At 42.6% G+C, this 57,671-nt stretch carries 54 protein-coding genes (1 of these 54 only partly in view); 14 read left to right on the forward strand and 40 right to left on the reverse strand.

Annotated features, from left to right (window positions below; translation table 11 throughout):
• Positions 1-616 precede the first annotated feature (616 nt).
• From QNM18_RS22330 to mioC, 23 genes are all read right to left on the reverse strand, one after another.
• Positions 617-1,954: a radical SAM/SPASM domain-containing protein gene (locus QNM18_RS22330; protein ID WP_211013353.1), complete on the reverse strand. Its 1,338-nt coding sequence runs from the start codon at positions 1,952-1,954 to the stop codon at positions 617-619.
• Between the two features lie 46 nt (positions 1,955-2,000).
• Positions 2,001-2,180, reverse strand: a complete 180-nt coding sequence (locus tag QNM18_RS22335; protein ID WP_211013354.1) for a hypothetical protein — start codon at positions 2,178-2,180, stop codon at positions 2,001-2,003.
• Positions 2,181-2,276: 96 nt separating this feature from the next.
• Positions 2,277-2,960, reverse strand: a complete 684-nt coding sequence (locus tag QNM18_RS22340; protein ID WP_211013355.1) for a helix-turn-helix transcriptional regulator — start codon at positions 2,958-2,960, stop codon at positions 2,277-2,279.
• Positions 2,961-3,730: 770 nt separating this feature from the next.
• Positions 3,731-4,282, reverse strand: a complete 552-nt coding sequence (locus tag QNM18_RS22345) for a hypothetical protein (protein WP_211013356.1) — start codon at positions 4,280-4,282, stop codon at positions 3,731-3,733.
• 226 nt (positions 4,283-4,508) lie between these two features.
• Entirely contained in the window at positions 4,509-4,655 is a 147-nt protein-coding gene (locus tag QNM18_RS22350; RefSeq protein ID WP_211013357.1) for a hypothetical protein, read from the reverse strand.
• A 49-nt stretch (positions 4,656-4,704) separates the two neighbouring features.
• Entirely contained in the window at positions 4,705-4,845 is a 141-nt protein-coding gene (locus QNM18_RS22355) for a hypothetical protein (RefSeq protein WP_211013358.1), read from the reverse strand.
• A gap of 39 nt (positions 4,846-4,884) precedes the next feature.
• On the reverse strand, positions 4,885-5,016 hold the full coding sequence (locus tag QNM18_RS22360) for a hypothetical protein (protein ID WP_282099845.1): 132 nt from the start codon (positions 5,014-5,016) through the stop codon (positions 4,885-4,887).
• A 35-nt stretch (positions 5,017-5,051) separates the two neighbouring features.
• Complete coding sequence (locus tag QNM18_RS22365) at positions 5,052-5,201, reverse strand: hypothetical protein (RefSeq protein WP_211013359.1); 150 nt, start codon at positions 5,199-5,201, stop codon at positions 5,052-5,054.
• A 477-nt stretch (positions 5,202-5,678) separates the two neighbouring features.
• A complete protein-coding gene (locus QNM18_RS22370) occupies positions 5,679-7,850 on the reverse strand; it encodes a winged helix-turn-helix domain-containing protein (RefSeq protein ID WP_211013360.1) in 2,172 nt (723 codons plus the stop codon).
• A 374-nt stretch (positions 7,851-8,224) separates the two neighbouring features.
• Complete coding sequence (locus tag QNM18_RS22375) at positions 8,225-8,641, reverse strand: F0F1 ATP synthase subunit epsilon (protein WP_211013361.1); 417 nt, start codon at positions 8,639-8,641, stop codon at positions 8,225-8,227.
• A 13-nt stretch (positions 8,642-8,654) separates the two neighbouring features.
• Complete coding sequence (atpD, locus tag QNM18_RS22380) at positions 8,655-10,040, reverse strand: F0F1 ATP synthase subunit beta (RefSeq protein WP_023400934.1); 1,386 nt, start codon at positions 10,038-10,040, stop codon at positions 8,655-8,657.
• A 32-nt stretch (positions 10,041-10,072) separates the two neighbouring features.
• Positions 10,073-10,933, reverse strand: coding sequence for a F0F1 ATP synthase subunit gamma (gene atpG / locus QNM18_RS22385; RefSeq protein WP_023400935.1), 861 nt, complete (start codon positions 10,931-10,933; stop codon positions 10,073-10,075).
• 49 nt (positions 10,934-10,982) lie between these two features.
• Positions 10,983-12,524, reverse strand: coding sequence for a F0F1 ATP synthase subunit alpha (gene atpA / locus QNM18_RS22390; RefSeq protein WP_023400936.1), 1,542 nt, complete (start codon positions 12,522-12,524; stop codon positions 10,983-10,985).
• 14 nt (positions 12,525-12,538) lie between these two features.
• Entirely contained in the window at positions 12,539-13,072 is a 534-nt protein-coding gene (gene atpH / locus QNM18_RS22395; protein WP_211013362.1) for a F0F1 ATP synthase subunit delta, read from the reverse strand.
• Positions 13,073-13,088: 16 nt separating this feature from the next.
• Positions 13,089-13,559, reverse strand: a complete 471-nt coding sequence (gene atpF / locus QNM18_RS22400; RefSeq protein ID WP_023400938.1) for a F0F1 ATP synthase subunit B — start codon at positions 13,557-13,559, stop codon at positions 13,089-13,091.
• A 51-nt stretch (positions 13,560-13,610) separates the two neighbouring features.
• Positions 13,611-13,844, reverse strand: coding sequence for a F0F1 ATP synthase subunit C (gene atpE / locus QNM18_RS22405; RefSeq protein WP_023400939.1), 234 nt, complete (start codon positions 13,842-13,844; stop codon positions 13,611-13,613).
• A 66-nt stretch (positions 13,845-13,910) separates the two neighbouring features.
• Positions 13,911-14,771 (reverse strand): F0F1 ATP synthase subunit A, encoded by an 861-nt coding sequence (atpB, locus tag QNM18_RS22410; RefSeq protein WP_023400940.1) that lies wholly within the window; start codon positions 14,769-14,771, stop codon positions 13,911-13,913.
• A gap of 15 nt (positions 14,772-14,786) precedes the next feature.
• Entirely contained in the window at positions 14,787-15,167 is a 381-nt protein-coding gene (locus tag QNM18_RS22415; protein WP_211013363.1) for an ATP synthase subunit I, read from the reverse strand.
• 138 nt (positions 15,168-15,305) lie between these two features.
• Positions 15,306-16,250 carry a ParB/RepB/Spo0J family partition protein gene (locus tag QNM18_RS22420; RefSeq protein ID WP_211013364.1) on the reverse strand — a complete coding sequence of 315 codons (945 nt, stop codon included), beginning with the start codon at positions 16,248-16,250 and terminating at the stop codon, positions 15,306-15,308.
• A 16-nt stretch (positions 16,251-16,266) separates the two neighbouring features.
• Complete coding sequence (locus QNM18_RS22425) at positions 16,267-17,052, reverse strand: ParA family protein (RefSeq protein WP_023400943.1); 786 nt, start codon at positions 17,050-17,052, stop codon at positions 16,267-16,269.
• A 13-nt stretch (positions 17,053-17,065) separates the two neighbouring features.
• The gene (rsmG, locus tag QNM18_RS22430; protein ID WP_211013365.1) at positions 17,066-17,686 is read right to left on the reverse strand and encodes a 16S rRNA (guanine(527)-N(7))-methyltransferase RsmG; all 621 of its coding nucleotides are present in this window, start codon (positions 17,684-17,686) and stop codon (positions 17,066-17,068) included.
• A 15-nt stretch (positions 17,687-17,701) separates the two neighbouring features.
• Positions 17,702-19,591, reverse strand: coding sequence for a tRNA uridine-5-carboxymethylaminomethyl(34) synthesis enzyme MnmG (mnmG, locus tag QNM18_RS22435; protein WP_211013366.1), 1,890 nt, complete (start codon positions 19,589-19,591; stop codon positions 17,702-17,704).
• A 417-nt stretch (positions 19,592-20,008) separates the two neighbouring features.
• The gene (mioC, locus tag QNM18_RS22440) at positions 20,009-20,452 is read right to left on the reverse strand and encodes an FMN-binding protein MioC (protein WP_211013367.1); all 444 of its coding nucleotides are present in this window, start codon (positions 20,450-20,452) and stop codon (positions 20,009-20,011) included.
• A 660-nt stretch (positions 20,453-21,112) separates the two neighbouring features.
• On the opposite strand from mioC, the gene QNM18_RS22445 reads away from it, so the two are divergent.
• The gene (locus tag QNM18_RS22445; protein WP_284138488.1) at positions 21,113-22,672 is read left to right on the forward strand and encodes a serine hydrolase domain-containing protein; all 1,560 of its coding nucleotides are present in this window, start codon (positions 21,113-21,115) and stop codon (positions 22,670-22,672) included.
• Positions 22,673-22,718: 46 nt separating this feature from the next.
• On the opposite strand, the gene mnmE is transcribed toward QNM18_RS22445, so the two are convergent.
• Positions 22,719-24,083, reverse strand: a complete 1,365-nt coding sequence (mnmE, locus tag QNM18_RS22450) for a tRNA uridine-5-carboxymethylaminomethyl(34) synthesis GTPase MnmE (RefSeq protein WP_211013369.1) — start codon at positions 24,081-24,083, stop codon at positions 22,719-22,721.
• Between the two features lie 171 nt (positions 24,084-24,254).
• On the opposite strand from mnmE, the gene QNM18_RS22455 reads away from it, so the two are divergent.
• Positions 24,255-26,381 carry a winged helix-turn-helix domain-containing protein gene (locus QNM18_RS22455; RefSeq protein ID WP_284138489.1) on the forward strand — a complete coding sequence of 709 codons (2,127 nt, stop codon included), beginning with the start codon at positions 24,255-24,257 and terminating at the stop codon, positions 26,379-26,381.
• Here QNM18_RS22455 and QNM18_RS22460 read toward each other — a convergent pair.
• The 7 genes from QNM18_RS22460 to rpmH form a co-directional block, all read right to left on the reverse strand.
• Entirely contained in the window at positions 26,373-27,125 is a 753-nt protein-coding gene (locus QNM18_RS22460) for a TlpA family protein disulfide reductase (protein WP_284138490.1), read from the reverse strand. The genes QNM18_RS22455 and QNM18_RS22460 overlap by 9 nt on opposite strands.
• Complete coding sequence (locus QNM18_RS22465; protein ID WP_284138491.1) at positions 27,125-27,586, reverse strand: TlpA family protein disulfide reductase; 462 nt, start codon at positions 27,584-27,586, stop codon at positions 27,125-27,127. Before QNM18_RS22465 ends, QNM18_RS22460 begins: the two co-directional genes overlap by 1 nt.
• A gap of 18 nt (positions 27,587-27,604) precedes the next feature.
• Positions 27,605-28,339: a cytochrome c biogenesis protein CcdA gene (locus tag QNM18_RS22470; RefSeq protein WP_247687583.1), complete on the reverse strand. Its 735-nt coding sequence runs from the start codon at positions 28,337-28,339 to the stop codon at positions 27,605-27,607.
• A gap of 384 nt (positions 28,340-28,723) precedes the next feature.
• Positions 28,724-30,355 (reverse strand): membrane protein insertase YidC, encoded by a 1,632-nt coding sequence (gene yidC / locus QNM18_RS22475; protein ID WP_211013373.1) that lies wholly within the window; start codon positions 30,353-30,355, stop codon positions 28,724-28,726.
• 8 nt (positions 30,356-30,363) lie between these two features.
• Positions 30,364-30,669 (reverse strand): membrane protein insertion efficiency factor YidD, encoded by a 306-nt coding sequence (gene yidD / locus QNM18_RS22480; RefSeq protein ID WP_023400954.1) that lies wholly within the window; start codon positions 30,667-30,669, stop codon positions 30,364-30,366.
• Positions 30,670-30,776: 107 nt separating this feature from the next.
• Positions 30,777-31,190 carry a ribonuclease P protein component gene (rnpA, locus tag QNM18_RS22485; RefSeq protein WP_211013374.1) on the reverse strand — a complete coding sequence of 138 codons (414 nt, stop codon included), beginning with the start codon at positions 31,188-31,190 and terminating at the stop codon, positions 30,777-30,779.
• 5 nt (positions 31,191-31,195) lie between these two features.
• Positions 31,196-31,330, reverse strand: coding sequence for a 50S ribosomal protein L34 (rpmH, locus tag QNM18_RS22490; RefSeq protein ID WP_005492430.1), 135 nt, complete (start codon positions 31,328-31,330; stop codon positions 31,196-31,198).
• A 693-nt stretch (positions 31,331-32,023) separates the two neighbouring features.
• Between rpmH and dnaA the strand changes: the two genes are divergently transcribed.
• From dnaA to QNM18_RS22525, 7 genes are all read left to right on the forward strand, one after another.
• Positions 32,024-33,433, forward strand: coding sequence for a chromosomal replication initiator protein DnaA (gene dnaA, locus QNM18_RS22495; protein WP_211013375.1), 1,410 nt, complete (start codon positions 32,024-32,026; stop codon positions 33,431-33,433).
• A gap of 10 nt (positions 33,434-33,443) precedes the next feature.
• Entirely contained in the window at positions 33,444-34,547 is a 1,104-nt protein-coding gene (gene dnaN / locus QNM18_RS22500; RefSeq protein WP_284138492.1) for a DNA polymerase III subunit beta, read from the forward strand.
• 10 nt (positions 34,548-34,557) lie between these two features.
• Positions 34,558-35,646 carry a DNA replication/repair protein RecF gene (recF, locus tag QNM18_RS22505; protein ID WP_211013377.1) on the forward strand — a complete coding sequence of 363 codons (1,089 nt, stop codon included), beginning with the start codon at positions 34,558-34,560 and terminating at the stop codon, positions 35,644-35,646.
• 12 nt (positions 35,647-35,658) lie between these two features.
• On the forward strand, positions 35,659-38,076 hold the full coding sequence (gene gyrB, locus QNM18_RS22510; protein WP_211013378.1) for a DNA topoisomerase (ATP-hydrolyzing) subunit B: 2,418 nt from the start codon (positions 35,659-35,661) through the stop codon (positions 38,074-38,076).
• A 183-nt stretch (positions 38,077-38,259) separates the two neighbouring features.
• On the forward strand, positions 38,260-39,159 hold the full coding sequence (gene glyQ, locus QNM18_RS22515; protein WP_211013379.1) for a glycine--tRNA ligase subunit alpha: 900 nt from the start codon (positions 38,260-38,262) through the stop codon (positions 39,157-39,159).
• A 2-nt stretch (positions 39,160-39,161) separates the two neighbouring features.
• A complete protein-coding gene (gene glyS / locus QNM18_RS22520) occupies positions 39,162-41,231 on the forward strand; it encodes a glycine--tRNA ligase subunit beta (protein WP_284138493.1) in 2,070 nt (689 codons plus the stop codon).
• A gap of 60 nt (positions 41,232-41,291) precedes the next feature.
• Positions 41,292-41,753, forward strand: a complete 462-nt coding sequence (locus QNM18_RS22525) for an early set domain-containing protein (protein ID WP_284138494.1) — start codon at positions 41,292-41,294, stop codon at positions 41,751-41,753.
• A 139-nt stretch (positions 41,754-41,892) separates the two neighbouring features.
• Here the strand turns inward: QNM18_RS22525 and QNM18_RS22530 are convergent, their stop codons facing one another.
• The 5 genes from QNM18_RS22530 to fadB form a co-directional block, all read right to left on the reverse strand.
• Positions 41,893-42,045: a hypothetical protein gene (locus tag QNM18_RS22530; RefSeq protein ID WP_211013381.1), complete on the reverse strand. Its 153-nt coding sequence runs from the start codon at positions 42,043-42,045 to the stop codon at positions 41,893-41,895.
• A gap of 663 nt (positions 42,046-42,708) precedes the next feature.
• On the reverse strand, positions 42,709-42,864 hold the full coding sequence (locus QNM18_RS22535) for a hypothetical protein (RefSeq protein ID WP_211013382.1): 156 nt from the start codon (positions 42,862-42,864) through the stop codon (positions 42,709-42,711).
• Between the two features lie 181 nt (positions 42,865-43,045).
• Positions 43,046-43,285, reverse strand: a complete 240-nt coding sequence (tusA, locus tag QNM18_RS22540; RefSeq protein WP_211013383.1) for a sulfurtransferase TusA — start codon at positions 43,283-43,285, stop codon at positions 43,046-43,048.
• 180 nt (positions 43,286-43,465) lie between these two features.
• Positions 43,466-44,632, reverse strand: a complete 1,167-nt coding sequence (gene fadA, locus QNM18_RS22545; protein ID WP_211013384.1) for an acetyl-CoA C-acyltransferase FadA — start codon at positions 44,630-44,632, stop codon at positions 43,466-43,468.
• 1 nt (position 44,633) lies between these two features.
• The gene (gene fadB, locus QNM18_RS22550) at positions 44,634-46,796 is read right to left on the reverse strand and encodes a fatty acid oxidation complex subunit alpha FadB (protein WP_284138495.1); all 2,163 of its coding nucleotides are present in this window, start codon (positions 46,794-46,796) and stop codon (positions 44,634-44,636) included.
• A 384-nt stretch (positions 46,797-47,180) separates the two neighbouring features.
• Between fadB and QNM18_RS22555 the strand changes: the two genes are divergently transcribed.
• From QNM18_RS22555 to QNM18_RS22575, 5 genes are all read left to right on the forward strand, one after another.
• Entirely contained in the window at positions 47,181-49,049 is a 1,869-nt protein-coding gene (locus QNM18_RS22555) for a transglycosylase SLT domain-containing protein (RefSeq protein ID WP_284138505.1), read from the forward strand.
• A 106-nt stretch (positions 49,050-49,155) separates the two neighbouring features.
• The gene (gene pepQ, locus QNM18_RS22560) at positions 49,156-50,478 is read left to right on the forward strand and encodes a Xaa-Pro dipeptidase (protein WP_284138496.1); all 1,323 of its coding nucleotides are present in this window, start codon (positions 49,156-49,158) and stop codon (positions 50,476-50,478) included.
• Positions 50,479-50,569: 91 nt separating this feature from the next.
• Positions 50,570-51,184 carry a YigZ family protein gene (locus QNM18_RS22565; protein ID WP_211013387.1) on the forward strand — a complete coding sequence of 205 codons (615 nt, stop codon included), beginning with the start codon at positions 50,570-50,572 and terminating at the stop codon, positions 51,182-51,184.
• A gap of 83 nt (positions 51,185-51,267) precedes the next feature.
• Positions 51,268-52,719: a TrkH family potassium uptake protein gene (locus QNM18_RS22570; protein WP_023400970.1), complete on the forward strand. Its 1,452-nt coding sequence runs from the start codon at positions 51,268-51,270 to the stop codon at positions 52,717-52,719.
• 253 nt (positions 52,720-52,972) lie between these two features.
• Entirely contained in the window at positions 52,973-53,650 is a 678-nt protein-coding gene (locus tag QNM18_RS22575) for a flagellar brake domain-containing protein (protein ID WP_023400971.1), read from the forward strand.
• A gap of 55 nt (positions 53,651-53,705) precedes the next feature.
• Here the strand turns inward: QNM18_RS22575 and trkA are convergent, their stop codons facing one another.
• The 4 genes in view from trkA to def are tightly spaced (at most 30 nt apart) and all read right to left on the reverse strand, a layout consistent with a single transcriptional unit that may run on beyond the window.
• Positions 53,706-55,082 (reverse strand): Trk system potassium transporter TrkA, encoded by a 1,377-nt coding sequence (gene trkA / locus QNM18_RS22580; protein WP_039611126.1) that lies wholly within the window; start codon positions 55,080-55,082, stop codon positions 53,706-53,708.
• An 18-nt stretch (positions 55,083-55,100) separates the two neighbouring features.
• Positions 55,101-56,384, reverse strand: a complete 1,284-nt coding sequence (gene rsmB / locus QNM18_RS22585; RefSeq protein ID WP_284138497.1) for a 16S rRNA (cytosine(967)-C(5))-methyltransferase RsmB — start codon at positions 56,382-56,384, stop codon at positions 55,101-55,103.
• Positions 56,384-57,328 (reverse strand): methionyl-tRNA formyltransferase, encoded by a 945-nt coding sequence (fmt, locus tag QNM18_RS22590; protein ID WP_284138498.1) that lies wholly within the window; start codon positions 57,326-57,328, stop codon positions 56,384-56,386. Before fmt ends, rsmB begins: the two co-directional genes overlap by 1 nt.
• Before the next feature lie 30 nt (positions 57,329-57,358).
• Positions 57,359-57,671, reverse strand: partial view of a peptide deformylase gene (def, locus tag QNM18_RS22595; RefSeq protein ID WP_211013391.1) — the 3' portion only. 197 nt of this gene lie beyond the right edge of the window; 313 of the gene's 510 nt are visible here — the last part of the coding sequence; the start codon falls outside the window, past its right edge; its stop codon occupies positions 57,359-57,361.

The raw sequence follows: 57,671 nt of genomic DNA on the forward strand, positions 1-57,671 counted from the left end.
CTCTACCATGACAGCCTCCAAGTTATAATTTGTTTTAATATTCATTGTGTTAATCCTTTTTTGTACTGTTTGTACTTAATCGATGATGATTACGCGTTCTACCATGACAGCCTCCAAGTTATAATTTGTTTTAATATTCATTCTGTTAATCCTTTTTTGTACCGTTAGTACTTAGTCGATGATGATTACGCGCTCTACCATGACAGCCTCCAAGTTATAATTTGTTTTAATATTCATTGTGTTAATCCTTTTTTGTACTGTTTGTACTTAATCGATGATGATTACGCGTTCTACCATGACAGCCTCCAAGTTATGAGATTATTTATATTCATTATGATGTATCGATAAATCGACTTATCGTAAACATTAAACTACTTAAAAAACTGATAAATATAGCCAGATAAAAAAAAATATAAATAAACTTGTTTAAAACATGATAAAAAAATAGCAAACACTTTAACAAATTGTAACTGTAACAAATTACAGAGTTCAAAAAATAAACAACCCAAGCTTGGTTATGCAAATAAAAAAACCCAGCCAATGGCTGGGTTTTTTAAAATAAACAACACCAATATAAATACCTATAAAAGGTAATTGTATATAATATTTAGCAACATTATAAATTCAAGGATTTATAACTATTTATAGCACTGGTTTTTTCTTCATTTATCATTGCTATCAAGTCAAGCCCTTCCTCCATCCACCTAGCGGGGACAGAGACATCCTCAATTCTGAACTGCTCAGTATCATGATTGAAAACACACAACTCATCCTGAATGGCAAAAATACCATGATCGAATGCTTTTCCTGGTGCAGCTTGCTTAATGTAAAACCGCTCTCTTTGGTCCTTAGCAGCTTTTTTTAACGCTCTATGGTGGCAATAGGGGTTATTCCCTCGCTTGCCAAAGAAAACATGCGCAGTCCAATGACAACCAGCACGGCAGACTGAAGCAAATTCACACGAGCCACACTCTCCCCATAAATGCCGTGTAGCATCTTCGGGCTCATTAATATCATTTATCCGCATTTGAGGACTATTTTGATAAATATCCTGCAATGTACGCTCTCTAATATTACCTCCGACATATTCGTCAGACGGCAAAGAAGGACACCCTTTAATACTTCCGTCAGCTTCAATTCCGATGGCATTTTGCCCCGCACTACAGCCGCGAGAAAACGCCCATTTGGGATCGATCGCAATCGGTTCTCGTAGCAACCGCTCATATGGACCAAAATATCCGATGTTATTACCCATATGCACCCGGACCCCTTCACTATTACCGCGTTTAGATAGATAAGCCAGTAACGGAAAAACATCGAGCAGCTCATATGGTTGCAATAAGATATGAGAGTTTTCAACTGCATTGCCCATAGGCACAGTTAAAGCAAGCTGCCATGCTGTTACACCAGCATCTCGCAGTACTTCGTACAACATTGGCAGCTCGGCAACGGATTCCCTGTTGACCTGAGAATTACAGGCAACGGGGATCCCAACTTCACGTAAATGCGAGATAGTTTTAAAGCACTGTTGATATGCCCCCTCTCGCCCACGCAGCAAGTCATGACTTTGTTCCAATCCGTCAATGGACAATGAAACAGATGCAATACCGGCTGCTTTCATACGTTTAGCAGTACCAAGAGAAATACCATAACCACCTGTCGTCATGGTGGCCTTCATTCCTTTTTTGGTGATTTCGGCTGCGATAAGCAGCCAGTCAGGTCGCATAAACGCTTCACCTCCAATCAGGGTAACTTCTTTAATACCTAGCTCAGCCATTTGGCAAACTAAGTCAAGCGCCTCACTCGTGGACAATTCATTGACTCTGGCATCCCCTGCTCTCGAGCCACAATGGCTACAAGCAAGGTTGCACTTTAATGTAATTTCCCAAACAGCATATGTTTGCCGAAATTTAGCATTAACCCTAAGGTCTGAACGTTGGTTTAAGTCCGTCATAAGTTGCCCCTAATCAGATGTGAATTAATACGAGTCTGTTTCGTTTTTAGTCGTTGTTAGGTGTGCCGTAAATTTGAACACCAGGGCCACTCGCCTCCATACCTAGTTCATCTTGCTCTTTGCTTTGACTCGGGTAGTTATTGCTTAGAGATGAGCCACCTTCAATTTTTGCCAATAATTCTTCTGCTTGGATAACTGCTTTTTTGTTTTGTTTGCTAGTTTTCATAAAACACCTCGTTAGGTTTGTTGTAGTTAAAGTGAGTAGAAAGACATCCTTGCCCCTTTGCTACCAAATAATCGGTAGCAGTATTCCTAAATCAATCTAAATAAGGTTATTTATTAAACACTTAACGATAGCCTGCTGGCGATTCGCGCTCTGTGTCTTTTCGATGCAGTTGGTCAAATGGAAATTGACTGTACGCTCTGTAATACCGAGTATTTGGCTAATTTCCCAAGACGTTTTACCTTCGGATGCCCAAAGAACACAATCGCGCTCTCTCTTTGTAATATTGAAGTGGTCTTTTCGACACCGTAATGCCGCATTAAGTAATGAAGGAGACAAGATAGTCCAATACCAGTCGACTTGCTCTACAGTCACTTTATAAGCAAGTTCACATGGAACATTAAACACTAAAGCTCCAATAATGCCTTTTATGCCCCTAAGCGGTAATACGTGTAAAGACTCGGCAATGTTTAGCGCACCAGTGAGCTTTGCAAGCGAACAAAGCCTAATTCCTGATTTTGAATGTGCGAGCACTTTATCGCTTTCAAATAACACCGCGAGCTCTTCTTGATAGTGTCCATAAACTTGCACAGGCTGAATATGGTTCGGCAGTGGACTATAGTCTACGAATGCCAAACAATCGTACCCTACATCACGAGCGATAGTTTTAAGTGCCTCTTTTAAATCATCTGCATGATGAATTGAATCAAACAAGTCAATGATGCGTCTGATGGACTCTCCATCCTTAAATGGGTTGTAGCTATCTTGTTCGGTAGGTTTCATTTTTTCTTCCTCACATTCAAAGCAATGAGCGCGATTTTTTATCAAGCTCCCGTGTCGTCATGTGTTTAAATTTATCCCTGAGAGCGTGCCCAGTCAAAAAATCAAATAAAGAAATATAACAATAAAAATCAAATAGATAACTCCATTTATTAGCAATAAAATTAACTATGTATTGTTTAATAATGAGCTATAATCCACCAGCTAAAAGCAACTTCAAAATTCGATATACATTCTTTAGTTGAAGTCTTAATAAACCGAAGTAGACACATGGAGTATATTTAAAATATCAGCTATGCCCTTCAGGTGCTCCCTATATGCGAAGCCGTTAAAAAGTCCCTGCAAAAGGGAATAACCAGCGATAACATTTCCCCAAAAAGAAACATAGGACCAACACCTTAAAGCAATTCAGAAGTGAAAATACGGCTACACAGGCCATATTATTTCGATGCAGAGAAGACGCAATTGATTGCATAATTCAGAAATAGAACAGGTATTTTCGCGTAACTAAAATTAGTGGCGATAGAAGTTTAGGTTGGTCGCTTTTGCGCAAATAGGTTACAGATTGAAAGCTAGAACCAAAATGAATTCGTGTTTGATGGTGTACGCATTCAAATATCGTCTACGTTCTTATTTTGGAAACTTATTTTTCAGAGTAAAAGATAGCGTTGAAGAGCGTTTAGGACAGATCACAGTTCTGTATCTAGGGGATAACGGAGATTTATAGGTAACGATGTTTAACTTGTGCTTACAGCCCTTTTGAGCAATAAAATCTAATTGGTTACGCAAGCATTTTGATCTGGGTATAATTGAACATTTTCATCGCGAGAAAACTTCAAAAGATCACTATATTTCATTTGACTGAGCTCTACTGAAACCAGCAAACTACTTTCTAACACACTATCAACCTTGAACTTTACCGGCTTGCGGTCAGTACATAACCACAGGCTTTGGTCTAACTGGCTTACATCATAATTTTTATCAAAATTATAAATGCCAAGCACATGTGAAGACGAGACTTTAACCATTAAATCACCCGACGACAATTGCGACTGAGTGCTGGCTTCTTCACTAATAAACTCCACATACCCATTGGTGTTGGAAATATATACTTTGTCTTCGCCTTTATTGGACTTTGCTTTAAAAGTCAGTAACACCTGTCCTTTTTCAACTAAACTGCCAACCTCCAGCTGGTTGGCACGTATAGCAGTCCCTGTTTCCCTGGTGAAGTAATATTCTACGGCAGGCTCTTGCAGGTACAATTGACCAATCATTGGCGTCTGAAAGGTTGGTAAAATCAAAGACAAAGTAAATAAGCTTTTCATATCAATCCGTAAAAAATAGTTCCTATCAATTGGTGAAATTCAGTCATAAGCCCCAACAAGCACTCCCTGTATATAACGCAATTAAGTACCTATAAATGAAACTTCACCGCCAATTTATTCTGTAAATTTAGTGTCTAGTGCCACATTGTTGGTGAGTATTATTATCTTCTTCTCCAACGGCTATATTACCTAGCTCTGCGCGCCAATTGATAGAAAGCTTCCTTTGCTATTTACCGCTTAAGCAATCAGGTCTAGTATCTGGGCGTGTGACAGTGTCAGTGTTGCCACCACCAATTTGTTTTGTCAGCTGATCGCCGATGACTTCTTTATTCGACAGTGTTTTTAGTTTCTTTGTTTTTAGAGAAAGTAACATGGTCCAGCTCCAATATCATTGTAAGGTTTATAGTTTTTAAATTTATTAATTAGTTATTAAGATCAGGCCTAGTGTCCGGGCGTGTAACTGTGTCCGTATTACCACCACCAATTTGCTTTGTCTGCTGTGCACCCAATGCATCTTTAGATGTCAGTGTTTTTAGTCTTTTGGTTTTTAAAAAAAGCAACATGGCCTAGCCCCTAATATTATTTTTATTTGGTTTGTCTAACTAGTTTTGTATGGTATCTGGACGCGTTACCGTATCCGTATTACCGCCGCCAACTTGCTTTGTTAGCTGTGCACCAATTACTTCTTTGTTTGTCAGTGTTTTTAATTTCTTTGTCTTTAGAGAAAGCAACATGATCAAGCTCCACTATGGTTTGTTGTTGGGTTTAATTATTTAACTTTTAGCTCAGGTTTAGGTGGTTGAATTGGACGTGTAATTGTATCTGTATTACCGCCACCAATTTGCTTAGTTTGCTGTCCGCCTAGCGCATCATTACGAGTTAAAGATTTTAATTTTTTTGTTTTTAGAAAAAGTAGCATAGCTAAACTCCTGTTTATTCCATTACGCTTCTTAGGGCTAATTATTTAATTACTGTTTTTTATTTGCACATCTACGTGTGCTTTGATGTTTCCAAGATAAACAAACTCAGCGTGTAATGGTAGTTATTAAACCTTATATAACCCGCGATAACATTTTGTAAGTTATTGTTTTTTATTGATATAAAAATAACCTTTGAAATATTCGGAATAATAACATTTAGCAATACTGCAAATATCATTTCAAAATAGTAAAAAAGTACACACAAGGCCTTTCGAGCGGCAAATTTCTTTTCTAAAAGTACAGCGGCCAATTAGGCACTCACAAGCATGCGTACTTTGTTCAATAAATAAAAATTAACTTTCCAATGGAATTAAGCGGGACAATGAAGATGAGTATAGAAGAATGTAGCATGTAGAAATTAATAAAAAGGCAAACACAATAGTGTCTGCCTGTCATATTTCATTTGGTATTTTTGGTTACATGGCCGTGTCAGTCTCTAGCAAAGACACTTTGAGCAGTTGATTTTCAACTACTTCGATCATATCCACTATTAAACTACCTGAGTCTGAACTGCGTACTCTGTCAATGACAAACTTGGATTCGTCTACCGTATAAATAGGCTCAATAATAGACTCAGTCGCGAAGTCTATTTTATGAATGCTCTCTCCATCCGAGTGATAAATATGCCCATTTAAGATAGTGACAGAGTGTTTGTATTTGGCTGGTGGTAACTCCAAATTATGTACCACCTCACCAGTGCGTAAATCAAATGCAGACAAAATATCATTGGATGACAAGGTTACTAACATAGTGTCATTTATTTTATCAAGCCATAGCGTGCTTTGAGTTGGCAGCTCTCGCACTTTTTCATCTAGACTGGAAAGCACATAAGCTTTGCTGTTCACCTTTGTCTCATCGACAACGGTATAGCTTATTTCACTTTCACTCCAATACTCTGCAGATACAATGGTCCCGTTGACAGGCTTAGCCATTTTCAACGTCAAATCATCCAATGTGTAAACTTCGATTTTATTGGCGTAATGGATCAGTAGCTCATCAGCAGCACGGTTGTATCTGATAGTTTTGTAATCTGAATCGGGTAACCCCAAAGCGGATACTTGACCATCATTAGCCTTAAAATTAATCCGATATAAATGACCAATTCGAGTTAAAAATAAATAGCCGTTGGGCACCTCTATTGCAGCCGCATCCTCTCGAATACTCTTAATTTGAGGACTCAGTATCCTATCTTGAATATCTAGGGTATAGATATCCATAACAAAGGGGTAACTGGTCATCAATAGTTCGCGACTGTTAAGAGTTTCATAGTTGGCATAGGATTGCTCGGTCATTAACTTTTGCGCTTTCACTAGCCTTTTTTCTTCTAGAGAAAAGCTGTAAACAATGTTTTGAGAGTTATCAAACCAAACTAACTGCCCAGACTTATCGTCATAGTTTAAGGTCCAAATACGAGACTGAGACTCATAGAGCTTAACTTGATTACCACCATCAGGGTCAGTCATATAGAGTTCATTGATATCGTATTGACGCCTTTCAAATAAGATAATCTCCTTTTCTGGCACATAGGCTAAAAACCGATCGCCATAAGAGTTCAAGTTTGGCGAGGTGATCTGAAACTCCTCGCCCGTTAATAAATCTCGATTGGTTAATGCCGATAATTCATCGCGATTTCGATAACCACTTTTTGCGTACACCAGACGGTCTTGATTAATACCACCTCCGGTCATGCTATTGAGCTTACAGTCAAACAAAAACTGGTTCCCCGACACAAAGTCAGCACTTAATTGCCATACTTGGCATTTATCGCCATCAACGATTCTATAGTAAATTGTACTTGAGTCCGAAGACCAACCAACCGGGTAATAATTTACCCCCTGCTCACCCAATCGGCGTTCATGACCACTCTTTAAGCTTTTGACAACTAGAGAGTAATAATCTGTATCGCGCTGAATAAATGAATAAGCCACCATGGCATCATTCGGTGATAGGTTGAGTAGGGTATAACGCCCTTGAACCCATGATAAAACACTTTCTTTGATCGGCTGATCGAGTGTCTGTAGCACGCCTTCATCCTTGTTAGCGTAATCTAAATTAAATTGCACAACATCCAAGCTAGCCAAAGTCACAGCACCAAGTACCGCAGCCCCTGCCAACAGCCAACTCAAGCGTTTACGCCGCTGGGCTTTAGGCTGTTCTGGTATCTCGCGAGTTATCGCGTCTAAAGGGGTGGTAATCGTTCTATCGAGGTTTGGTTCAGGAGAAGTACTGGAAGGTTGATCTGGGTGGTAAATAATCTGTGGTTCGAGAAAAAAACTATATCCTTTTCGGTAATGGGTTTTAACTACAATACCACGCTGTTTGTCTGATTTAAGGATTTTGCGCAACTCAGACATAGCACGGTTAATCGCATTATCATCAACAAAATTTTGGTTCCAAACGTCATCTACCAAATCTTGCCGAGTGATAATTTGCTCATTATTAATGATCAAATAGCACAGTAAACGAAATAAAAGCGGCTCCAATTCCCGTGTCGTATCGCCATCAGAGATACACTGACGCTTGGGATCCAGCACCCATTCGCCAAATTTTACTTCCTTTACTTGCCTAGAAAATCTCACTTCATTCATGATGAATTTTACACGAACAGGGTCCTAACAAATCACCATTTTACTTAAAGCAATTTTTTACTCAAGCAAATATGTTAAACGTTGTAACTCATTGCTTTTAATTATGCAATAAAGTGAGTACGGCCTTTAGCGTGCACCCTAACAGTAATTATTTATAATTATTAACCTAAGTTATACGTGAACAGCCATACGCGATAATTAGGTGGCTCATCTAAGCTAAAAATATAACATAACATAGTAAGGGGGAAAAAACACAGTAGTATTGTATTCGCTTTGATAAGCATTAGGTGAGCTCAGTACTCGTCTCAAACCTGAGGCATAAAAAAAACCCACATGCCATTAGCATGTGGGCTTTAAACCAAATAGGTGGTTGGTTATTTGCGCAACTGGCGAATAACGCGTAGCTGTGCAAGCGCTTCTTCAAGCTGTACAGCTGCTCGATCGTAATCAAGGTCAGCAGTAGAACCTGAAGACATTTGCGCTTGAGCTTCACGTCTGGCTTCTTCAGCAGCCTGCTCGTCAAGCTCTTCACCACGGATAGCAACGTCCGCTAGAACAGTTACCGTCTTAGGTTGAACTTCAAGCGTACCGCCTGCAACGTAGATGATCTCTTCAGCACCATCTTCTTTAACCAAACGAACCATACCAGGTTTTAGGCCAGTCAGGAGTGGCGCGTGGCCAGGGTGAATACCTAGTTCACCTTCACTACCTGTTACTTGAATCGTTGCAACAGCACCAGAGAAAACACTCTGTTCTGCGCTAACTACGTCAAGTTGTACTGTCATTGCCATAACAACCTCCTAATTACATGTTTTTAGCTTTATCAACTGCTTCGTCGATTGAGCCAACCATGTAGAATGCCTGCTCAGGCATATCATCGTAATCACCGTTTAGGATGCCCTTAAAGCCAGAGATTGTGTCTTTAAGAGATACGTATTTACCAGGTGCACCAGTGAATACCTCAGCAACGAAGAACGGCTGAGATAGGAAACGCTGGATTTTACGTGCGCGAGATACAACTTGCTTATCTTCATCAGATAGCTCGTCCATACCTAGGATCGCGATGATGTCTTTCAGCTCTTTATAACGCTGAAGTACAGTCTGAACGCCACGTGCAGTCTCATAGTGTTCGTTACCGATTACTTGAGGATCTAGCTGACGTGAAGTTGAATCTAGTGGGTCTACTGCAGGGTAGATACCTAGAGACGCGATGTCACGTGAAAGTACTACTGTTGCGTCAAGGTGCGCGAACGTTGTAGCTGGCGATGGGTCAGTCAAGTCATCCGCAGGTACGTATACCGCTTGGATTGAAGTGATTGAACCAGTCTTAGTTGATGCGATACGCTCCTGTAGTACACCCATCTCTTCTGCAAGAGTTGGCTGGTAACCTACCGCTGAAGGCATACGACCTAGTAGTGCTGATACCTCAGTACCTGCAAGAGTATAACGGTAGATGTTATCTACGAAGAAAAGTACGTCACGACCTTCGTCACGGAACTTCTCAGCCATAGTTAGACCCGTTAGTGCAACACGTAGACGGTTACCCGGTGGCTCGTTCATCTGACCATATACTAGAGATACTTTGTCTAGTACGTTTGAGTCGTTCATCTCATGGTAGAAATCGTTACCCTCACGAGTACGCTCACCAACACCTGCGAATACAGAATAACCGCTGTGCTCGATTGCGATGTTACGGATAAGTTCCATCATGTTTACGGTTTTACCTACACCGGCACCACCGAATAGACCAACTTTACCACCTTTCGCGAACGGACATACAAGGTCGATTACCTTGATACCTGTTTCAAGTAGCTCAACTGAACTTGATTGATCTTCGTATGAAGGCGCAGCACGGTGAATTGACATACGCTCTTCTTCACCAATTGGACCTGCTTCATCGATAGGCTGACCAAGTACGTCCATGATACGACCTAGGGTCTTTGTACCAACTGGAACCTTGATTGGCTCACCTGTGCCTTCTACTGAGATACCACGACGTAGACCGTCAGTAGTACCAAGTGCGATACCACGTACCACACCGCCACCTAGCTGCTGTTGCACTTCTAGTGTCAAACCAGCTAGGTCGCCTTCTGTAACTTTTAGTGCGTCATATACGGCTGGCACGTTGTCTTGTGGGAACTCAATGTCCACAACGGCGCCGATAATTTGGACGACCTTACCTAAACTCATGTCTATTCCTCTCGTTAAACTTTGCCGAAGCGTTATACAGCAGCCGAACCGCCAACAATCTCACTGATCTCTTGTGTGATTGCAGCCTGACGTGCTTTGTTGTAAACAAGTTGCAGCTCATCCATTAGGTCGCCTGCGTTATCAGTTGCGGCTTTCATCGCAACCATACGGGCAGCCTGTTCAGATGCAGCATTTTCTACTACACCCTGGTACACCTGAGACTCAATGAAACGTACCAATAGCGTCTCTAGGATCGCTTCTGGGCTCGGCTCATATAAGTAATCCCAAGCGTGGGCTGATACTTCTTCTTCAGCTTTTGGCAAAGGTAATAACTGTTCGATCGTTGGCTCTTGCTTCATCGTGTTAACGAATTTGTTGTACACAACGAACAAGCGGTCAATTTTACCTTCAGCAAATGCATCTAGCATTACTTTTACAGGACCAATTACATCCTGAATTGAAGGTGCATCTCCAAGACCCGCTTTTTTAGCGAGTAACTCACCGCCAAAACGTTGGAAGAAACCAGCTGCCTTGCTACCTAAAGTAGCAAATTCGGCATCAACGCCTTTATCTTTCCACGCTTTAACGTCTTGTGTGATTTTCTTAAACTCATTTGAGTTCAAGCCACCACATAGACCACGGTCAGTTGAGATAACAATATAACCAACTCGCTTTACATCACGGTCCTCAAGGAACGGGTGATGAAAGTCAAGATTTGCTTGAGCAACACGACCGATCACTTTGCGTAAGTTCTCAGCGTATGGACGGCTTGACGCCACACGGTCTTGTGCCTTCTTCATTTTAGAAGCGGCAACCATTTCCATCGCGCTGGTGATCTTCTGAGTATTCTTAATACTCCCGATCTTGCTTTTTATCTCTTTTCCGCTGGCCATGACTCTCTCTCCGAATCAGTGGTGACCGAAGTCACCATGAATAACTAAATTACCAAGTTTGCGTCGACTTGAACTTCTCTAGAAGTTCTTTAAGTTGCGCTTCAATCTCAGCGTTGTAGTTACCAGTTTCGTTGATTTGAGTCATCAGCGCTGCGTATGTGCTGTTTGCAAAACCAATTAGGCCTTCTTCGAAATCACCAATCTTGTTGATTTCGATGTCTTGAAGGAAGCCCTTCTCAGCAGCAAATAGAGACAGAGACATTTCAGCAACAGACATAGGTGCGTATTGCTTCTGCTTCATTAGCTCTGTTACGCGCTCACCGTGCTCAAGCTGTGCACGTGTTGCATCGTCAAGATCAGAAGCGAACTGAGAGAACGCTGCTAGTTCACGGTACTGAGCTAGTGCTAGACGGATACCACCACCTAGTTTCTTAACGATTTTCGTTTGCGCTGCACCACCTACACGAGATACCGAGATACCAGCGTTAACAGCTGGACGGATACCTGCGTTGAATAAGTCAGTTTCTAGGAAGATCTGACCATCGGTGATTGAGATAACGTTAGTAGGTACGAATGCAGAAACGTCACCACCTTGAGTTTCAATGATTGGCAATGCCGTCAATGAACCTGTTTTACCTTTCACTTCACCATTAGTGAACTTCTCAACGTAATCAGCGTTTACACGTGATGCACGCTCTAGAAGACGTGAGTGAAGGTAGAATACGTCACCTGGGTATGCTTCACGACCTGGTGGACGCTTAAGTAGTAGTGAGATCTGACGGTAAGCAACAGCTTGCTTAGACAGGTCATCATATACGATTAGCGCGTCTTCACCGCGGTCACGGAAGTATTCACCCATAGTACAACCAGCAAATGGCGCTAGGTATTGTAGCGCTGCTGATTCTGAAGCAGATGCAACAACAACGATTGTGTTTTCAAGTGCACCGTGCTCTTCTAATTTACGTACTACGTTTGCGATAGTAGATGCTTTTTGACCAACCGCTACGTACACACACTTAACGCCTGTGTCTTTTTGGTTGATGATAGCATCGATAGCAAGTGCAGTTTTACCAGTCTGACGGTCACCGATAACTAGCTCACGCTGACCACGACCAACTGGGATCATCGCATCGATAGACTTATAACCAGTTTGTACTGGCTCGTCTACTGATTGACGCTCGATTACACCTGGTGCAATTTTTTCAACTGGTTCGAAACCATCGTTGTCTAGTGCACCTTTACCATCGATTGGTGCACCTAGAGTGTTAACAACACGACCTAGTAGACCACGGCCTACTGGTACTTCAAGGATACGACCTGTAGATTGTACTTTTACGCCTTCTTTAAGGTCTGCGTAAGGACCCATAACTACCGCACCTACTGAGTCACGCTCAAGGTTCAATGCGATAGCATAACGGTTGCCAGGAAGCTCGATCATCTCACCTTGCATACAGTCAGCTAGACCGTGGATGCGGATGATACCGTCAGTAACAGATACGATAGTACCTTCGTTACGTGCTTCACTTACAACTTCAAACTGCTCAATACGCTGCTTGATCAGTGCAGAAATTTCTGTGGAATTAAGTTGCATGCTCTTTTTCCCAATTACGATTGTAGCGACACTGCTAAGCGGTCTAATTTACCGCGTACGCTACCGTCAATTACGGTATCGCCAGCCTTAATAACCAAACCGCTTACCACGGTTTCATCGATGCTACAATTCAGCTTAACTTTGCGTGCGAAACGTTTCTCTAACGCAGCGCCCAATTTATCTTGCTGCTCTTGCGCAAGTTCAGTTGCAGAAACCACGTCAACGTCAATTTCTTTGTCATAATCTGCTTTAAATTCAGCAAATAATTCAGCAACTGCAGGGACTGCAGATAAACGCTCATTTTCGGCCATCAGCTTGATAAGATTTTGACCTTGCTCGTCGAGTTGTTCAGCACATAGCTTGATAATGATTTCAGACTGTTCAGCCTGAGTAGCGATGCTACCCAGTAACGCCTGAACCTGTTCATCGCTGGTCACTTGACCCGCGAAGAACAGCATTTCATTCCAAGCTTCAACTGTGCCTTTTTCAACAGCAAGTTCAAAAGCCGCTTTAGCGTATGGGCGAGCGATAGTAGTCAATTCAGACATGCTCATACCCTCCTAATTAAAGCTCAGCAACTAGCTTATCAACGATATCGCTGTGTGCGTCTTGATTGATTTCACGCTCTAAAATCTTTTCTGCGCCAACCAAAGCCAGACTAGCTACTTGAGTACGTAGCTCTTCTTTCACACGGTTACGCTCTGTTTCGATTTCAGAGTGTCCTTGAGCAATAATCTTCTCACGCTCTTGTTGACCACGAATAGTTTCTTCGTCAACGATAAGCGCAGCACGCTTTTTAGCTTGCTCAATGATTTCAGCCGCTTGAGTCTTTGCTTCTTTAAGCTGCTCAGCAGCTTTTTCACGCGCTTGCTCAAGATCTTTTTCAGCTTTATCAGAGGCAGCTAAACCATCTTCAATTTTCTTCTGGCGAGCTTCAATTGCACTATTTAGCGGTGGCCATACGTATTTCATACAGAAAAGTACGAATACCGTAAATGCAATTAATTCACCTATTAGAGTGGCGTTTAAGTTCACGACCGCTCCTCCTTACTTGACAGTTGTTCGATTCAGCTATTGTCTAAAAAATTAAAGCGCGAACAACATGTACATAGCGATACCAACACCGATCATCGCTACCGCATCGATTAGACCAGCAAGGATGAACATTTTAACTTGTAGTGAAGGTGCAAGCTCAGGCTGACGAGCACATGCTTCTAGGAATTTACCACCCATGTTACCGAAGCCGATAGCAGTACCGATAGCACCGAAGCCGATAAGTAAAGCAACAGCGATAAGCTTAAGACCTAATACTAGTTCCATTTTTTTCTCCAAAGTTTCATTTGTAAATTAAAGTTAAAGTTAAAAAATCTTTTAAAAATTATATTCTTAGTGGCTATCTTTTGCACTTGCCATGCTCAGGTATACGATCGTAAGCATCATAAATACGAATGCCTGTAGAACGATAACTAAGATGTGGAAAGCAGCCCAGATAAAGTGCAGTGGTAACTGCATTAAGCCAATTGCACCGATCAAGATGAAGATCATTTCACCCGCGTACAGGTTACCGAACAAACGCAGTGCTAGCGAGAAAGGCTTAGCAAATAGCGCGATAGTTTCAAGTAACAAGTTACAAGGGATAAGGAAAATCATACCAATCTTGTTTTTAGTGCTGAACGGGTGAAGTGTTAGCTCAGCAATAAAGCCACCGATGCCTTTGATTTTAATTGAATAACCGATCATCAGAAGGAATACGCCGATAGCCAGTGCTGCCGTCATATTTAAGTCAGTTGTCGGTACAATTTTCATGTATACATCGTGTGAGTCCATACCAAATGCAGTTTCGCCAACAAAGCCAGCAAATGCAGGTAGGAAATCAACAGGAACCAAGTCCATTAAGTTCATTAAGAACACCCAAACAAAAATTGTTAGGGCTAATGGGGCAATCAGCTTGCTGTTACCATGATAAGTATCGCGTACGTTGTCGCCAACGAACTCAACAATCATCTCAATAAAGCACTGAAATTTGCCAGGTACACCAGTAGTGGATTTTTTAGCGGCGCTTCGGAAGATCCATAAAAAAACCAGACCTAAACCGATTGACCATGCGAGGGTATCTACGTGCCATGTCCAGAATCCACTATCCGCACATGCTTTATTGAAGGCAAGACCGGCATCGGTCGAGCACATCTTGGCATTGGTCAAGTGGTGCTGAATATGGCTTGATAGAGTAACTTCTTCTGCAGCCATGTTTTATCCCAAAAGTTAATGATTAAAAAAAATCGGTGCTAGCCACTGCGAGAACATCACTAGTATGTAACAGCAGAAAAATGGCAACGCCATGACACTCAAATGTTTAAACGCCAGTGCAAACATGCAAATGGTTAGCAAAAATTTTAATCCTTTGCCTCGTTTTAACGAGTCATACACTTGATTCGCTTTGCTCGCTCCGACAAATCGAAATGAATACAAAGCAAATACTAAATTGGGAAGCACAATAGCAAAGCCGCCAACCAACGCTGACATACCGGCTTGTACTCCCCAACCTACTAAAACTATTACTGCAGCTACTAATGCTACGATACCCTGAAGCAAGACACCTTTTAATGCGGCGCGTCTATACGGGCCAGCTAACGAATGAGTCACTTTATATTAACCTTAATGACGCTAAAATTTATCAGGGTATAAAAACTGGCGAAATTATACTGATTTCTGCTCAATTTGCAACTTGACGCGACGAAATGAGGTATAAATTAAGCACTCAATCCGCCGCAATTTTGACCTTTAGGAGGGTTGTTGTAAATCTGGGTGGATCCGCCCAAGAATACCGTCTAGTTCATCAAGATCTGCGTAGGATATAACCAGCTTTCCTTTGCCTTTTTGATTGTAGTTGATCTCGACTTTCGCCCCCAAATTTTCTGCAAGCTGTTGCTCTAACAGTTTGACATCGGGGTCTTTTTCCTTTGTTTCTTTTTTAGCCACAGGCTCTTGCATGGCACGAACCAGCTTTTCGGTCTCACGCACAGTCAGTCCTTTTGCAACCGCAGTGCGAGCAGCCTCTGATTGAGCTTCGCCTTGTAGTGATAATAGACACCGAGCATGGCCCATTTCTATATCACCATGTTCTAACAAGATTTTTACATCATCATTGAGATTGATTAAACGTAACAAGTTAGTCACAGTTGTACGTGATTTACCTACAGCATCAGCAACTTGCTGATGGGTTAAATTAAATTCAGTGAGCAATCGATCTAGCGCAACCGCTTCTTCCATGGCGTTAAGATCTTCACGTTGAATATTTTCTATTAACGCAATCGCTACTGCGGCATCATCTTCCACATCTTTGATAATACACGGTACAACGTCCAAACCAGCAAGCTGTGAAGCACGCCAACGACGTTCACCCGCAATAATTTCATACTGTTCAGAACTTAGTTGTCTAACGACAATAGGTTGTAACACCCCCTGCGCACGTATTGAGTTTGCCAACTCTTCAAGTGCTTGTTCTGACATATCTTTACGCGGTTGATACTTACCACGCTGCAAAAATTCGATCGGCAGTCGCTGTAATTCTTGATCTGATGTTTCTGACTGTTGGCTATCAGGGGCTGGTGCCAGCTCTGGAGCTTGCACTTTCGTTTCTTCAGGGGGAGTCATACCTGAAGGTGGCTTAGCAGAACTTAATAATGCATCTAAGCCTCTACCTAATCCTCTTTTTTTCACCGACATGTTGTTTTTTATCCTCTTAAGCTACAGCAGCGGCTTGTTTTTCTTGACGGCGTAACATTTCTCCAGCCAGTGCAAGGTATGCTTTGGCACCACTTGACGCACGATCGTAATACATCGCTGGCGCACCAAAACTTGGCGCCTCAGCCAAGCGCACATTCCTTGGGATCACAGTGCGGTAAACTTTTTCACCAAAATGTTGTTTAAGCTGTTCTGATACATCATTCGCTAATCGATTTCTAGGGTCGTACATGGTACGTAAAATCCCTTCAATTTGCAGTTCAGGGTTAACCAATTTCGACAGCTGCGTGATGGTATCCATCAATGCCGTCAATCCTTCTAATGCATAGTACTCACATTGCATCGGCACCATAACAGAATCAGCAGCAGCCATTGCGTTGACGGTTAGCATATTTAATGAAGGAGGACAGTCAATGAAAATAAACTCGTAGTCGTCTTGAATAGACTCAATGGCGTTACGCAAACGGACTTCACGGGCGAACAGCTCCATCAACTTCACTTCCGCAGCGGTCACATCACCGTTGGCCGAAATGAGGTCATACTCACCAGAAGTGTCTGTACAGATCACCTCTTTGATGGGTGTTTCTTCGATCAGCAGATCATAGATAGTTGCCACGTCACTATATTTATCAACACCACTGCCCATGGTGGCATTGCCTTGTGGATCCAAATCTATCAGCAGTACTTTTCTTTTCGTTGCCGCCATCGAGGCAGCAAGGTTAACCGCAGTGGTTGTTTTGCCAACACCACCTTTTTGGTTTGCAATTGCAATGACTCTAGCCACAGTGTCCTCGAGTTTAGTCTTTAGTAAGAATAATTAAATGACGTTCACCTTCAAGGTTAGGTACCTGCAAGGTGATATTTTGCTCTAAAGAAATGCCTTCAGGCAGACAATTTAATTCATCTTGCGGATACATTCCTTTCAGTGCAACAAATCGTCCTGATGAGTCAATCAAATGTGTACACCATTGCACCATATCTTGCAGGGACGCAAATGCACGACTCAGTACACCGTCTAATTTAACACTTGGCTGATATTCTTCAACACGAGACTGCACTGGTGTCACGTTTTTTAGTCCAAGCGCATGTTTTACTTGGGTTAAAAAACGTACTCTTTTTCCAAGGCTATCAAGCAACACAAATTCAGTGTCGGGCAATGCGATCGCCAATACAATACCTGGTAGCCCCGGACCCGTGCCAACATCAATATAGTGTTTGCCAGTAAGGTGTGGTGCAACAACCAGTGAATCCAAGATATGCTTAACCATCATCTCTTTCGGATCACGTACAGAAGTCAGGTTATAGGCTTTATTCCATTTGTCGAGCAACCCGACATAATCGACAAGCTGCTGTTTTTGATTTTCGGTCAGCGAAATCTCTGTTTCAGCCAACAAAGCATTGAGTTGTTCTAATAACACAGTTTTCCATTGCTGTTACGCAGACTTGCGCAACAGCCCTTGCTTTTTCAGATAGACTAATAATAGCGAAATAGCGGCTGGGGTGATACCAGAAATACGCGATGCTTGGCCAATCGTTTGTGGACGCGCATCAGTAAGCTTAGCAACCACCTCGTTAGACAACCCACTTACCTGACTATAATCAAATTCGGCTGGTAGCAAAGTTTCTTCGTGGCGAAGCTGTTTATTAATCTCATCTTGTTGACGCGCTATATATCCAGCATATTTAGTCTGAATTTCGACCTGCTCAAGAGCAGGCCAGTTATCGTGTTCACTGGCTAAGCCGTCAATGGCCATAAGCTCGCGATAGCTCACTTCAGGACGGCGGATCAAATCTTCGAGGCTAGCCTCTCGCGTCAGCGGCGATTTGAGCAGTGCATTGACTTGATCTAACGCTTCATGATCTTTGTGGATCCAAGTAGAGCGAAGACGTTGTGCTTCTTGCTCCATTACTTCTAGCTTGTTATTAAATGCTGCCCAGCGCTCATCATTTACCAAGCCTAGCTCCCGACCTTTTTCTGTAAGGCGCAAGTCTGCGTTATCTTCACGTAGAAGCAAACGGTACTCGGCACGGCTGGTAAACATACGATAAGGTTCTTTTGTGCCTAAGGTTGCTAGATCGTCAATCAGTACACCTGTATAGGCTTCATCACGACGAGGTGTCCAAGGATCCTCTCCTTTAACTTGCAACGCAGCATTCATACCAGCGATTAAACCCTGTGCACCCGCCTCTTCATAGCCAGTTGTACCATTAATTTGACCAGCAAAGAACAGACCATTGATGAATTTGGTTTCAAGAGATTGTTTTAGATCTCTGGGGTCAAAAAAGTCGTATTCAATGGCATAACCCGGGCGACAGATATGAGCATTTTCAAACCCTTTGATCGAGCGGACAATGTCCAACTGAATATCAAAAGGTAAGCTGGTGGAAATACCATTAGGATATAGCTCATAGGATGTTAGGCCTTCAGGCTCAACAAAGATCTGGTGCTTTTCTTTATCAGCAAAGCGCACAATTTTATCTTCTATTGATGGGCAATATCTCGGTCCGACCCCTTCTATAACGCCGGCATACATAGGTGAACGATGAAGGTTTTCACGGATCACATCATGGGTTTTCTCATTCGTATAAGTAATATAACAAGGGATCTGCGTAGGATGATCTGATTGTTTACCCAAAAATGAGAATACAGGTGTCGGTGTATCACCTGGTTGTTCTTGCATAACTGAAAAATCTACAGTACGCGCATCAATACGTGGTGGAGTACCAGTTTTAAGTCTATCTACTCTGAACGGTAATTCACGTAAACGGTGTGCTAGTGCAATTGAAGGAGGATCCCCTGCTCTACCGCCTTTGTAGTTTTCAAGGCCAATATGGATCTGACCACCTAAAAATGTACCTACAGTCAGTACTACGGATTGTGCACTAAAGCGCAAACCCATTTGCGTTACCACGCCTTTGACTTGATCTTGTTCTACGATCAGATCATCACAACTTTGTTGGAATATTTTTAAGTTTTCTTGGTTTTGCAAAGTATCTTGGATCGCTGCTTTGTACAATGCACGATCTGCTTGTGCCCTTGTTGCTCTTACCGCTGGACCTTTAGATGAGTTAAGCGTTCTAAATTGGATCCCGCCTTTATCGATCGCTTGTGCCATAGCGCCACCAAGTGCGTCGATCTCTTTCACTAAGTGACCTTTGCCGATCCCGCCGATCGCTGGGTTACAAGACATTTGGCCTAAAGTATCCATATTGTGAGTTAACAATAAGGTATTCATACCCATACGTGCAGCTGCCAACGCAGCTTCTGTACCAGCATGACCGCCACCAACCACGATTACGTCAAAATGTTCATGATAAATCATTTACGGGATCCTACTTAAAAACAACCAGCAAATTTCGAAAGGGTGCGTATTCTACCTAGAAAAACGCAGAAGTGAAACGATTAAATATTAGCCAAGGCCAAAAATGGATCACTTAAAATATATAAGGATCTTTTTAAAGATCTTTATTGATCTTATATTTAGTCAAGGCTAGATCTGTGAATAAGGTTATATTCCTATTGTGAGCCATGGACTTAAGCCAGATCATATAGTGTGAATTAGATCGGATCTAAGGGCGGATAAGCTTTGATCAAATAGCCTATTTATTCACAGCCACAAATCCGATTAAATTTATCCAATGGATAAGTAATGCTAGATCAGCAGTTAGATCAAAGGTTATCCACATACGGTGTTTCAAAAATAAGAAAATGTGGATAACTTATGAAGAACTGATCTTGTTTAGCTATTTACTACCAGCTCACTAAACTGAGGTAACCAAGCTAACGCGGTATCTTCAGGTAATGCTTCATCTAATACATCTATCTTTAGAGTTGGCAAAAGCGCTTGCGCACCTTTTTCAATTAAAAGCTTTTCACTGTTCATGGCTGCATGGTTATAGGTGTCATAGCTTGAGTCGCCTATACCAACAACGGCAAAGCGGACATGGCTTAGATCTGCTTGTTCATCAAGTTGTGAGATAAAAGGCAATAGGTTTTCAGGATAATCACCTGCACCATAAGTAGAGGTCACAAGTAGCCATATATTACTTGCGCATTCAGACAAATCTGGCTGTTCATGTACATTGCATGTTAAAGCGCGGGCATTTAGATCCTCAGCTAATTGCTCTGCAACATATTCAGCTGAGCCCATTTGGCTACCAATAATGATCTCAATATTACTCATCGTTTCTCAATATCTCTCTGTATATGCGGCTCATGATAATAGGGATCAAAAAGAAGTAAAGTGTTACTTCAGCCTTGGGATAAAAATAATTAGATGAAATTTCACTCTTTTGTGGGTTAACCTTAATAAGGTATTGATTTTAAAAGTGTAAATAAATTATTCCTGCTGCGGTAATTCTTTAATAATTGTGGATAAGCAGGGTGTAAGTAGGTGGTGGGATGCGAAGACTTTGCCTTTCATTGGCTCCTAAAGTTAATGATGTACAGCGAAATGCCAGTGTGTGGATAATTGTGCATGAACAATGATCTTATTTGCGGGGGCGATCTTGTTTTTTTGGATCTATAAAGTTAGATCTATATAAAAAAATATTCTAAAAGATCGTGTTTTTAGTTATTTTTGAGAACTGAAGTGAGGGTTTTCTGTACTGAGCTAGTAAAAATTGATCGTTTTCCTCTGCAAACTGGGTGTTTTATTAATATGAGTATGTTCATTATGTCCGATATTACTTTGATAGTAGTGTCTGAGAAGTACAAACCTTTCTCTGTTATTCATTGCTTTGTATGAAATGTGTACATTTATTCTCACTTTTAAACGAATTCTAGACAGTCTTGCATGCTAATTAGGCACTAAGATCGCTTCATTGATCAAAGGAGCGATGAAATGAAACCAAAAAACTTAGTGTTACCTGGCTTGATTTGCAGTTTATTGACTGGCTGCAATGACGATAACCATGCACCCAATATTGAAGTTGCGCAGCCAAATCATAGTGCGATTGTCACAACGCAATTGTCATTGACGGCTGTTGTAAGTGATAAAGACAATAATTTACAGGACATTAAATGGCGCCAAATTTCTGGGCCTGATCAGGCAACCCTTGAAGTTGATGGCAATAAAGATCAATCCATCGAGGTGACTTTACCAGCCAAAGCAGGGGAGTATATATTTGAAATTGAAGCAAATGATATATGGCGTTTGAAGGAAAAGTCGCGCTTTATTGTCACTGCGCAAAGTCTTGAAGAGGCTGTTTTCCCGCAGTTAGACAAATTACTCAGCGACACTTACAGTGAATCGACAGAACTGGTTCCCGGGATGCAAGCACTTATCGATTTTGGCATTGAGGGCCTAGTATGGCGTGGAGCTGTCGGTTATAGAGATAAAGATGATCGAGTCCCTTTATCGGTAGATACACCATTTCGTATTGCAAGTATTTCAAAAACCCTCAGTGCTGGTGTAACTTTTTCCCTGATTGATGAAGGTGTTATTACACTTGATACCACACTTGCTGAGCTAGTCTCAGAATCGGATATGCCCAAGGGTTATCAAGTGGAAGATTTTCATGTCCTCAATGGTGTTAAACGGGGTGGGGCGATCACGGTACGACAATTGTTGGATCAAACTAGTGGTATTGAAGACTTTGTTTCTTACCTATCAGATTTGAACGCGCCAGACACAAGGTCTTTTCAAGCTGCGTTGCTAGGCACAGGAGAAGATATTCCTGCTGTATGGCATTCCGATCTGTTAATTGAAGATCTATTGCGACGAGGTATCACGCAGTCGCTTGATAATATGCCGGGTGAGCAGCATCTATATGGCAACAGCAATACGGACATTCTGGCTTGGGCACTAGAGCAATATACTGGAAAAAGCTTCGAGCAATTACTATATGAGCGGGTGTATTTGCCTCTAGGTATGAATAATACTTATATGGATCAACATGAGCCGGCAAGGGGTGATGATAAAATTGTTGAACATTACTTCAATATTTCTGATGTTGAGCATGTTCCACCTGCACTACATGGAAATCACAATATTGTAGCATTAGGCGTGAATACTTCGTTTGCTTGGGCCGGGGGTGGATTAGTATCAACTATTGACGATCTTAATCTGTATTTTACAGCACTCCACCAGCGGACTTTGGTTCAAGATCCTAAACTCAATGAAGCGATTCAATCGCATTGGATGCCTATATTCTCAGGAGAAAATATGTCGCAGTCATATGGATTGGCATTGGCAAAATACCAAATGAATGGCTTTACAAGCGTTGGTCATTCCGGGTTTTGGGGGGTAAATGCTGCGATGGTAGAACCGCTTGGTATTCGAGTGATCACCGCGAATCATCAAGTCGTGTCAGACAGCTTGTATGATTTTGAATACGGCGCAATCCAATTGCTACATAATTTGGGTATTAAAGGTGTAACGCCGCTGGTATCTAGTAAGTAACTTGGCGATAGGATACCCGCTGCTCACGCATCGGGTATCTCATAGGTTATTTGCCGATACAGAATGAACTGAATATTTTGCCTAGTAGATCATCTGATGTAAATTCTCCAGTAATTTCATTCAGATGTTGCTGAGTTAAGCGCAGTTCTTCGGCTAAGATTTCACCGGCAATATGCATTTCTAACTGTGTTTGACCTATTTCCAAGTGTTCTGCTGCACGCTCTAATGCATCAAGGTGACGGCGGCGCGCCATGAACCCACCTTCATTTGCACCGGTAAATCCAATACACGCTTTGAGATGCTCTCGCAAGGTATCAATACCAGTATTGGCTTGCGCACTGAGTCTTAAAACAGGGTAATTACCCTGTTGGCACAACCCTTGTTGCTCACCACACAAATCGATCTTATTGCGAATAACAGTGATCTCCATGCCTGTTGGCAGTTTTTCCATAAATTCAGGCCAGATTTTCAGTGGATCGGTTTCTTGGGTATCTGTACCATCGACCATAAATAAAACATGATCTGCGCCGCTGATCTCTTCCCAAGCTCGTTCGATCCCGATTTGTTCGACTTTGTCCGGGCTATCACGAAGCCCTGCTGTATCGATAATATGCAGTGGCATACCATCAATATGAATATGCTCTCTTAAAACATCTCGGGTAGTGCCTGCAATATCTGTAACGATGGCTGCTTCTCTACCTGCTAGCGCATTTAACAAAGATGACTTACCTGCATTAGGACGCCCAGCTATAACAACACGCATACCCTCGCGCATGATACTGCCTTGTTTGGCTTGACGCCGAACCTCGGCTAATTGTGTGATGATTGCTTGTAAGTCGCCAGCTACCTTACCATCAGACAAGAAATCGATTTCTTCATCTGGAAAGTCAATCGCTGCTTCAACATACATGCGCAAGTGGATCACTTTCTCTACCAGCACATTAATATGCTTTGAGAAGTCTCCCTGCAACGAGTGTAGAGCACTCTTTGCTGCTTGTTCACTGGTGGCATTAATAAGATCAGCAATCGCTTCCGCTTGGGTTAAATCTAGCTTATCATTCATAAATGCACGTTCAGAAAATTCACCAGGTTTAGCCAGTCTGACGCCGTCAATTTGGCTGATCTCTTTAAGCAGCATATCAATGACAACTGGACCACCATGGCCTTGTAATTCCAATACGTCTTCTCCGGTAAAGGAATTCGGTCCTTGGAAAAACAATGCGATACCTTGATCGAGTTGCTCTCCAGCTAGGGTATTAAATGGTAAATATTCGGCATATCGTGTCTTTGGGCATTTACCCAAGATTTTTTCTGCAACTAACTTCGCTGCTGTGCCTGAAATTCGAATGATCCCTACACCGCCACGGCCGGGTGCGGTTGCCTGAGCTGCTATCGTATCTTGTGCAATCATGATGACTCTTGCTAAATGAGTGTGTTCTAAGCTCAATTGTACAGCAATTGGCATTTCTCAGGTATAGTGGAAGACAATGAATAAAGTGAATTACTTAAGATATAGAGATTAAGGAAAACCCACTTCGTGTTGTTATTTGGTCCATTTCGATTTGATGCTGAAAAGTAGGTTTTGTACCAACAGCAAGAGCGATACTCCCTGCGGCCTAAAGTACTGCAATTGCTAGCTTATTTTTTGGCAAACCCACATCAAGTGATCAAACGGGAGTCGCTACTTTCAGACTTATGGCAACATGGAGAGTATAGAGAAGCGGCGCTGACCCAAAGCATCAATGAATTGCGTCAAGCTTTAGGTGACAACGCACAACATCCAACTTACATTCGGACATTGCCTCAACAAGGCTATCAATGGATCTGCGATGTTAAAGCCCAAAAGTGCGCTAAAAAACAGCTTAGGTTAGTGTTGGCCATATGTGGTGCTACGGCTATCACGGTTGGTACGTCAATCGTAACATCTGCATTTTTGGAGAGAGCAGAAGTGCAAGAGGTTCAAAAGTCCGCACTTTTGATTTTGCCACTGCGCAATGAAACCGGAGTACAAGCTAACGCTTGGTGGGGTTATGCACTTGAAAGCGTGCTTAAAGAGCATCTGCAGCACACCCATCGATTACTGCCTAAAAGTCAAACTCCAGAACTTTTGACGTTGCCGACAGAGGAGCAGCCGTCACAGTTGAGGTTGACGCTAAAACCGATGCAACAACGCTTTTTATTGCAGGCTAGGCTCGATAGCCGTCATGCTGAAGTGGTGGTCGAACATTTGGATCAGAACTTTACCGAGATCGCACAGCAATTGTTGTTTATGTTGCAAGGCCAAGTGACGCGTCTAGACAATCATATCGATCCAAGCCCGGGACTAGCTGATTATTATCGCGGGCTTCAAGCTTTAAATGAGTTTGGACCTCAATTGGCTAAGCCTTATTTTGAGGCTGCGTTGGTCTTAGCGCCTCATCATTTGCCTTCACAATTGGAGTTGGCTCAAATTGCATGGCATCAAGGTGATATATCACAAGCAAGAGCACGCTTTGCTGCGTTGGACATCACTCATGCATCGGCTGTTTTGCAGGCGCGTTACTACCTTTATTTAGGCGCATTTCAAAAAGCACTTGGTGAGTTTTCGCAAGCAAAGAAAAATGCACAGTCTGCACTCATATTGGCACAGCAAAGCCAGCAAATTGAATTGATAGCCAGTGCTTATCAACTTCGGGCCGATATTGCCTGGCACCTATTGCAATGGCAGGACTACACGATGGCGATGAATGCAGCTTACGCACTCGTTGGTAGTCGGTCATTTGCATACAGTGAAGCACAGCGTTCATTTTATTTGGCGAATCCGCCAGCAGCAGGCCCACAAGGAAAAAACTTGCTCAACCTAGCGCAGAGCAAAAAGGTGCTGAGTCATGCTATTGAGTACTACCGTCAGAGCAAGGATAAAATTGACTTGGCGAAAAGCTTATTCGCGTATGGTCAAAACTATTTAGTTCCGGTGAGCGAAAGTGAAAAGAGTTTATTGGAGGCACTTCAGATTATCTCTGACAGCGGTAATTTCCACCTTAAAACGCAAGTGCTTACTTACTTGGGGTTTTACTATATACAGCTACATAAAGGGGAGAAAGCACTTTATTATCTCAATCAAGTTGAACTAAACGAACAGTTTAACTCAGCTATCGAACAGCTTAATTTGCTCAAGGCGATGGCGTTTATGGACATTGGCCTCACCCACAGTGATATGGATGCTACTCAAGCTGCTCAACGACAATTTAGCGTGCTACTGGCTGCGCCAGATACTTCTGTTATGACACGTACAAACGCGACACTCTTGTTGGCTTGGACTTGGCTAAAACTTGACAATTTAGACAAAGCACAAACACTGACTGAGCGCGCTTTGGCTGATTATCAGCGCTTTTCAATCAGTGAAGCTGCGACTTATGCCGCGTATACTCAGATGTATATACACCTACTGCGCGGTCAACCTGAGCGTGCTATCAGCTTAGTCGACTTGGACAAAAATAAAGACGTACATTTGATGTTGTTTTACTCATCTATAGCGGCGCATATGACGCAAAATAAAGCGCTTGAACAAAGAAGCACAGAGCTGTTGAGCGTGCTGAAAAACAGCGCACCTTTGTTGCAGCAGCTCGACGAATATAAACAACAAGCAGGGCACAATCACATCAAACACATAATGCTATTGGATGCGCCCTACAGTGTATATTGCCAAAGTAAATGGGTTCTAGAGTGATATAAGATCCTTTGTTGGCATATGTGCCCCTCTGTAAATAACTTTGCCCTGAGTGTCGAATACGACCCAGTAAGGCAATTCATTTATTTGGTAGTATTCGAATAGCTGATTGTACGTATCAAATACCATATCATGTTGCACGGCAAAGCGTTTTTGATATGCATAGGCACTATGTTCGTCGACATAAAAGGGTTTGATCACGGTTAAAAATATTTCAGGTCTTTTTTTCGCCAATTGGTTGTTTTGAGCAATGCGTTTTTCACATGCAGGAATATGCTGGAAGGGGCACAAACTGTCGCTAAAAAATAGCACTTGATAGTCTTGTTGCAAACGTGTTTTTAACAGCGGTTTCCCTGACAAGGTTTGCAAAGGTGAAGAGCGCTTCGGTTTAGAAGTTGTCTTTGCTGTTGAAGTTAAGTGCATTTTCGATATAACTTGCTCATTTTCCACCAGCACGCTAGTCGGCGTTTTTCTCACTTGAAACCTGTTCATCAAGTGATTGTGTTTATCTATGGTGAGACCTTGATATATTGGGTATGCATCAATAAATAGCTCTACGCTGGCTTTATCTACATTGATGTCTGGTTGTATGAAAATACGTTTTACCTTGGTATTAGGCAGCTGTGTTGTATGCGTATATTCGTCCCATATATTAATGAATACATACTCGACTGTGGTGCTTTGAGCATTATAGGAGAGTAACAAAACCCCCAAGATTATGAGCCTTTTAACTTGTATATACATTAGTGACTCCCTTGCAATTTACTGAGCTTATCTGCAAGTTCATCTGTAAAGAGGGCACAGCGATATAATTCATTGCCATGCTCGTCTAACAAGATATGTTGAGGCGTTCCTAGGACTTGATATTGGCGTGTAATGCTACCATCGCTGTCAAATACCGTTGGGAACTGGTAGTGATATTTTTTGAGGTAATTGGCAACGCCACGCAGAGATTGATTAAAACCTATATTAATGGAAATAACCTGATAGCCATTGTTAGCTTGTTGGTAGCTTTGCTCTAAGAGTGGCATTTCTTCCACACAGTATGCACACCAGGTCGCCCAAAATTTAAGATATGTCACTTTTTCTTTGCTTGAAATTTGCTGCTTATCCAGCGTTGTTGCATTGAGTGGAGGATAGGGAGTTGTGGCTGAAAATACGTGTGTTGTGAGTAACATTAATAACGAGAGTAGGAGTTTCATCATAGTTTCCTTTTTGTGATGTTAGAGCCAGCTTTTGCCTGCTTGAATTAAAAAGTACTGCGCCATCGCCACTAAGATGAGCGCTGTGAAGCTATTGATATAAGAGAGCCACTTTCCTGAATTTGGTAGTTTCGAGAGCAGCCTTGTGCTCGTGCCTGCTAGCAGTAGTAACGCGCTCATACCCAGTGCAAAACTAAATAGTAAAATAGCGCCAAGCAGAGGATGTTGATTGGATGCGACGAGTATTAGCAATGCTCCAAGTACAGGAGAGGTGCAAGGTGCTGCAACCAGTGCGCTGGCCATACCGGCTATAAATGGTAATGTGCTGCGCAGTTGCGGTTGATTTGGCAGCGACGGCAAAGAAACGATTCCCTTATTTACAGCAGCAAAATAGAGCAGGGAATTGGCAAACATCAGCAGTATCCAGGGGTTGCTGGCTACTCGACCAAATAAACTACCTGTCAATGCGGCTGCTAAGCCCAGCCCAGTATAAATAAATGCAAAGCCTAGGCAATAAAGTAGAGGTGCAATACGCGGGGATTTTCTTTGCGAAAATGTCGCGATGGTAATAGGTAAAATAGGGTAAACACAGGGCGTTAAGCTGGTTAACACCCCAACTAAAAACACTGCGGGAATTAACCAGCCATTTAAATCTAAACTGTTCAAAGTCCCAATAATTTGTTGCTCCATTTCGTGGTTCTCATCTTTTTCTGAGTGTGTACCAGCATGCACATAAGCGTTTAATTGACCTATCAAAGCATCATCAAATCAATATAAAAAATTATCAAGATTTTGTTTTATATGGTTTTATTTGTGTTTTTTTGAAAGTGATTTTAAAGGTGAGTTGAACAAATTCTATGTGGGTCAAGGAGGTGGCGACATCATCGAGCAGATGTTCTGAAGCTGGACACTGTAGGTATCTGGCAAAAAAGCGCTTTTGGTTGGGGATAACTTTTAGGAGCTCAAACAGAGTCCGGAGTGAATTGTGTAAAAAGCGATAACTGGCTGATAGTTAACTATCTCACTCTATTTTTATAAACGTGAAAACTGCTTTTTTTGGTCTGTTGAATAGGTTGTATGTACAAGCTATATAACAAAAACGCCCGCAAAAGCGGGCGTTTTTTAAGATGAGCATTCGCGTTAATCGCGTACTTTAATGCCCTTTTTCTCCATACCACGGTAGATGATAAGCATCTGTGCGATTGAGATTAAGTTAGAGACTAACCAGTAAAGCACCAGACCTGATGGGAACCAAATAAAGAAGACAGAGAATACTACAGGCATATATGTCATCATTTTTTGTTGCATTGGATCTGTGATAGTCATGGGTTGCAGTTTTTGCGTTAGGAACATACTCGCACCAAACAGAATTGGTAGTACGTAGTATGGGTCCATAGCAGAAAGGTCAGTTAGCCATAAACCAAACTCAGCGTGGCGTAGCTCTGTTGACTCTAGGAATACATAGAAAAGCGCTAAGAAGATTGGCATTTGTAATAGCAGTGGGAAACAGCCACCCATCGGGTTCACTTTTTCCTTGCGGTACATTTCCATCATGGCTTGACCAAACTTCTGACGGTCATCACCGTAGCGCTCTTTTAATTGCTGCATCTTCGGCTGTAGTGCACGCATTTTAGCCATAGAGGTATATTGTGCTTTAGTAAGTGGGTAAAGAATGGTTTTCACAATGACAGTGATACCAATGATAGCCAGACCCCAGTTGCCCAAAATGCCGTATAAGAATTTGAGTAATACAAGTAGTGGCTGAGAGATAAACCACAACCAACCGTAGTCAACTGTTAGATCTAAGTGCTCATGAAGCGCTTCTAATGCATTGGTGTCTTTTGGACCCATGTAGTAAATAGCCGACAGCTTGGCTTCAGAGTTTGCCTGAATATTTACTGGCTCGCCCTTTGTACCGATGATACCTTGGTTATTTCTAAGTGAGGTATAAATGGTGTTGTTGGTCTCTTGGCTTGGAACCCATGCACTTACAAAGTAGTGCTGGATAAACGCAACATAACCACCTTGGGTATTCTTGTTTAGATTCGCTTCACGCATTTCGTCGAAAGAATACTTTTCATAAGGCTCATCTTGTGTGCCATATGCTGTGCCAAGGAACGTTTGGTCAACCATGCTGTCTTTGTCTTGTGCTGTGCGCTTGATTTGCGTGTACAGCTGAACTTGAACAGGGTTATCTGTTGCGTTTACAACATCGTACTCCATAGAGACATCATATTGGCCTGCTTTGAATACAAATGTTTTAGTAAACTGAACACCTTTACTATCGACAAATGATAAAGGTACGCGCAGTTCATCGCCTGACAAAGTGTAATTGCTTTGTTCTGTTTGATAAACAGGGCGGCCTGCACTCGACGCATCAGGGCCGTTTAGGCCAATTAAACCGCTTTGTGAAAGGTATTGCTTCCCTTCAAACTCACCAAGTAGTAAGTAAGGTATATCGCTACCATGCGTGTCAGCGTGTTGAAGTAATTTAGCTTCAACAATATCACCACCTTTAGTGTCGATTTTAACGGCAAGCACATCAGTCGTTACTGTGATCACAGAACGAACCGCTTGAGTTTGTGCAACCGGTACATCTGCTTCGCTTGAAGCGGGAATATCCGCTTGATCGTTATTTGAAGGTGAAGTGGTCACTTGTGTGACAGCACTGGTCTCGGCCTTGCTCTGAGCTTGCTCTTCTTGCCATTCGCTGAATAACAAAAAAGATACTAAAAGCAATCCGATCAATAAAAACGTGCGTTGCGATTCCATAACAGCTCTTATTTCTCGTGTTGTTTATCTTGATTCGATTTCTCAGGGACGGGGTCATCCCCACCTGCGCTTAAAGGGTGACATTTTAATATGCGTTTAACCGCTAACCAACTCCCTTTTGCAATTCCGTGTAAATTAATTGCCTGAATTGCATAACTTGAGCATGTTGGATTAAACCGGCAATGCGGTCCAAGCATTGGACTGATAAATTTTTGATAGGCTTTGATAAGCGTTATCAAAAACAGACGTATTACCGAAAGCGGATAATCCACCAATCGTTTCCACTCGCTTTTTGTCTTTGAGGCGTGTTTCATAGTCGCGAGGTAGACTCGATAATTGAGTGATTAAAAGGTGAGCTAACCTTACCCTAATTCGCTTAAAATAGCCATGTTAGGACAGTTATAGAAGTACAAAAGCGCTGTTATTTTTTAGGCTTTTTGTTGGTTGGGCGTTTTTTATGATGTTTGGGTTTTGGTGCGCCTGGTTTACAACGCTCGTTCACTTTGCGCCAAAGTTTGTTAAGTTGTTTCGTTAACTCTTCATTGGACTGTTCGTCTACACCGGTTTTGACCATTAACACAATATCGATGTTATCTAGTTTATGGCGGTTAAGGCGAAAGCTTTCACGTGCTAGGCGTTTAATGCGATTGCGTTGACATGCTTTTTTACAGCGTTTTTTGGCAACGGTTAATCCAAGACGTGGGTGACCAACATCATTCGGTTTTGCCAAGAGAGTAAAAACAGGAGTCGCTGCGCGTGCAGGTTCTTGAAATATTCGGGAGTAATGCGAGGGAGTTAACAGACGTAACTCCCTGCTGAAGCCTAAACCTTCCACTTATATTAAGCAGATAGTTCTTTACGGCCTTTAGCACGACGACGTGCTAGTACTTTACGGCCATTTTTAGTAGCCATGCGAGCACGGAAACCGTGAGTACGCTTGCGCTTAAGTACGCTTGGTTGAAAAGTTCTTTTCATAACTAATCCATCCGATCGGTTAAAGTTAAAACATCCTATGCAGGTCGCGATCCTGGCACAGGTGCCATTGCGAGCGCGAGATATTAAAGCCGACGCGCGTGAAAGTCAATCATAATTGTGTTGTTAGGCTTATTTTATAGGCAATCTGGGTGAAAAAACCAGAAATGAAAGGTTTTATACCCTAATAAGGTATAAGTAGAGATTGTGCTGTGCCTTTAAATCGAGCGCTTTTTTATAGCTATATATAAGAAGGATCATTTATTGGGATCTATCTATATAAGATCCAGATCTAAGTTGTGGATCAAGTTAATTGATCTTTGAAGGGTTTTCCACAGCGCTTGGGTGAAAATTGCCAACAACCTTTGGAAAACTCAAATTGATCTTAATTTTATGGTGAGATCTTGCTCTTTTTTTGATAAGATCTTTGGAAATATATAAAATTAAAATGTCTTATAAAACATTGGGTTGTGTTTTTTGTTTAGTGAGATCTTAATTTTTTAAAAAGTCAATATTGATGTTGTGGATAAGAACACTTCATAATATCCGGCTTCCACCTGTGAATAATTGATAATATACAAACATTTCCGTAGATCTCTGAGTTAGCTGTGAATAACTCTGTTGGTTATTTTGTGAATGAATGCAAAAGGCCGACATTAAAGATGTACGGGAATAATAACTAGTTCGGAGTGCAATGTGTATCTGTCGGTTTGGCAAAGTTGTTTATATGTTTTGCAAGATGAGCTGCCATCGCAGCAGTTCAATATGTGGGTTAGGCCACTACAAGCAGAAAGTACCGAAGATACTTTAACCATCTATGCACCTAATCGATTTGTGTTGGATTGGGTTCGAGAAAAGTACTTAAATAGAATAAATGAGCTCCTGATTGAGATCTGTGGAGATGAAGCGCCTGAGTTGCGCTTCGATGTTGGTAGCAAACCAATGGCGCAGGTACAACCTCAAGTAACAGCGGACACTTCTGGCGGTGAAACACATGCGCCAAGTGCGGCACAAGTGTCGTCAAAAAGCACGGCCCATATGCCTGTCAATGAAGTGAAAGTTGAACCGGCTCCGAAATCTAGCGTTAAATCAAATATCAAAGAAAATTATACTTTTGATAATTTTGTTGAGGGTAAGTCTAACCAACTGGCAAAAGCGGCTGCGACACAAGTTGCTGACAATCCTGGCTCGGCGTTTAACCCTGTATTTATATACGGTGGTACTGGTCTAGGTAAAACGCATTTATTGCACGCAGTTGGTAACGGTATTATTGATAAAAAGCCAGACGCCAAAATTGTCTATATGCATTCAGAGCGTTTTGTTCAAGATATGGTTAAAGCGCTGCAAAACAATGCGATTGAAGATTTCAAACGCTATTATCGCAGTGTAGACGCGTTGATGATTGATGATATTCAATTCTTTGCCAACAAAGAGCGTTCACAAGAAGAGTTTTTTCACACCTTTAATGCTCTGTTAGAAGGGAATCAGCAAATTATCCTGACATCAGATCGCTATCCTAAAGAAATTGAAGGCGTTGAAGATAGATTAAAATCCCGATTTGGCTGGGGCCTGACAATTGCGATTGAACCGCCTGAACTAGAAACTCGGGTGGCGATTTTGATGAAAAAGGCTCAGCAAAGTAACATAAATTTACCACATGAAGTGGCATTTTTTATAGCCAAAAAACTACGTTCAAATGTACGCGAGTTGGAAGGGGCTTTAAATCGCGTTATCGCAAATGCCAACTTTACAGGCCGTCCTATTTCAATTGAATTTGTCAAGGAGGCACTCAGAGACTTATTAGCGCTCCAAGATAAGTTGGTTACGATAGATAATATTCAAAGAACAGTAGCAGAGTATTATCGCATTCGCGTATCCGATTTGCTTTCCAAGCGACGCAGTCGATCTGTCGCACGACCTAGGCAAGTAGCCATGGCACTATCCAAAGAATTAACTAACCATAGTTTGCCAGAAATTGGCGATGCGTTTGGTGGCAGAGATCATACAACGGTACTGCATGCATGTCGTAAAGTAAAAGAGCTTCGTGAAGAGAGCCACGAAGTAAAAGAAGATTATCAAAACTTGATCAGAACATTGTCATCTTAAGGGTTAAGTGATGCAAATAACGATAGTAAGAGAACAATTTTTAAAGCCGTTAATGCAAGTGTCTGGCGCTATTGAGCGCAAACACACACTACCTATTTTGTCTAATGTGCTTTTAGAAGTAAAAAATGGTGTGTTGTCTATGACGGGCACCGACCTTGAAATTGAGTTAGTTGCATCTGTGACGTTAGATAATGACACCGCAGATACAAAGTTAACGCTGCCTGCGAAAAAGCTGTTAGATATTTGTAAGAGTTTACCTGATAACTCAGATCTAAACTTTAGCACTCAGGAGCATCAAGTATTATTAACCAGTGGAAAGAGCCGCTTTTCTCTTACGACCTTAGCAGCAGAAGACTTTCCAAATCTGGAAGAGTGGCAAGGTGAAGTAGAGTTTAAGCTAACACGCTTAGAGCTGCGCAAGTTACTTGAAGCAACTCACTTCTCTATGGCTAATCAAGATGTTCGCTATTACCTAAATGGTATGTCGTTTGAAGTGGACGGCAATGAAATAAAAACCGTTGCGACTGACGGGCATCGCCTCGCCATTGCACAGAAGCAACTTGAGCAATCCCTAGGTGCACAAAGGCAATTGATCATCCCTCGCAAAGGGGTGTTAGAAATAATGCGTTTGTTACCTGCTGATGATGAAGAGTTGACTATACAATTTGGTGCAAACCATTTTCGTATTATTGATCAGGAAGTTATATTTACGAGTAAGCTTGTCGATGGTCGTTTTCCTGACTACCGTCGAGTGCTACCACGCGGCGGTGATAAATTAGTTATTGCCAACAGAGAATGGTTGCGTAGTGCGTTTCAACGTGTTTCCATCTTATCAAACGAAAAGTTCAGAGGGGTTCGACTTAACCTCAGTAGCGGCGTATTGAAGATAAGTGCAAACAACCCAGAGCAAGAACAAGCAGAAGAAACGGTAGAAGTAAACTATCAAGGTGATGACTTGGAAGTTGGGTTTAACGTTTCATATCTGTTAGACGTATTGAATACTTTGAAAACAGAGGATGTTCAGTTTACGTTAGCGGATTCGAACAGCAGTGCCTTAATTGAAGGCAGTGGTGAGGATGATGCGATGTACGTTGTAATGCCAATGCGCCTATAGAAGGGCGCTTATGAGTTTGACACATTTTAGCCTCAATGACTTTCGTAACATTGAGGCGATTTCTATTTCCCCTTCAAAAGATCTAAATTTAATTCTGGGCCAAAATGGCAGTGGTAAAACTAGCCTATTAGAAGCCATTTACTTTTTGTCTAGCGGCCGCTCTTTTCGTACCAACAAGCACAAATTAATGATCCGCAGTAGCCAAGAAAAATGCATTGTTCATGGTAAAAAACAATTACATAACTTGTCTATACCAATTGGAATTAGCAAAGATCAAAGCGGTGATACCCAGCTTCGTATTCAAGGCCAAGCCAGTAGACGAATAGCCGAATTAGCACAAATTTTACCTGTGCAGGTTATTACACCTGAAAGTTATGAGTTGTTTTTTGGCGGACCAAAAGAGCGAAGAAAGTTTTTAGACTTGGGTGTGTTCCACGTGGAACATTTGTTTTTTGATGTTTGGAAAAGCTTCAATAAAGTACTCAAGCAGAGAAACGCTTTGTTAAAAAGTAAGCCTGCAAATTGCGTAGAACAAATTAAGTTTTGGGACAAGCAGTTTGTTGAAATGGCTGAGCAAATAAATATCTATCGAAAAGCGTATATAAGTAGGTTTGAAGGCTATTTTTTTGATAAGATAGGGGGGATTAGCCCTGTGTTTGAAGGCCTTGAAGCTCGTTACGATGCGGGTTGGAAAGGGGAACTGGCAGAAGTACTTCAATCACAGCTTGAGCGAGATTTAAAACTTGGTTATACAAGCCGAGGTCCACATAAAGCGGACTTTAATTTTAAAGTGCATGGTCACAATGTTGAAGGGATCATGTCTAGAGGCCAACTTAAGTTGTTACTTTATGCGCTCAAGATTACACAGAATAATTTAATTGAACAAGAGACTGAAAAACAGTCAATATTGCTAATCGATGATTTACCATCTGAATTGAGTTCTGAAACATTGGAGTGTGTTGCTAAGCTACTTGCGAGTTGCAACTCTCAGCTATTTATTTCAGCAATCAGTTCAGACAGTTTAACGCCTGTTGTGGAACAGCTCGATAAAGATATTGAGATGTTCCACGTGGAACATGGTCGTTTAATAACAAATTAATTGGAATTAACCATGTCTGATAATTATGATTCATCCAGTATTAAAGTACTGAAGGGATTGGACGCCGTACGAAAGCGTCCAGGAATGTATATCGGCGACACTGATGATGGAACTGGATTACATCACATGGTCTTCGAAGTTGTTGATAACTCAATCGATGAAGCTTTAGCTGGGTATTGTGACGACATCTTCGTTACTATTCATACTGATGGCTCTGTTTCTGTACGAGACAATGGTCGTGGGATACCAACTTCAATTCACCCTGAAGAAGGCGTATCAGCTGCTGAAGTTATTATGACTGTACTACATGCTGGTGGTAAGTTTGATGATAACTCATATAAAGTATCTGGTGGTTTGCACGGGGTAGGTGTTTCTGTTGTTAATGCACTTTCTGAAAAACTACAATTAACTATCCGCCGAGATGGCCAAGTGCATCAACAAAAGTACACAATGGGTGTACCAGATGCTCCTTTAGCAGTGATTGGTGAAGCAGAATCAACTGGAACTGAACTGAGATTTTGGCCAAGCCCGGAAACATTCTCAGATATTAACTTCCATTATGACATTCTTGCAAAACGTCTTCGCGAGTTATCATTCTTAAACTCTGGTGTCAGTATCATTCTGACGGACGAGCGTGAAGAAAATAAGCAAGACCACTTTAAATACGAAGGTGGTATCCAAGCTTTTGTTGAATACCTTAACCGTAAAAAAACACCAGTACACCAGAGTGTTTTTCACTTCACAACTGAACGTGAAGATGGCATTAGTGTTGAAGTTTCGATGCAATGGAACGATGGTTTCCAAGAAAATATCTACTGCTTTACCAACAATATTCCACAAAGAGATGGTGGAACACACTTAGCAGGTTTCCGTGCAGCGTTAACAAGAACGTTAAACACCTATATGGAAAAAGAAGGCTTCAATAAGAAGAATAAAACCAGTGCAACTGGTGATGATGCTCGTGAAGGCCTGACAGCGGTTGTAAGTGTTAAAGTACCTGATCCTAAGTTCTCTTCTCAAACTAAAGATAAGTTGGTTTCAAGTGAAGTCAAAGGTGCTGTTGAGCAAGCTATGGCTGAAAAGCTTAATGAATTCTTACTTGAAAACCCACAAGACGCAAAAACGGTTGTAAATAAGATTGTGGATGCGGCGAGAGCTCGAGAGGCAGCGCGTAAAGCCAGAGAAATGACGCGCCGTAAAGGTGTGATGGATTTGGCAGGCTTACCAGGCAAGTTGGCGGACTGCCAAGAAAAAGACCCTGGGTTATCTGAACTATACATCGTGGAGGGTGACTCGGCAGGTGGATCTGCTAAACAAGGTCGTAATCGTAAAAACCAAGCTATCCTGCCTCTGAAAGGTAAAATCCTAAACGTTGAAAAAGCTCGTTTTGATAAAATGCTTTCTTCACAGGAGGTTGCGACACTTATCACAGCGTTAGGTTGTGGTATTGGTCGTGATGAATATGACCCTGAAAAGCTGCGTTATCACAGTATTATTATCATGACCGATGCGGATGTCGATGGATCACATATCCGTACACTATTACTGACTTTCTTCTATCGTCAAATGCCTGAAATCATTGAGCGCGGATATGTTTACATTGCACAACCACCGCTTTATAAAGTGAAAAAAGGCAAACAAGAGCGTTATATTAAAGACGATCACGCTCTGACAGAGTACTTAACAACATTAGCTCTGGATGGCGCTGCGTTATATTCAAATGAAAGCGCTGCTGCAATTGAAGGTAATCGTTTAGAAAACCTAGTACACGACTATCAAAAGACTGTTGATGTAATTGGCAGACTGCAGCGTAAATACCCGGCTGCAATCATGAACCGTTTAGTCTATCAACCTGAATTGGCAGAAGCTGAGTTAAGTGATGAATCGAAAGTAACAGCATGGAGTGAAGCGCTGGTTGCTGACCTTATCAAACATGACGATGATGCGACGATATTCTCTGCATCTGTAAGCTATGATGACGAGCGTCACATGTATTATCCGGTTGTGAATATTCGCCAGCATGGTGTAGATAAAGCACATACCTTAAGTTATGACTTCATCACTTCTAAAGATTACACACGCATTGCCAACACTGGTAAGCAAATTGCGCATATTGTTGAAGAGGGTGGCTATATTCAACGTGGTGAGAAGACACAACCAATTAGCAGTTTTGTAGAGGGACTGGACTGGTTGATCAATGAGTCAAAACGAGGCTTGTATACACAACGTTATAAAGGACTTGGGGAGATGAACCCAGATCAGTTGTGGGAAACAACCATGGATCCGGATGCACGTCGTATGCTACGTGTAACCATCGAAGATGCGATTGCTGCTGACCAACTATTCGCAACCTTAATGGGTGATCAAGTTGAGCCGCGTCGTGACTTTATTGAACAGAATGCGCTGAGAGTAGTAAACCTAGACGTTTAAAACTGAATCTAAGCCGATGTATAAAAAAGGAGGGGAAACCCTCCTTTTTTTCGTTTTAACGCTTAATTCTGTGCACTGCACACGGTATACTGAGCATAATTTTCAATCATTAAAACTCATTCTTGCGCCGTACTCATAGCGCTGATTTGAGTCCCATGTACCAAATAAATATAAAAGCCAACTATGCAAAAATATGACATCAAAACCTTTCAAGGGTTGATCCTGGCTTTACAGGACTATTGGGCACAGCAAGGCTGTGTAATTGCACAACCACTGGATATGGAAGTTGGTGCGGGCACATTCCACCCGATGACTTTCCTGAAATCAATTGGCCCAGAACCAATGTCGAGCGCGTATGTTCAACCATGTCGTCGCCCAACCGACGGTCGCTATGGTGAAAACCCGAATCGTCTTCAACACTACTATCAATTCCAAGTTGTACTGAAGCCATCACCGGATAACATCCAAGAGCTTTATCTTGGTTCATTAGAAGCATTGGGTATCGATACTTTGACCCACGAAGTGCGCTTTGTTGAAGACAACTGGGAATCACCAACACTGGGTGCTTGGGGTCTAGGTTGGGAAGTGTGGTTAAATGGTATGGAAGTGACACAGTTCACTTACTTCCAACAAGTTGGTGGTATCGAATGCTCGCCAGTGACAGGTGAAATCACTTATGGTTTAGAGCGTTTAGCCATGTATATACAAGGTGTCGACAGCATTTATGACCTTGTGTGGACAGATGGTCCTATGGGCCGTGTTACTTATGGTGACGTGTTCATGCAAAACGAAATCGAACAATCAACTTATAACTTTGAATATGCAGATGTAGACGCGCTATTCAAGCAGTTTGATCAGTGTGAAAAAGAAAGCCAAAAATTGATTGAAGCGGGCTTACCATTACCTGCATATGAGCAAGTAATGAAAGCTTCTCACGCATTTAACTTACTAGATGCCCGTCACGCAATTTCTGTGACAGAGCGTCAACGATATATATTGCGTGTAAGAGCGTTATCTAAAGCATGCGCGCAATCATATTTTGAAGCTCGTGAAGCACTTGGTTTCCCGCTTTGTAAGGACTGATCATGACAACTGAAAATTTACTAGTAGAAATTGGTACTGAAGAGTTACCACCAAAAGCATTGCGCAAGCTAGCAGAAGCATTCGCTGAAAACGCAGCTGCAGAGATAGATGCACTAGAGCTGGGTCACCAAGGTGTGAGTTGGTATGCATCTCCTCGTCGTTTAGGTATCCAAGTAAAGCAACTTGAGACACAGCAAAAAGATAAAATTGTAGAGAAGCGTGGTCCAGCGATTAAAGCCGCGTTTGATGCCGATGGTAACCCAACTAAGGCTGCACAAGGTTGGGCTCGTGGTTGTGGTATTGAGGTTAACGAAGCTGACAAACTTGAAACAGAAAAAGGCGCGTGGTTACTTCACAAGGCGACTGTAAAAGGTCAACAAGCATCAGCATTACTGAGTGACGTGATTGGCAAAGCGCTCGCCAAGCTACCTATCCCGAAGCCAATGCGCTGGGGAGCAAATAAAACACAGTTTATTCGACCTGTTCACACAGTTGCTGCATTACTTGGTAATGAAATCATTAAAGGTGAAGTACTAGGTAAACAGATCAGTAATGAGTTGCAAGGCCACCGCTTTCATCACCCTGAGCGAATTACATTAGCCCATGCCGATGAGATATTTGACACGTTAAAGCAGGCATATGTCATTGCTGATTATGATGTGCGTAAAGCACAGATCCGTGCTCAGATTGAAGCGGAAGCTGCAAAGCTTGGTGCGGTTGTTGCAATGGATGAAGACTTACTTGAAGAAGTAACGTCGTTAGTTGAATGGCCGGTAACCTTGACCGCATCATTTGATGAAGCGTTCTTGTCTGTACCAGATGAAGCCCTCATCTATACGATGAAAGATGACCAGAAGTACTTTCCGTTATTGAATGACAAAGGCGAGCTGATCAACAAGTTCTTATTTGTATCAAACATTGAAAGCAAAGATCCAAGTGTGGTTATCTCAGGTAATGAAAAAGTGGTTCGTCCACGTTTAGCAGATGCACAGTTCTTCTTTGAAACAGATAAGAAGAAAACTCTGGAGAGTCGTTTAGAGTCGCTTGGCAGCGTTTTATTCCAAAAACAGCTGGGCACACTGAAAGACAAATCTGAGCGTATTGCTGCATTGGCAGGGTATATCGCTGAGCAACTTGGTGCGGATAAAGCATTGGCAGAGCGCGCTGGCCTTCTGAGTAAAACAGACTTAATGACTGAAATGGTCATGGAGTTCACCGATGTACAGGGTGTAATGGGTATGCATTATGCGCGTATTGACGGTGAGGCTGAAGAAGTTGCGGTTGCGCAAAATGAACAATACATGCCGCGTTTTGCTGGTGATTCATTACCGTCAAACCCAATTAGTTTTGCAGTTGCGCTGGCAGATAAGTTCGATACCCTAGTGGGGATTTTTGGAATTGGCCAAATTCCCAAGGGCGATAAAGATCCATTTGCACTTCGCCGTGCAGCCATCGGTGCGCTGCGTATAATGGTGGAGAAAGAGTTACAACTCGATATCTTAGATATCGTGGCAAAAGCACAAAGCCTATTTGGCGATAAGCTGACGAATGATCAGGTCGCCGAAGATGTGTTTGAATTCATGTTGGGACGATTCCGTGCCTGGTATCAAGATGAAGGGATCAGCGTAGATGTTATCCAAGCTGTATTGGCCCGTCGTCCAGCTCAGCCAGTAGATTTTGATCGTCGTGTTAAAGCGGTTAGTCACTTTCGTACACTCGATGAGGCAGAGGCACTTGCCGCTGCCAATAAGCGTGTGAACAATATTTTGGCGAAAAATAACGTCACGAGTGACGCTGCTGTCTCAACAGAGTTACTTGTCGAAGAAGCTGAAAAGCAACTATCAGAGCAGGTTGCTGCTTTGACTGAAGAACTTGCACCTGTCTATGCACAAGGTGATTACCAGCATGCATTAACACGTTTGGCGAGTTTGCGCGAAGCGGTAGATAACTTCTTTGATAATGTCATGGTTATGGCTGATGATGAGGCTGTTAAGAATAACCGCCTTGCACTGTTAAGCCAGCTAAGCCGACTGTTTTTAAATACTGCAGATATTTCAGTATTACAAAACTAAGTGTATTGACTAAACATATTAAGCCAGCAAGCATGCTGGCTTTTTTATTTAGGATGATAGGTGAGAAAATTGCAAAAAACGATAGCGTTATCAATCTTAGTTGCACTGGGTTTAGTCGGGTGCACTTCACCACAAATAAGTGGGCAATCAAGCACACAAATTTCAGCGCCCGTTGCAAAAGTAATAGATCGACCAATGTATTTACGTGGTGATTTTAGTCTTTGGGATGCTGAAGAAATTTACCAGCTTCAGCCTCAAGGCGATGGAACTTATTCAGTACGTGCACGATTTATGAGTCCAGGCAAGGTGCATGAATTTAAAATTGCCGATGGGTCATGGAGTCAAGGGTACAATTGTGGATATCGATTCCATAGTGTTTTAAAGCTCGGTCAACCACAGGCTGCTGATTGTCACACCATCTACAACTACTTTAGTTTTATCCCCGATAAAAAAGGTTGGTTTCGCATCACATTTGATTATCGAGAGCCTAAAAAACCAATGGTATTAATTCAGAGGGATTAGTATCAATCTATGATTATCTATACTCGTCAAATGTATAGCAGCAAAGGCTTGCACCGAGTAATGTGACTTGAGGCTACTGGATATGAAAGGGCTTTAGGTTAAAATGGCAAGTATTTACTTGCCGCAAAATGAGTGACTGTTATTCAGGCTTGCAAGGGTAATCACGAGATGCGCATACGTTTAAAGAGTTTCCAAACTTATCATTACCGCCTGCAATGGCATTTGTTTGTGCTGGTTTAATTGCTTGAAGATCTAGGTTTTTAATTTTTTTTGTTTTGAGTTTTAATTTCATACTATATTTCCTTTTACTTTATGGTTTACCTATTTTGTAAACTACCTTATTACTCCATGAAATAGTTCATTGTATGTTTTTTATTACTTCTTTGTTTAATTTGTGTTTCTCTCCAAGTCGTTAGTGCTCGCGGCAGGGTGATGAAAAGGTGGTAATTGTGTGCCCGATAGGCTCGGCTATGGGGTATATGAGTGCCTATTGTTTAATTTACGAGAAGTGGTAATAACTACTTTGACAATGTCATGGTAATGAAGGTGGTTAGGCTGTTAAGTTAGCTAAGCCGCCTGTTTTTAAATACTGCAGATATTTCAGTACTTCAAAATTGATTAGTGAATAAGTGGCTTTTTTATTTTAATACATCCATCCTGTCTATGAATTACCAAACCTCGAGACTATGGTATTTATTGCGTGAGAGTACCATTTATGAGTCTAGGAAAAGTGCAGGAATTAAAACTAGGTGAAAAGTCGAATCAAAGATATAACTTTGGTTGTATATTTGATGGATGATTGCTGGTGGGTAAGCCTAAACTAGCAGGCTCACTACTTCAATCTTCTACCCAATAAAAAGGGGAAAAGAACACTCGAAGTCTGCGGTAAAAAGCACCTTATATTATGACCTAAATGGGAAATAGCAAGGTATAAACTTGCTACCTCCCTCTCTGTTTAATTTTCTTTCTTTAAGTTTGGCCCACTGCACCAAGAGTTGATGCTGTTTTCACCATCGTTGCCACCGCCATAAATATGCTGTGTTGCCTGTTGGTTAAGTGTATTTCCAGTTAGCTTGATAAGTTTTTTCTTAGTAAAAGAAAGTTTTTTCATGGTCGCTATCCTTATTTATTATTATCTTTTGTTTTGTATGCGAGTGCTTATTAAAGCATCTCACTTGTCTAATTTGACATAAAAACATCAAGAATATCAAGGTGTATAAAAGATAAATGAGAGAAAGGGCTGTAATAAAGTTTTATGATAGGAACGCAGTGAATTCAGCTTCAATGCAAAGCTACTTGCCCTTTTTTAACAGGTATCGATAAGGTGATGAATCTACCTCTTTCGCGACTAAGGTATGATCCATAAACTCGCAAAAGCTGGGTATATCCCGAGTAGTTGATGGGTCGTCTGCCAATATCAATAACGTTTCGCCATGATTCATCTTTCTAACCATACCTCTGATCATCATAACTGGTTCAGGACAGCGCAGCCCGACGGCATCTAAGGTATGATCTGTATTATCAAAATTCATAAAGCGCCTCTGGCCAATATCAAAGCATCTATTCTAACGTGGTACACACGCCGATTTAAAGGGGTTAAGTTAAAATGTTGCGGATTCTTTGACGTAGGATAGATAATAAAAGGCAAAGCCACTGTTCATGACTTTGCCTTGGTCACCAAGTTGAAATTGGCTATGACAACAACAAGCGTGTTAGCTCACGCGCTCAAATACTGTCGCAATACCTTGCCCTAAACCTATACACATCGTAGCCAAGCCATACTTGGCATCTTTCTCTTCCATGATATGAATGAGTGATGTGCTTATCCGCGAGCCCGAACAACCAAGCGGGTGGCCCAGTGCAATGGCCCCTCCGTTTAGGTTCACTTTTTCGTCTGCGACGTCGAGTAGACCAAGGTCTTTCATGACAGGTAGCGATTGGGCTGCAAATGCTTCATTGAGTTCAATCACATCCAAATCTTCGACACGGATGCCTGCTTGCTTCAAGGCTTTTTGACTGGCTGGTACTGGACCATAACCCATAATTGAAGGGTCACAACCAGCAACTGCCATTGATTTAACTCGAGCGCGAATAGTCAAACCAAGCGCTTTGGCTTTGCTTTCGCTCATGACTAACATTGCCGATGCGCCATCCGACAGCGCCGAAGATGTACCTGCTGTCACTGTGCCACTGGCTGGATTAAATACCGGACGTAATTGGCTTAAACCTTCAAGGCTAGTTTCTGGGCGGATCACCTCGTCATGTTCTACCAATACAGGAACGCCATTTTCGTCATGTCCTTCGGTCGGTAGAATTTCTTTTGCAAAACGACCTTCAACACTTGCCGCGTGTGCACGTTGATGTGAACGCACAGCAAATGCATCTTGTTGCTCTCGATTAATGCCGTGAAGCGTTGCAAGATATTCAGCTGTCAGACCCATAACACCTGCAGCTTGGGCAACAGAGGTTGAAAGGCCAGGATGAAAGTCTACGCCATGTGTCATGGGGACATGGCCCATATGCTCGACACCACCGATAAGATATGTGTCACCGGCACCTGTCATAATTGCGCGGGCAGCATCGTGCAGTGCTTGCATTGATGAGCCACATAGTCTGTTTACGGTAACAGCTGGTACTGAGTGAGGAATACCAGCGAGAAGCGCAGCGTTACGAGCAACATTAAAACCTTGCTCTAGTGTTTGCTGAACACAGCCCCAATAAATGTCATCAATGGAGTCCGGCGCAACTTGCGGGTTGCGATCAAGTAAACCTTTCATAAGGTGTGCACTTAGGTCTTCAGCACGACGATGTTTAAATACACCACCTTTGGAGCGACCCATTGGGGTGCGAATACAATCTACGATAACTGCATGTTCCATGTTACTGGCCCTCCACTTGATAGAACACTTTGCCTTCTGCCGCCCATTTGCGCGTTTGCTCAGAAACCTGATAGATTTCACCTAGGTTGGCATATTTGTCTGCCATGGCAACAAATTCACTTAATCCCACTTGGTCTAAGTAGCGGAATACACCGCCTCTAAATGGAGGGAAACCAATACCATAAATTAACGCCATATCAGCTTCTTGTGGTGAGGCAATAATGCCTTCTTGCAAACACAACAGTACTTCATTAATCATTGGAATCATGCAGCGTTCAATGATTGTTTGCTTGTCAAACGGTTGAGTGTCGTCACAAATTTGCGTTAATAATGCAAGAGCTTCAGGGTCTTTGCTTTTCTTCAGGCGGCCTTTTCTGTCAGGAGCGTATTGATAAAAGCCTTTTTGATTCTTTTGACCAAAGCGCTTGGCATTGGCTAGTAGGGCAACAGGATCTTTATCTTGGCGTGTCATGCGTGTGGGGAAGCCATCAGCCATGACACCTGTACAGTGGTTTGCAGTATCTATACCGACAACATCGAGTAGGTAAGCTGGACCCATTGGCCAACCAAACACATTTTCCATGACTTTATCGATTTGACTGAAATCAGCACCTTCGACGACTAACTTGTTAAAGCCTGCAAAGTAAGGGAATAGCACCCGGTTTACAAAAAATCCTGGGCAGTCATTGACAACAATTGGTGATTTACCAAGTTTCAATGCGTAGTCCACAACTGCAGCAACCGTGTCATCGGAGGTTTTTTCACCACGGATAATTTCAACCAGAGGCATCTTTGGCACTGGATTAAAGAAGTGCATACCGCAGAAGTGCTCAGGGTTTTCAAGTGCTGTTGCTAATTCGTCAATGCGGATAGTAGACGTATTTGAAGTCAGTATTGTGCCTTTGGGTAGCTGTTTCTCTAACTCTGCCAGTACGGTTTTTTTAATTTGTGGGTTTTCGACAACTGCTTCAACAACGATGTCCGAGTTTTCTAAATCACGCTCGTTTAAAGTGGGTTTAATTTTTCCAAGCGTGGCGACCATCTTTTCTGTTTTCATATGACCGCGCTTTACTTTTTTACCCAATAAACTTGCGGCTTCACCCATGCCTAAATCAAGCGCACCTTGTTCAATGTCTTTCATGACAATCGGCGTACCTTTGTACGCAGATTGGTAGGCGATACCGCCTCCCATTATTCCCGCGCCTAATACCGCGGCTTGTTGAATATCAAGTTGGCTGGCTTTTGCTTGTTTTTTTGCAACACCTTTAATGTACTGATCGGCCAAGAAGATACCGGTTTGCGCAGCAGCTTCTTGAGTTTTAGCTAATTTAGCAAAGTTTGCGTTTTCAATTGCCATTGCCTCGACTCGGGTATGATTGGCTGCCGCTTTGATGGTTTTAACCGCCATCACAGGCGCAGGGTAATGACCTTTGGTTTTAGCCATAACCATGCCTTCTGCCATCGCAAAGCTCATACCTTGTTCAACGCGATTCATTTTCAGAGGTTCAAGTTTAAGCTGGCGCTTAGCTTGCCAATTTAACTTGCCATCAATGGCCTGTTGTAATGTTTTAACGGCGGCATCTAGGAGCTTATCAGCTTCGACTACAGCATCTAATGCGCCCACTTTGAAGGCATCTGGCGCGCGGTTTTCTTGACCTGTTGAAATCCAAGTCATGGCGTTATCTGCACCGATAATTCGCGGCAATCTCACTGTGCCACCAAAGCCCGGCATGATCCCAAGCTTAACTTCTGGCAAGCCAATTTTAGCATTCGGCGTTGCGATACGGTAATCAGTAGCAAGTACCCACTCACAACCACCGCCAAGTGCTAAGCCGTTTATGGCTGATAAGGTCGGAAATGGTAAGTCTTCAATTGCATCGAAGACATCGGTTGCTTCTTTGATCCAAGTGACGAGCTCTTGCTCTGGACGATTAAAAGTAGGTAAAAATTCATAGATATCAGCACCAACAATAAAGTGGTCTTTATCACTGGTAAAAATTAGGCCTTTTACATCATCACGTGTGCTGAGTTCAGCTAGTGCTTTAGCACAATCTTGTAGGGTTTGCTGAGATAGTTTGTTGACCGAACCGGGTAGACAAAACTTAAACTCAGCGATGTTGCCTTTGCAAAAATCAACGACAAAGGACTCGCTCTTGATTAACATACTTGTTCTCCGTGACACTGGTACGATGAGTTGTCATTTCATCCAGTGTGGCGTCTTTATTTGAAAATTGCAATGAAAAATTTACCGCAGATTTACTGTAAAGCATAAATTGGGATGTTAAGGTGGCTAAGTGCATAGATTGGGCTAAGGTGTTTTAAGGTTTGCGCATTCAGTTTATTTAAACCTTCAATCATGCATAACTTGATTTGAGCAGAGCTAGCGCTCTGCTTCTCTCTGCTATAAAGCAGTAAAGTTAAGGAATGAACTCAGTTTATTGTATTTAAGTCATGATATTAAAAATATGCTGGGTCTAGATATACAACGCATTTATGTAAAGCATAGGTCGCCATGAAATTACGGATCTCTCGGTTTATTAGTACGGGTATGTGCGCTTTTTTCACTTTGTTAAGTGCCCAAGGGTACGCGCAAAAACCCCATCAAGATTTTATTCAAGCAGAACGTGTTGCTTGGTCAGGAAACTATAAAAAATTCAAACAGACACTCGATGAACTCGAGCACCCTTTGAAACCCTATGTTGAGATGACATTTTATAAACGTCATCCAAAACTAAAGTATCAAGAAGAAATTTCACGCTTTTTATCTGTTTATGATCATACTCCGCTAGATTGGCCACTTCGAAAAAGCTGGCTTAACTATTTAAAGCGTCGCGGTAAAAAAGCACTATTTATTGAACATTATCAAGACACCAGTAATGCAGAGCTAAAATGTACTTACTTGCAATTTCAACTGGATCTGGGGGCGCCCAAAAAAGCGATTTTAGATCAGGTAGCGCCATTGTGGGTGGTAGGAAAGTCTCAACCAAAAGCGTGCGACAGGCTTTTCTCCCAGTGGCAAAAAGCTGGTTATCGTGACCAAGCGCTAATTTGGGAACGCATTACCAAGGCGGCGCAAGGAGGGCAGACGTCACTGATTAAATATCTCAAAACCTTATTGCCAAGGCGAGAGGCATATCTCGCCGATCTATACGTGGCTGTACGCAGAGACCCCAGTGCGTCAGCGGGGTTATACCGTTATAAACATCGCAATCAAAAGGAAAGTGAGATAGCGGTATATGGTGTGCGCCGACTGATCTGGCGCGACCCTAAGTTGGCGCTGCGCGCGTGGGATAAGTTACAGGGGATGTTTGAGTTCAGCCAGGCACAAAAAGATAGCGTCGCATATCGATTTGCTCTGGCGTTGGCGTCAAAGGGCCATGAAGAAGCCCGATTTTGGCTCAATAAAGTACCCACTGAGCAGCAAGATGTTAAGTTACGCCAGTGGTTAATGAGTAACATGTTAAAAGAGCAAGATTGGGCAGGTATAGCGGCGCTGTTTACTGGCATGGATAATTTGAGTAACGGGCAAACCTATTGGCTCGGCTATAGCTATTTCAAACGTGGTGATAATGCTAAAGCAACCGCGTTGTGGCAGGCATTAGCTACTAAACGAGATTACTATGGCTTTTTAGCCGCTGCACGATTAGATTTGCCTCCTTCAATGAACACTCAATCTCTTGATGTCAATGAACAAACCTTGGCGAATGTGTCGCAGGCCCCAGGTTTTAAACGAGCGAAAGCCTTGTATGAGCTGGAGCGTTTTACACAAGCGCGCAGAGAATGGAATTATCTAACCAATACATCCAGTACAGAGGAAAAGCTTGCTGCATCAATGCTGGCCGCTGAATTAGATTGGTATGATAGCACTATCTATACCTTGGCACAGATCAAGGCATGGAATTATGTCGACCTACGCTTTCCTATGGCGTTTGATAACCTATTCGAACGTTACAGTGAAAGAAACCGTGTCGATTTAGCATGGAGCTATGCAGTTGCCCGTCGCGAGAGTAGCTTCGCTCCGGATGCGAGATCTTCGGCTGATGCCTACGGATTGATGCAGCTTTTACCGAGTACTGCGCGATATGTAGCGAAAAAGCGTGTGACTAAAAAACAACTGATGAAGCCCGCGACGAATATTCGCCTTGGTACTGACTATCTAGAGTATCTTAAGCGTAAAACTAAGGGGAATGAGATATTGGCAACAGCGTCATACAATGCGGGTTATCACCGCGTAAAGCGCTGGATCCCCAGTGAAGCGATGCCAGCAGAGCTATGGATCGAACTGATCCCTTATCGTGAAACTCGAGATTATGTCAAAAATGTCATGGCATATCGTCAGGTGTATCACACTAAATTAGGGCGAGATGGGAACGTATTGGCAGGGATCTTGGATATGAATATAGGCGGCAAACGTTAAACTTGACGGTTAAAGGCGTCGCTTCAAAGGGTTGACATGGCATCGTTTTTGCGACGGTGCTATGTTAGACTCAGTTATAAATAATTTGAATAAATATGGGTACACCGTGGACACATTAGCAAACTTGTATGCAGAGCATATCACCACGCTTCAGGCGCGCACAAAAACCATCGTTGAACGTGAGGGCTTAGATGGTCTTGTCATTCATTCAGGCCAAGCTAAACGTCAGTTTTTGGACGACATGTATTATCCATTCAAGGTTAACCCACAATTTAAAGCCTGGTTACCGGTCATCGATAACCCGCACTGTTGGCTGGTGGTCAATGGCACAGATAAACCAAAATTGATCTTCTACCGCCCAGTGGATTTTTGGCACAAAGTACCGGATGAGCCAAATGACTTTTGGGCCGACTATTTTGATATTACGCTATTAGTGCACCCGGAGCAGGTCGAAAAATTACTCCCTTACGATAAAGAAAAGTTTGCTTATATTGGTGAGTATTTAGAAGTTGCGCAAGCATTGGGCTTTGGCCAAATGAATCCAGAGTCGATACTGAACTATTTGCACTATCATCGAGCATACAAAACCCAATATGAAATGACGTGTTTACGTGAAGCAAATCGAATTGCTGTACTTGGTCACATGGCGGCAAGAGATGAGTTTTATGCGGGCGGCTCTGAGTTTTCTATTCAGCAAGCTTATCTGAATGCAACATCACACATGGAAAATGACACTCCTTACGGTAATATTGTTGCGCTGAATAAACATTGTGCGATTTTGCACTACACCCATTTTGAACGCCAGACGCCGAGTGAGCATCTATCATTCCTGATTGATGCTGGTGCAAACTTTAACGGCTATGCATCAGATATTACGCGAACATATGACTTTGCAAAACAGGGTCAATTTGCTGAAATGGTCGATGCCCTCAATCAACATCAGATAGCGCTGGGCAATGCACTTGAACCTGGTAAATTGTACGGTGATCTACATATTGATTGCCACCTGCGCATGGCGCAGATCTTGGCAGACTTTAAAGTGGTTAATCTAAGTGCTGAACACATCGTGGAGAAGGGGATTTCTTCGACTTTCTTCCCACATGGATTAGGGCATCATATTGGATTACAAGTGCATGATATGGGTGGGTTTATGGCTGATGAACAAGGCACACATCAAGCGCCACCTGAAGGTCATCCATTCTTGCGTTGTACAAGACGTATTGAAGCGGGCCAAGTGTTTACTATTGAGCCTGGTTTATACTTTATAGACTCTTTACTTGGTGATTTAGCGAAGAGCGAGCATGCTCAGCATGTAAATTGGGACAAGGTTGAGGAATTCAAACCATATGGTGGGATCCGTATTGAAGATAACATCATTGTTCACCAAGACCGTTTAGAAAATATGACACGAGCATTGAACTTAGATTAATCATCAGAGTTTGTCTTTTTGCGAGTGAATGGCCACTCAAGCTGTTTTATCAAGAGGAGTCGTGAGGCTCCTTTTTGTTAGAAAATAATTTATGTCTGAATATAAAATCCCCACTGAAACCATCTCTCATCACGAAGAGATTAAAAAAAGTACTTTTTTGGTACATGTCGCACATACGCCTACTGTTGAAGCCGCCAAGGCGTTTATTCGCAGTATTAATGAAGCATACCCTGATGCGCGCCACAATTGTTGGGCACACGTGGCTGGTGCACCAGGGGGGAGTCATGTATTGGGTTTCTCTGATGATGGTGAGCCAAATGGTACTGCTGGCAAACCTATGTTGAATGTATTGATGGGTTCTGGCATCGGTGAAATTACTGCGGTGACAACACGTTACTTCGGCGGTATCAAACTTGGTACAGGTGGGCTGGTTCGCGCTTATGGCGGTACACTTAATAATGCTCTAAGTGTATTGCCTACAGCTTTGAAAGTACCTGCTGCGTTATTAGTAGGAAACTCTGACTATGCATTGCAAGGTGTGATAGAACAACACTTGGCCAGCCACTATCAGATATTGAGTATTCAACATCAGTTCACAGCAAACATTGGTTGGAGAATTGAGATTGACGCACGTGAAGCTAAAGCGGCAATACAATCTATTTTCGACCTTACTCATGGCAGTGTGGCAATGAAGATACAAAAGTAATTGCTTTGTAGGGTTATGAGGTTTACTAACGCCTAAGTGTATTAGACAATCAGATCTAATCATAACAACAAGCGATCTGCGTTATGCAATTTCGTACCATCATAAAAATACTCGGTCAATTAGTCGCACTGTTTAGCTTGACTATGGTACCACCGGCACTGGTCTCTTTGATTTATAAAGATGGTGGAGGTGTACCATTTGTTTTGGCCTTTATCTTTAGCGTGCTAATTGGCTTAATGGCCTATTACCCAAACCGTAAAGAGCGCGGAGAGCTCAAAGCCCGAGAGGGTTTTTTAATCGTGGTTTTATTCTGGTTAGTACTGGGCTCGTTTGCCTCTGTACCCCTGATTTTCCTCGATGAACCTAATTTATCCTTTGCCGATGCTGTTTTTGAAGCCTTTTCAGGGCTGACAACGACAGGTGCAACCGTTTTGACCGGGATTGAATACTTACCCAAGTCGGTGCTGTTTTATCGTCAGCAATTGCAATGGCTTGGCGGTATGGGGATCATTGTACTTGCGGTTGCAGTGCTGCCTATGCTTGGTGTCGGTGGTATGCAGCTCTATAGAGCCGAAACACCGGGCCCAGTCAAAGACTCAAAAATGACGCCGCGTATTGCCGATACGGCAAAACACCTCTGGTATATTTATGTGGCGTTAACAGCAGCATGTACGCTGGCGTATAAGGTTGCAGGCATGGGGTGGTTTGACGCGATTTGCCATGCGTTTGCGACCATTGCCATCGGTGGCTTTTCGACTTATGACGCTTCAATCGGTCACTTTGACAGCCCGATGATAAACTTTATTTGCGTCGTATTTTTGTTGATTGCGGCCATTAACTTTTCCCTTCACTACGCCGCAGTTGCTAGCCGAAGTGTCCGTGCTTATTTACGCGATCCTGAATTCAAAGTCTTTTTGTTTATTCAACTTGCGCTGGTGGTGATCTGTTTTGCTGTGTTGTCATCTAACCAAGTCTATAGTGATGGTGATGAAACCTTAGATCATGCGCTATTTCAGGCGGTATCAATTAGTACCACAGCTGGATTTGCGACGGATAGCTTTTCCGCTTGGCCATTGTTTTTACCAATTTTATTGATTTTCTCGAGTTTTATTGGGGGATGCGCAGGGTCAACTGGTGGGGGAATGAAAGTAGTTCGCGTATTCTTACTTTATCTACAAGGGATCCGGGAGCTAAACCGATTGGTACACCCCAGAGCGATTTATTCAATAAAGTTAGGCAGAAAAGCGTTACCTGATAAAGTCGTTGAAGCTGTATGGGGGTTTTTCTCAGCTTATGCTTTGGTATTTGTGATCATTATGATAGCACTCCTAGGTACAGGACTTGATAACATTACAGCGTTCTCTGCGACAGCAGCGTGTCTAAACAACCTTGGCCCCGGGTTGGGTGATGTAGCGGCTCACTATGGAGATATAACTGACACAGCTAAATGGATATTAACTCTAGCCATGGTGTTTGGTCGTTTAGAAATATTTACTCTACTGGTGCTATTTACACCAACGTTCTGGCGTGGTTAGACGGACCATTTGCCTTTTGTTTTACCAAGGCGAGAAGTGCCTTGGTAAAACAATATTGTTTAACCCTCTGTAAAGTTATGCCCCGCCCAAAAGTCTGACTGCGCCAGTGCAAACCCATTATCTAGTGTGAAACCATACGAGAAAGTTAAAGTTTTTGATTGTGGAGACGATAATTCATAGTAATTGTGCGATGGCGTCATAATTTGGCGTCATACTGCTAAAATAAACAATGGAAGCGTTAGAGGTATTTGGCATGACTATAAATGAGCTGGCAGAGAATCGTTTGCAGGTATTACAGATGCGAGCGGGCAGTATTGTAGATATGGAGATTGTATTGCCAGCAAATCGCAAACGGATAAAAACCGAGTTTGTAGGTGCACTTGAAAATCAGTTTATCATTCTAAATCAACCTAGCCATCAACGCTTAGGTGCTGCTTTGGACTACGTTAAAGAAGGCACTGAAGTGATTGTCCGTGCTTTGCCTGAAGAAGGTGAGGGGCAAATCATCGCTTTTAAGGAGACTATAAAGGCGGTGACGACTCACCCAGCTCGACTCATCTATCTTTTTTATCCTAATGAGGTTCAAACTTATAAGTTGAGAGCACAAACTCGCATTCCGACTTTGATCCCTGCGGTACTCAGTGTTGAGGGAAAAAGTGAGGTGGGTGTGATCAAAGATATCTCATTGGCTGGGTTGATGTTTGATGTACAAAAAACGCATTTGCCGGATGATTTAAAAGAGCTGACTTGTGAAATTTTAATCGAAGGAAAAGGTGCACAAAAATCGACGTTGACTGGTAAAGTTTGCCGTGTCAAAGAAAGTAATGAAGACACGGTATCACTGGGTATCCACCTAGAAAGTCAGGATGAAAAAGTGCAAGCGATACTAAAAGACTATTTGATTGATATCTCAGCACTGGGTCATGAATAATAGACAGAGGGTGATGGCATTACGGAGCATAACCGGGAATGCCATAAAGCACCAATTAAACAAATAGTGCACTGACTTGGAAGAGCTTTTCTACAACGCCAATTTGCTTTTTATCAATCAAGAACATGATCACATGGTCGCCAGATTCAATAACAGTGTGGTCGTGCGCGATCAATACCTCTGAGTCTCGGACAATGGCACCTATGGTTGTACCATGGGGCAATTTAATATCTCGGATCGCCCGCCCCACGACTTTGGACGTATTTTCGTCGCCATGTGCAACAGCTTCAATGGCCTCCGCCGCGCCCTTACGAAGAGAGTAAACATTGACAATGTCGCCGCGACGCACATGTGTCAGCAGTGCTGAAATAGTGGCTTGCTGCGGCGAAATGGCAATGTCTATTTCGCCCCCTTGGACGAGGTCAACATACGCACTTCGCTGGATAAGCACCATGGTTTTTTGTGCTCCCATGCGCTTTGCGAGCATAGCTGCCATAATATTAGCTTCATCGTCGTTAGTGACGGCGATAAAGACATCTACTTGCTCAATATGTTCCTCAGAAAGTAGCTCTTGATCAGAGGCATCACCACAGAAAACGACTGTATTGTCGAGCATCTCAGAAAGTTGAGATGCACGGCTGTGATTGCGTTCAATGAGTTTAACACTATGGTTTTTCTCTAGTGATCGAGCCAAACCTGCACCGATATTACCACCGCCGGCGATCATAATTTTTTTGTATGACTGCTCAAGTTTTTGCAGTTCATTCATTACGGCGCGAATGTGCTTTGTTGCGGCGATAAAAAACACTTCATCATCTGCTTCAATAACTGTGGTACCTAGGGGCTTGATAGCTTTACCCTGACGGTAAATTGCCGCCACGCGAGTATCTACGTTGGGAATATGCTCTTTCAAAGCTGAGAGCGCATAGCCAACGAGTAGGCCGCCGTAATAGGCTTTCACGGCCACTAAAGAGAGCATGCCATCGGCAAATTGCAGTACTTGTAATGCGCCAGGATAATCAATTAGGCGACGAATATACTTGGTCACCAGTTGCTCAGGAGCAATATAATGATCTACAGGTAAATCGTCGTTATGAAACAATTTTTCGCGATAGTCCAAGTATTGCTCGGAACGGATCCGAGCAATTTTTGTGGGCGTATTGAAAATACTATAGGCGACTTGGCAGGCAACCATGTTCACTTCATCTGAACTGGTTACGGCAATGATCATATCAGCATCTTCGGCACCTGCCTGCCTGAGCACTTCAGGGTGGGCACTGTGTCCATTGACACCTTGCAAATCATACTTGTCTTGTAACTCTCGAAGGCGTTCGCCATCGATATCGACAACGGTGATTTCGTTTTGTTCACCGACTAAGTTTTCTGCGAGGGTGCCGCCGACTTGCCCTGCGCCTAAAATAATGATTTTCATAGCTCAAACTTACAGCGATTATTGTTTTTGTATCTTGGCGTAATAGAAGCCATCCGTGGTACCTGGCAATAATTGTAAGCCGGGTTGTTCAATCTTATCTTCAGGGTGCAGTGCAATATGTTGCGCATCACCAGTACGACTTAAGAAAGCGCTGATCTGCTGGTGGTTTTCTTGCGGAAGTACTGAACAAGTGGCATACACTAAGGTCCCTCCCGGTTTAAGCAGTGGCCAAATTTCATCGAGTATTTTTGCCTGTAAGGCTGCCAATTCATCGATATCAGTCGCACGTCGGAGCCACTTTATATCAGGATGACGACGGATCACGCCAGTAGCAGAGCAAGGCACATCCAAGAGGATACGATCAAATAATTCGCCTTGCCACCAGTTGTTAGGTTCGTCAGCGAGGCCGTGCACACAGTCTGCTTCCAAAGAGAGCCTATTGAGGTTGTCTGCGACACGCTCCAAACGTTTTTCATCGGCATCTAAAGCGGTTACATTGGCATCCGCGAGCTCTAAAATGTGGCAAGTTTTACCACCTGGTGCTGCGCAGGCATCGAGAATGTTATCGCCATCTTGCGGTGCTAATAATCGCGCTGCCATTTGCGCTGCTGCATCTTGAACGGAGCATGCGCCATGCGCAAAATCAGGTAGCTTTGTGACATCGACCGGGTGCGTTAGTAAAATGCCATCTTCGTATTCATTGCAAAGGATATGGTCGATTTCAGCCTGATCAAGGCGTGCAGAATATGCTTGAGTATGATCGTGGCGCTGATTGACTCGCAGCCACATTGGTGCTTGCTTTTGGTTAGCTTCCAGGATCTCAGCCCAAGAGTCCGGATAAGCGGCTTGTAGCTTTTTAATGAACCAACTAGGGTGATTATACTGACATACTAAGATGTCATTGGCACTTTGTTCTAAGGTTGCTTGCTGGCGTTGAAAGTTACGCAGCACAGCATTGACTAGGCCTTTCATGCCGGGCGCACCCAAAGGTTTAAGCGCGTTCACCGTTTCTGCAACTGCAGCATGTGCAGGAACACGCATATGCTGAAGCTGATAAATTCCCACGTATAGCAAAAACTGAAAGACCCGGCGCTTACCGCGCAAAGGTTGCTCTAGTAATTGCTGGCAGTAGTTTTCAAGGCTAGGTAAATAGCGCAGTACGCCATAACATATTTGCTGCAGTAACGCGCGGTCCTTGAGTGGTAGCTTTTGGCTAGCGTAAGGAAGTTGTGTACTGAGCGAGTTACCTTTATCAACTACTTGGAATAGCGTTTGTGCCGCTAATGCACGTACATTCGCCATTATGCACCCACCTTGTTACCGGGAGTTACCCAGTCAGCACGACCATTTAAAAAGTCTTGTGCAGACATTGGTTTTTTCCCCTGCGGTTGCAGCTGGGTTATTTGCAAAGCATGGGTACCACACGCAATAACAATACCTTGTTTATCTGCACGTAATACTGTGCCTGTTTCACCTTGCATATCGACGACATTGGCCTGCCAGACCTTTACCGTTTGAGACTGCATTTGTGTAAAACACATAGGCCAGGGGTTAAACGCGCGAATGTTTCGCTCAATTTGTATCGCGTCCATATCCCAGTCGATATCAGCTTCTTGTTTTGAAAGCTTTTGTGCGTAATTTGACAGTGCGTCGTCCTGCACCTCAGGTGTTACTTTTCCGGCTGCCAAATTATCTAGGGTTTCAACTAATGCTGAAGGGCCTAATTCCGCTAGTTTTGCATACAAGCTGGCACTGGTTTCATTTACGTCGATTGGACATGTGGCGATATGCAACATATCTCCTGTGTCTAACCCTGCATCCATTTGCATGATGGTCACACCGGTTTCTTTATCACCGGCCCAAATTGCGCGTTGAATAGGAGCGGCGCCTCGCCATCTAGGCAAAATGGAACCATGCACATTGAGACAACCTAACTTAGGTGTTTCAAGAATGTTTTTTGGTAACAAGAGACCATAGGCGACAACAACCATGACATCCGCGTTTAGCGCAGCCAATTGTGCTGCAGCTTCCTCATTTTTGAGTGACGCAGGCTGAATAACTGGCAGATCATGTTCTAAAGCGAGTGTTTTGACTTCACTAGCTTTAAGTTTTTTCCCGCGACCCGCTGGTTTGTCTGGTGTGCTGTAAACTGCAACGACTTCGTGATGAGAGTCGAGCAATGCTTGAAGGTGGCGTGCAGCAAAATCTGGCGTGCCCGCAAATACTATACGCAAAGGGTTATTCACGAATAAATTGTCCAATTAATATTTGAATGATTATGCTTTTGCCGCAAGGCGGGCTTCTTTTTCTATTTTCTTTTTAATGCGCTGACGCTTAAGTGGCGACAAGTAATCAATAAAAAGTTTGCCTACAAGGTGGTCTAATTCATGTTGCACACAATTAGAAAGCAGCTCTTGTGCGTCAAACTGATATTCCTCACCGTGCTCATTAAGTGCTTTGACGGTGACTTTTTCAGCACGATCAACTTTTGCATATGAATAAGGAACAGACAGACACCCCTCTTCGCATACCATGTTCCCTTCAGATGCGACAATTTCAGGGTTTATTAATACGTACGGCTCGTTGCGC

This window comes from Pseudoalteromonas obscura, from assembly GCF_030135505.1.
Taxonomy (GTDB): domain Bacteria; phylum Pseudomonadota; class Gammaproteobacteria; order Enterobacterales; family Alteromonadaceae; genus Pseudoalteromonas; species Pseudoalteromonas obscura.

Excerpts from the sequence above, each read along its gene's own strand:
- QNM18_RS22565 (WP_211013387.1), top strand. The coding sequence starts at position 50,570 with ATGTCTGAATATAAAATCCCCACTGAAACCATCTCTCATCACGAAGAG.
- QNM18_RS22535 (WP_211013382.1), bottom strand. The coding sequence starts at position 42,864 with ATGAAAAAACTTTCTTTTACTAAGAAAAAACTTATCAAGCTAACTGGA.
- glyQ (WP_211013379.1), top strand. The coding sequence starts at position 38,260 with ATGCAAAAATATGACATCAAAACCTTTCAAGGGTTGATCCTGGCTTTA.
- fadB (WP_284138495.1), bottom strand. The coding sequence starts at position 46,796 with ATGTTAATCAAGAGCGAGTCCTTTGTCGTTGATTTTTGCAAAGGCAAC.
- QNM18_RS22355 (WP_211013358.1), bottom strand. The coding sequence starts at position 4,845 with ATGTTGCTTTTTTTAAAAACCAAAAGACTAAAAACACTGACATCTAAA.
- glyS (WP_284138493.1), top strand. The coding sequence starts at position 39,162 with ATGACAACTGAAAATTTACTAGTAGAAATTGGTACTGAAGAGTTACCA.
- QNM18_RS22460 (WP_284138490.1), bottom strand. The coding sequence starts at position 27,125 with ATGTATATACAAGTTAAAAGGCTCATAATCTTGGGGGTTTTGTTACTC.
- rsmB (WP_284138497.1), bottom strand. The coding sequence starts at position 56,384 with ATGGCGAATGTACGTGCATTAGCGGCACAAACGCTATTCCAAGTAGTT.
- atpB (WP_023400940.1), bottom strand. The coding sequence starts at position 14,771 with ATGGCTGCAGAAGAAGTTACTCTATCAAGCCATATTCAGCACCACTTG.
- rpmH (WP_005492430.1), bottom strand. The coding sequence starts at position 31,330 with ATGAAAAGAACTTTTCAACCAAGCGTACTTAAGCGCAAGCGTACTCAC.
- mnmG (WP_211013366.1), bottom strand. The coding sequence starts at position 19,591 with ATGATTTATCATGAACATTTTGACGTAATCGTGGTTGGTGGCGGTCAT.
- QNM18_RS22365 (WP_211013359.1), bottom strand. The coding sequence starts at position 5,201 with ATGCTACTTTTTCTAAAAACAAAAAAATTAAAATCTTTAACTCGTAAT.
- QNM18_RS22345 (WP_211013356.1), bottom strand. The coding sequence starts at position 4,282 with ATGAAAAGCTTATTTACTTTGTCTTTGATTTTACCAACCTTTCAGACG.
- yidD (WP_023400954.1), bottom strand. The coding sequence starts at position 30,669 with ATGAAACACGCCTCAAAGACAAAAAGCGAGTGGAAACGATTGGTGGAT.
- QNM18_RS22370 (WP_211013360.1), bottom strand. The coding sequence starts at position 7,850 with ATGAATGAAGTGAGATTTTCTAGGCAAGTAAAGGAAGTAAAATTTGGC.
- mioC (WP_211013367.1), bottom strand. The coding sequence starts at position 20,452 with ATGAGTAATATTGAGATCATTATTGGTAGCCAAATGGGCTCAGCTGAA.
- QNM18_RS22340 (WP_211013355.1), bottom strand. The coding sequence starts at position 2,960 with ATGAAACCTACCGAACAAGATAGCTACAACCCATTTAAGGATGGAGAG.
- QNM18_RS22530 (WP_211013381.1), bottom strand. The coding sequence starts at position 42,045 with ATGAAATTAAAACTCAAAACAAAAAAAATTAAAAACCTAGATCTTCAA.
- yidC (WP_211013373.1), bottom strand. The coding sequence starts at position 30,355 with ATGGAATCGCAACGCACGTTTTTATTGATCGGATTGCTTTTAGTATCT.
- recF (WP_211013377.1), top strand. The coding sequence starts at position 34,558 with ATGAGTTTGACACATTTTAGCCTCAATGACTTTCGTAACATTGAGGCG.
- dnaN (WP_284138492.1), top strand. The coding sequence starts at position 33,444 with ATGCAAATAACGATAGTAAGAGAACAATTTTTAAAGCCGTTAATGCAA.
- atpE (WP_023400939.1), bottom strand. The coding sequence starts at position 13,844 with ATGGAACTAGTATTAGGTCTTAAGCTTATCGCTGTTGCTTTACTTATC.
- atpG (WP_023400935.1), bottom strand. The coding sequence starts at position 10,933 with ATGGCCAGCGGAAAAGAGATAAAAAGCAAGATCGGGAGTATTAAGAAT.
- QNM18_RS22570 (WP_023400970.1), top strand. The coding sequence starts at position 51,268 with ATGCAATTTCGTACCATCATAAAAATACTCGGTCAATTAGTCGCACTG.
- gyrB (WP_211013378.1), top strand. The coding sequence starts at position 35,659 with ATGTCTGATAATTATGATTCATCCAGTATTAAAGTACTGAAGGGATTG.
- tusA (WP_211013383.1), bottom strand. The coding sequence starts at position 43,285 with ATGAATTTTGATAATACAGATCATACCTTAGATGCCGTCGGGCTGCGC.
- QNM18_RS22575 (WP_023400971.1), top strand. The coding sequence starts at position 52,973 with ATGACTATAAATGAGCTGGCAGAGAATCGTTTGCAGGTATTACAGATG.
- trkA (WP_039611126.1), bottom strand. The coding sequence starts at position 55,082 with ATGAAAATCATTATTTTAGGCGCAGGGCAAGTCGGCGGCACCCTCGCA.
- atpH (WP_211013362.1), bottom strand. The coding sequence starts at position 13,072 with ATGTCTGAATTGACTACTATCGCTCGCCCATACGCTAAAGCGGCTTTT.
- mnmE (WP_211013369.1), bottom strand. The coding sequence starts at position 24,083 with ATGATTGCACAAGATACGATAGCAGCTCAGGCAACCGCACCCGGCCGT.
- QNM18_RS22420 (WP_211013364.1), bottom strand. The coding sequence starts at position 16,250 with ATGTCGGTGAAAAAAAGAGGATTAGGTAGAGGCTTAGATGCATTATTA.
- atpD (WP_023400934.1), bottom strand. The coding sequence starts at position 10,040 with ATGAGTTTAGGTAAGGTCGTCCAAATTATCGGCGCCGTTGTGGACATT.
- QNM18_RS22375 (WP_211013361.1), bottom strand. The coding sequence starts at position 8,641 with ATGGCAATGACAGTACAACTTGACGTAGTTAGCGCAGAACAGAGTGTT.
- QNM18_RS22465 (WP_284138491.1), bottom strand. The coding sequence starts at position 27,586 with ATGATGAAACTCCTACTCTCGTTATTAATGTTACTCACAACACACGTA.
- QNM18_RS22330 (WP_211013353.1), bottom strand. The coding sequence starts at position 1,954 with ATGACGGACTTAAACCAACGTTCAGACCTTAGGGTTAATGCTAAATTT.
- QNM18_RS22360 (WP_282099845.1), bottom strand. The coding sequence starts at position 5,016 with ATGTTGCTTTCTCTAAAGACAAAGAAATTAAAAACACTGACAAACAAA.
- QNM18_RS22335 (WP_211013354.1), bottom strand. The coding sequence starts at position 2,180 with ATGAAAACTAGCAAACAAAACAAAAAAGCAGTTATCCAAGCAGAAGAA.
- QNM18_RS22555 (WP_284138505.1), top strand. The coding sequence starts at position 47,181 with ATGTGCGCTTTTTTCACTTTGTTAAGTGCCCAAGGGTACGCGCAAAAA.
- atpA (WP_023400936.1), bottom strand. The coding sequence starts at position 12,524 with ATGCAACTTAATTCCACAGAAATTTCTGCACTGATCAAGCAGCGTATT.
- fadA (WP_211013384.1), bottom strand. The coding sequence starts at position 44,632 with ATGGAACATGCAGTTATCGTAGATTGTATTCGCACCCCAATGGGTCGC.
- QNM18_RS22350 (WP_211013357.1), bottom strand. The coding sequence starts at position 4,655 with ATGTTACTTTCTCTAAAAACAAAGAAACTAAAAACACTGTCGAATAAA.
- QNM18_RS22445 (WP_284138488.1), top strand. The coding sequence starts at position 21,113 with ATGAAACCAAAAAACTTAGTGTTACCTGGCTTGATTTGCAGTTTATTG.